The organism is Comamonas serinivorans, assembly GCF_002158865.1.
Taxonomy (GTDB): domain Bacteria; phylum Pseudomonadota; class Gammaproteobacteria; order Burkholderiales; family Burkholderiaceae_C; genus Comamonas_E; species Comamonas_E serinivorans.
In genome coordinates, this window is record NZ_CP021455.1 from 1533721 (window position 1) to 1590703 (window position 56983).

Sequence of the window (56983 nt, forward strand, 5' to 3'; positions counted from 1 at the left end):
TGGGTGGCCCAGGGGCCGGCCAGGATGCGGGACAGGTCGAGGATCTTCAAATGTTCAAGCGCTTTGGCCATGGGGAAAACTCCGAGTGTGGGGCGGGGGCGGTGCGAGGCCCTGGCGGGCGGGTCTGAACCGGTGCCGCAGTGGGTGCACGGGTCTGCTGCCGCTTGCTGGAAGCGGCAAGCATATGCGCCGTGCGACCCGGCGGGGACGGGTGGCCGTCTCGCGGTGGACACCCGAGGGAGACCGCCGCGATGGCGCGCCGTGAGTCACGCGTGACGCTACGCGCGCGGGCGCTGCCGCCTGCGCAAGGGCGCTGCGCCGCCACGGCGCTCAGGGCCCTGGCAGTCACCTGAGTGTGGTGTGTGCACGGCCGGACGTGGGCCAAGCTGCGGCGCCAGCGCGTGTCGCGACAGGGCTGAGTCGGCTGCCTCATCGGCCGGGGCGGACAGCAGCGGGCATCTCATGCGCCCCGCCGCGACCACCCTGTCACGCGGTCCGCTTCAGCCGCACTTGACCTTCAGCGTCTGCAGCACCTGGCCAAGCTTGGTGGCGCCCGCGGCGTCGTACGAGGTGCCCACCATCGCCACCGCGTGTTCACCCTTGCGGCAGGCGTAGTAGTGCTGGGTCATGAGGATGCCGGCCTGTTTGGCGGTAACCTCCAGCACGCCGAAGGTGTTGCCCTGGATGCGCTCGGTCTTGCAGGTGTCGGACACCGAGAACTGCGGCGCAGCGGACTTCAGCATCTGGCCCACGTGCGAGAGGTAGTCGCAGCCCGACTTGATGCCCGGCAAGGCCGAGATGTTCTCGGCCACGCCCACCAGGCTGGCGATCTGCTTGCCCGGCGTGCCCGGAGGCGCTTCGAAAAAGCTGAACAGCGGCAGCGAGGACTTCAACGAGGCGTCGAGCATGGCCTTGAGCATCTTGTCGTCCCCGGCGACCATGTCGGTGCCGCGCTGCGACATCTTCATCGTTTCTTCTGCGGGCTGGGCGTACCAGCCTTCAGGCTTGGCGATGGACAGGCCCATGTAGTCGTTCTCATACGTCACGCCGTCGGCGCTGCGGGTCAGGGGCGATGCGTTCGCGGCCGGTGTGGCCGGGGTCTGCTGCGGTTGTGCGGTGGCCTGTGGCGCGGGCTGTACGGCCTCAGGGGTTTTGGCTTCGGCGGGCTTGTCTTCGGACTTGGAGCAGGCGACGCACAGCACGCAGGTGGCGGCGATCAGGATGGCTTTCACGGAGTGACTCCCTCGTTGGATGAGCGCTGCCCTGGCCCGGTTCTGTGATGGTGGTGATGAATCAGGCTCGGCAGGGACGCAGGCTGAGTGCCGGCGTCGCGCGGAGCTTACCTTGCATGGTCGCCGGACACTGCGCGGGCGGCGACCTGGACCGACGCAGTGACTGGCCGTCGGACGGATGGCCGGCTCGGCGCGTGTTGCCGAGCGCTGTCTTCAGCGGCCGGCATCGCCTGGCGGCGATCCCCCGTCAGCGCGGCACCACGAAGGCCTGGCGTGCCTGGGCGACGGCGGCGCGGGTGACGCAGTCGCGGGCGTGGTCGTTGACCAGGCCCATGGCCTGCATGAAGGCGAAGACGGTGGTGGGGCCGACGAACTTCCAGCCCAGTCGCTTCAGGTCCTTGGACAGCTTGACCGAGGCCTCGATCTGCGAGGCGGTCAACGGCTGCGGCAACTGCGTGGCGAGTTGCTCAGGTGTGGGCTCGTGCCGCCAGAAGTAGGCGGCCAGCGAACCGTGGGCCTGCTGCATCTCGACGGCGCGCGCGGCGTTGTGGATCACGGCTTCGATCTTGCCGCGATGGCGCACGATGCCCGCGTCGGCCAGCAGGCGCGTGACCTCGGCCTCGCCGTAGCGGGCCACCTTGTGGAAGTCGAAGTGGTCAAACGCCTGGCGGAAGGCTTCGCGCTTGTTGAGGATGGTGCGCCACGACAGGCCGGACTGGAAGGCTTCGAGGCTGAGCTTCTCGAACAGGCGCACGTCGTCGGCCACGGGAAAGCCCCATTCCCGATCGTGGTAGGGCAGGAACTCCGGCACGTTGGCGCACCAAGCGCAACGCGTGTGGTCATCCGGGGCGGAGGTGGGCAGCGAGGTGGTCATGGCGGGGGCCGTGGAACCGGCGCAGTGGGTGGAGGAGTATTGAACCAGGAGTATGGGCCAGTTTTCGTTAATTGGAAAACGAGAGGAGGCGCATACTTGGTGAATGTCATGGGTTGGTCAGAGTGCGCGCCAGCGTGGGGTGGGCCCGTTCGGTGGCGGCCGCCACGGGCCGCGCCGTGCGGATGGCGCTGACGGTGGCGATGCAGTGGCGCGCATCGGCCAGACCATAGCCGTGGCCGGCGACGATTTCGCGCAGGCTGACGGTGTGCAGGTCGGTGAAGCCTTCCGAGAACTCCAGCATCTCGTTGCCGATGCGGATGTTGCGGAAGGTGGTTTTCTTGCCCTGCACCTCGGCGGGCAGGTCGGCCGCGTCGATGGAGAGGAACCAGCGCACGCGCGCCCGTTCGTACTCCAGGTAGCCGATGGCCTTGTCGTCGGCACTCAGGTAGACCTCGCTGGCCTGCAGCTGGCCGAAGACCACGTGCAGCATGTCGAAGAAATGCACGCCGATGTTGGTGGCCACGCCGTAGGACTGGCGCGGGTCGCCTTTCCAGCTCTGGTGGTACCACTTGCCGCGCGAGGTGATGTAGGTCAGCTCCACGTCGAACTTCTGGCCGGCCGGGGTGGCGGCCACCTTGGCCTGCAGCGCGCGGATGGCCTCGTGGTGGCGCAACTGCAGGATGTTGTAGACGCGCCGGCCCGTTTCGCGCTCGACCAGCGCAAGGTCGTCCAGCAGGTCCAGCGTGGGCACCAGCGGCTTTTCGCAGATCACGTCGCAGCCCAGGCGCAAGCCGGCGGTGGTGTGGGCGTGGTGCAGGTGGTTGGGGCTGGCGACGATGACGTAGTCGAGCGCGGTGGCGGGGTCGCGCTTGAGCCGCCAGCAGAAGTCGTAAAAGCGCTCGAAGTCGGTGAAGAACTCGGCCTGGGGGTGCAGGCTGTCGATGATGCCGACCGAGTCGTTCACGTCGTAGGCCACGGCGAGCTGGTGGCCCAGGTCCTGGATGGCGCGCATGTGGCGTGGCGCGATGTAGCCGGCGGCGCCGATGAGGGCAAAGCGTTTGGGGTGCGAGGTGGTGGACATGGCTGTGCGTGCAGCGGCGCGGTGGGCCGCCTTGGGCACGGATTGTCGCGCGGCTGGCGCCTGGGGCTGTTGCGGGCGCATCGGGAGGCGCGGCGCCTGCCAGCGTCTCGTGGCGCCGGGGCGGCCTGCTCACGGTCACCCAGGCGATGGTTCATGCTGCCGCCAGCCTGTCGGCCGTGGAGCCGGCAGCGGCAAGGCCGGGCCGGCACGTTGATCGGGCTTCAGCGCGGAACGTGGCTGCGGGCCAGCAGGCAGAGGGCTTCGTACATCAGGGTGGCACCGACCAGGGCGGTGTTGCCGCTGGGGTCGAACGGCGGTGCGACCTCGACCACATCGGCGCCGACGACGTTCAGGCCGTCCAGGCCGCGCAGCAGCGCCAGTGCCTCGCGCGTGGTGAGGCCGCCGATCTCGGGGGTGCCGGTGCCGGGCGTGAACACCGGGTCCAGACCGTCGACGTCGAAGGACAGGTAGACGGGGGCGTCGCCCACCACACGGCGCGCTTCGGCGATCACGCCGGCCACACCCAGGGTTTCGAACTCGTCCATGAACACCACGCGCATGCCGTGGTCCAGGGAGTAGCGCCAGCCTTCGTCCGAATTCTGGGCGCCGCGGATGCCGATCTGGATGGTGCGCGTGGGGTCGAGCAGGCCGGCTTCGACCGCGCGGCGGAAGGGCGAGCCATGCGTGAACTTGCTGCCGGCGAATTCGTCCCAGGTGTCGGTGTGGGCGTCGATGTGCACCATGGCCAGCGGCTGTGGGCGCGCCATGGCCTGGAAGATGGGGTAGGTGATGGAGTGGTCGCCGCCAGCCACCAGCACCTTGGCGCCGGCGGCGCAATACGGCGCCAGGAAGTCGCGGATTTCGGCATGCGCGGCTTCGACGTCGTAGACGCGCGTGAAGGGCACGTCGCCGATGTCGGCCACGCGGCAGACCTCGAAGGGGTTGAAGCCCAGCGTGGGGTGAATGCCGCGCGCCATGCTCGATTGGTTGCGCATCTCGCGCGGGCCATGGCGGGCGCCGGGCCGGGCGCTGACGCCGCCGTCATACGGCACGCCGGCCAGGGCGATGTCCACGCCCTGCGGCGATGACGCGAACGGCACGCGCATGAAGGTGGGGATGCCGGCATAGCGTGGCAGCTGCTGTTGGCGTGTGTCGGTGGCGGGCATGAGATGGAATCAGGGGTATGCGGTCATGGCCGATCAACATGAATCGGCTGAATTGGCATACTGTGTTCAAAGTCAGAAGGTGGCAGGCGTGTTCACCCACAGCACGCGTGTGGTGGCACGGCCGGGGTTGAGGTAGCTGTGCGGGGTGTCGCTGGGAAAGTGGAAGGTGTCGCCCGGCCCCAGCTGGTGTACCTCGTCGCCCAGGCGCAGCTCCAGCTCGCCTGCGATCACGTAGCCGATCTCTTCGCCGGCGTGGGTGATGGCGTCCAGGCTGGCAGCGCCTGCATCCAGCACGTGGATGTCGGCCTGCAGCAGCTGGCCGCGCACCGGCATCACCACGCGTTCGAGCCGGATGCCCGGCTGGTTGGGGCGCCCGCCAAAGGCCAACTCGTGGCGCTGGCCGGCGCGGGTGATGGGGGAGGCGACAGGGGCTTCGTCCAGCGCCAGCTCGGCCACGTTGGTGTCCAGCGCAGCGGCCAGCCGGTGCAGGGTGGCCAGCGAGGGCATGGTCTGGCTGCGTTCCACGCGCGAGAGCAGGCTCTCCGAGCACTGTGCCGCCTCGGCCAGCACCTTCAGCGTCATGCCGTGCAGCATGCGTGCATGCTTGATGCGCGAGCCCAGCCTGGACAGGGACTCAGGCGCTTTGGGCGCCAAGGGCTTTGCCAAGGCGTCTGCCGGGGCATGGGCCACCCGTGTGGGCCGGGGACTGGCCACCTGCGCCGGCGCGGCGGGCGGATGGTCAGGGGGCGTCGAGCGGCGTGCGACAGGGGCGGGCTTGCGGGGCACGGGCATGCGGGGTTTCTCCGTGAGCAGGGGGCAGGTCCGGGGCTGGATGACATGACGCGAGGGGCGGACGTTGCCGGGTCAAGCGCTGGCCAGCACCTCGAAGTGCACCTCGACGGGCTGCTTGTTGTTGATGGGCACGATGTCCTGCGGGCAGGCCGACATGACCACCACGCAGTCCATCTCGGCGCGCAGCACCACGTGGTCACCGGCCTTGGACACGGGCGGCAGCCACTGGATGCCGTTGTCGGCCCCCACGGGGATGTTCATCCACAGGTTGAAGGGCTGGGGCACCTCGCGCGCGCGCAGGCCAATGGCCTTGAGGGCGAGCCGCATGTTGTCGGCGCAGTTGTCGTGGTACTCGTGCACGCCCAGATTCTGGTACCGGTAGGCGTCGCAGGCGGCGATCAGCGTGTCGTGCACGCCGGGCGACGTGTCTGCCAGCAGCGTCATGATGGGACGGCGGCGGTTGCTCACCAGCGGGTCTCCGGGCTGCGGAATGATGCGGTCGATGAAAGCGCGCGCGTGTTCCATGGACATGAACTCGCTCAGGTCGTCGGCCTTGAAGGCCCAGGTGTCGCACACCTGAAGGCCATGGGTGTTGATGATCTTGATGGCCTGGCCCTGCTTGAGGCGAACCGCGCGGCCGTGGCGAGCCGGCACCTCGTAGCGCTGGCCCAGCACGGGCCAGCCGTCGGGTGCAATGGGTTCGCGGTCCGAGCGGTTGTGACCCACGGGGTCGCCGTTGTCGGTCACGGAGGTGGGCAGAGGGGAAACGGTGGTGTCCAGCATGTCGAGGTCCTTGATGGAGCAGGTGGTGGGAAAGCGACGATCAGCGCATGGGCTCGGCCAGGGCCAGCAGGCCGTCGGCCAGCACCTGGGTGCAAGCCACCAGGTCTGCGCTGTGCGTGTGTTCTTCGGGGTGGTGGCTGACGCCGCGCAGGCTGGGCGCGAACAGCATGGCGGTGGGTGCGTGGCCGGCCAGCGGCATGGCGTCGTGAAACGCGCCCGACACCATGCGCCGTGCGGCCAGGCCACGGCGCTCGGCGGCCTCGCCCAACAGCGTCACCAGCGCGGGGTCGAAGGCGGTGGTGGTTTTGTCCTGCAGCAGCGTGATCTGGGAGCCGTCTGGGGCCAGGCGCCGCAACAGGCGGTCGAACGCGTCCCGCACGTGGGCGTCGGGGTGGCGCAGGTCCACCGTGAAACTCACGCGGTCGGCAATGGTGTTGATGGCGTCGGGCTGGCAGGCCCAGCGGCCGATGGTCACGCGCAGTGCATCGTCGCCGGCCTGGGCGGCCTCGGCCGCGTGGCTCAGCAGCGCATGGGCCAGGGCGATGGCCTTGGCCTGGGCATCGTCGCGGTCGACCAGGGGCGTGGTGCCGGCGTGCGCGCAGCGGCCGGGCACCACGACCTGGTACCAGCGCACCCCTTGAATGGCTTCGACGATGCCCAGCGCCAGGCCCTCGCGTTCGAGGACCGGCCCTTGCTCGATGTGGGCTTCAACGTAGGCATGCACTGGCTGTGCGGGCTCGGGGGCAAAGCAGGACCAGCCACCCGCGTCGGCCGCTTGGTCGAAGGCGTGCAGGGCGGTGTCGCGGGCTTGGCCGAACGATTCACCGCGGGCATCGCACACGGGCAGATAGCCCGCCAGCGCCTGAGGCTGCACATAGGCTTGCGAGCCCATCAGCCCCGGCGAAAAGCGGGAGCCTTCCTCGTTGGTCCAGGCCACCACCTGCAGGCTGCGGCGCGTGCGCAGGCCGGCGTCGTCCAGCGCGTCGAACACCTCCAGCCCGGCCATGACACCGAAGGCGCCATCGAGCCAGCCACCGAGAGGCTGGGTATCGATGTGACTGCCTGTCATGACAAACGGCAGCTCGTCGTACTGGCCCAGGCGACGAATGTGCAGGTTGGCGGCGGCATCCACGCCCACGAGGTAGCCGGGGCGCGTGGCGTAGTGCGCGGCCAGCCAGTGGCGCGCAGCCAGCTCGGTGGGGGTGAGGCTTTCGCGGGCCACGCCGCTCTTGACCGAGCCGCCAAAGCTGGCGAGCGCGCTCAGGCGCTCGATGAGGCGGGCGCCGTCGATGGGGAGTTGGGGCGGGGTGGTGGGGGATGCCGTGGAGGTCATGCTGCGGCCTCGGTCGAGGTGTGATGGGGCTGGCTGCCCTGGCCCAGGCTGCGCCGGATCCAGGGTTGCAGGAAAGCCTGGATGCGCGGGTGTTGGGGGCGCCGCACGATCTCGTCCGGCGAACCCACCGCGACGATCCGGCCTTGTTCCATGAACACGATGCGCGAGGAGACCCCGGCGGCGAAGCTCATTTCGTGGGTGACCATGACCATGGTCATGCCCTCGCGCGAAAGGGACTGGATGACCTCCAGCACTTCGTCGACCAGTTCGGGATCCAGCGCCGAGGTCGGCTCGTCCAGCAGCATGACCTGGGGCTGCACCGCCAGCGCGCGGGCGATGCCCACGCGCTGCTGCTGGCCCCCGCTGAGCTGGCCCGGCATGGCATCGGCCTTGGCGGCCATGCCGACGCGGTCCAGCGCCTGCAGGGCCCGCTCGCGGGCCTGGGCGTCGGTCAGGCCCTGAGCCAGGGTCAACGGCGCCATCACGTTGCCCAGCACGCTCATGTGCGGCCACAGGTTGAACTGCTGGAACACCATGGCCAGCGGGGCCCGCACTTCGGCGATGCCGCGCTCGGTGTCGCGCACCCGGTTGGCGCCCGCGTCGCGCCAGCCCAGCAGGGCACCACGGATGCGCACCTCACCCTCGTCGTAGGCCTCGAGGAAATTCATGCAGCGCAGCAAGGTGGTCTTGCCCGAGCCCGAGGGGCCGATCAGGGTGACGACTTCACCGGCCTGCACGTCCAGGCTGATGTCACCCAGCACGCGGTGGGGGCCAAAGTGCTTGCCGACCTGGCGCAGGGAAATCATGGGAAGGGGGGCGCTCATCGGGTCGCTCCTTTCAGGCGAAAGCGTTGCGTCAGCCAGCGGCCCAGCAGGTCGAGGGCGATGGCGAGCAGCCAGTAACAGGCGGCCAGCAGCAGGTAGGGTTCCAGGTAGATGAACTGCTCGGACACCACCTTGCTGGCCGTCATGGTCAGTTCGGGATAGGTGATGACCGAGGCCAGTGCGCAGTCCTTGAGCAGCAGCACCGCCTGATTGGCCAGCAGCGGCAGCGAGGCGCGCAGGGCCTGGGGCGCCTGCACGTGCCAGAACACCTGCATGGAGCCCATGCCGAGGACACGGGCAGCCTCGATCTGGCCGGCCGGGATGGCCTGCCAGCAGGCGCGAAAGATCTCGGCGAAGTAGGCGCCGCTGTACAGCGACAGCGCCGCGGCGGCGGCGGCGAAGGGGCTGAGCTCCAGCCCCGCGGACGGCAGGCCGAAGTAGGTGATGAACAGCAGGATGAGGAAGGGCAGGCCGCGCATCAGGCCCACGTAGGCCCAGTACACCGGCTGCAGCGCCGGCAGCGACTGACGCAGTAGGTTCATGCCAAAGCCCATCAGCAGACCGCCAAGCAAGGCCGTGGCCAGCAGCGCGAGGGTGCGCAGCGTGGCACCCGCGAACAGCGGCAACAGGTCAGGGATCAGGGCAAGCTCAAACATGGCGGACTCCCAGCGAGTCAGCCGGCGTCGACAGGCCCGATGAGCGAGGCGGGCGTGGCGTGCGCGGCTGACGCATGCGCTGGCCCAGCCAGGTGCCCAGCGCGAAGACCGTGCCGGTGAGCAGCAGGTAGACCACGCCGGCGCTGAGGAACACCTCCAGCGGGCGGAAGTTGGCGGCAAAGATCTGTCGCGTGACGCGGGCCAGGTCGGCCACGGCGATCACCGAGACGATGGCCGAGTTCTTGACCACGTCCATGGACTCGGAGACGACCGCGGGCCACACGGCGCGCGCCAGCTGCGGCAGCTGCACGTGCCAGAACACCTGACGCTGACCCAGGCCAAAGCTGTACGCCGCTTCGAGTTGGCCCGCCGGGATGCCGGCCAGGCCGGCGCGCAGGATCTCGCACTGGAACGCGGCCGAGTTCAGGCCCATCACGGCGATGGCGACCAGCAAGGGCGGCAGGTCCACGCCCACGGCGCTGGGCAGGTAGAACGCCATCAACAGCTGCACCAGCAGGGGCGTGCCGCGCATGAAGCTCACCAGCAGCGCCACCGCCCAGGCCAGCGGGCTGCGGCCCTGCCTGAACTGGGCCAGCCCCAGCAGCACGGCGCCGCCCAGCAGGCCCAGCCCGATGGCCAATGCCGACACCAGCAGCGTGATGCCGGCCCCTTGCAGCATCACAGGCAGGTAAGCGGCCAGCCTGTCCAACACACCATCGGCATTCATGGCATACCTCTATCCGATTCAGCTTGCAGCCAAGGTCAGAGGCTGGGCGCGGGGAGTTTGTCGGTGGGGGTGTCCATGGTGAAGCCGAACCATTTGCGCTGCAGCTCGGCCATCTTGCCGCTGCGCTGCGCCTCGGCAATGCCCTGGTTGAAGAAGGCCACCAGCGGCGCGCTCGCGGCGTCCTTGCGGCCGACCCAGGCGAAATAGGTTTTGGGGCCGATGGCGCCGGGCACCAGCGCGTAGGTGTCGCCACGCGTTTTGGTCAGGGTGGCGATGTTGGCCAGGGATTGCGCCACGGCATCGAGCCGGCCTGCCGCCAGGTCGGCATAGGCCTCGTCGAAGCTGACGTATTCGCGCACGTTGACGGCGGGTTTGCCTTCGGCCTTGAGCTTGGCCGCCAGCGCCTGCAGGGCCTTGAGCTGGGCCGAGCCGGCCTGCGAGCCCACGGTCTTGCCGGCGATGGCGGCGGGCGTGGCCAGGGCGGTATCGGCGGTGCGACGCACCAGGGCAGTGGTGGCGTCGGCGATCGGCAGGGTGAAGGCGAACTTGGCGGCGCGGTCCTGGGTTACCGTGACCGAGGTGATGATGAAGTCGAAGCGCTTGGTGGCCAGCCCAGGCAGGATGCCCTGGAAGGGCACATCCAGCTGCTTGACCTTGACGCCGGGCAACCCCGCCAGCACGTGGTTCATCAGGTCGGGGCCGTAACCGACGATCTTGCCGTCCTGCAGGAACTCGAACGGTGCGAACTGGGCTTCGGTGCCGACGACGATTTCCTTCTTGGCCTGGATGGCTTCGAGCACGTTCTGCGCGTGGGCGCCTGTGGCCGCCAGCAGGCTGGCGGCGGCGAAGGTCAGCTGAATCAGGGCGGTGCGGCGGTGGGTCATCACGGTCTTTCTCGATCAAGGCAAGTTGCGCCCGGGGGGCGGCATGGTGATCGCTTCATGCAAGTCACTTGCATGGATCGAAAGCATGTTGCATGCCAACTTGAAGGGCAGGACCCTGTCGTGCGGATGTCCCCGGCCGCGCCCTGTGGGCATGCGGGTTTCGCGGCGTGCCGCGCTCAGGCGCGCAGCGGCGTCAGCTCGGCCGGCGTGGCGTGAGGCGGGGCGGTGCCGGTGCATGTGCACCGGCATGCATCGGAGGAAGGTCGACTTTGGTGCACCGGCTGGGTGTGGCGCTCACCGCATGTCCGGCGGAAAAGCAGAGCGCTTCACTGCGGCTGGATGCCGGCGGCGGCCGCGATGTCCTTCATGGCCTTGAGCTCGCGCTCGATGTGGGCCTGGGTTTTGACGCCGTCGTCGTGGTGGGGCACGAGGTTGAGGTCGACGATCTTCTGCACCACGTCGGGCCGCTTGGCGAGTTCGGTGAAGGCGTCTTCAAGGGATTTGCGCACCTCGGCCGGCAGCTTGGGCGGGGCCAGGAAGAGCAGCCAGGTGTCGAGGCCGGCCTTGGGGTAGCCCGCTTCGCCGATGGTGGGCACGTTGGGGAAGTTCGGCAGGCGCTTGTCCGAGAACGTGGCCAGGGGCTTGAGCTTGCCAGCCTTGAGGTGCGGGGCCGAGGCCAGCACCGAGTCGATGGACACGGGGATCTGCCCGCCGAGCAGCGCGGTGAGGTTGGGCGCACTGCCGCTGAAGGGCACGTGCACCATCTGGATGCCGGCGGCGCGGTTGAGCATCTCGCCCGCGAAATGCGGGGCATTGCCCAGGCCGTACGAGCCGAACGACCACTTGCCGGGTTCGGCCTTGGCCCGGGTCACCAGCTCGGCCACGGTGGCGGGGCCGGTGGGCGTGGTCAGCAGCACCAGCGGCATGATGGCCACGGTGGCCAGGGGCGTGAAGCCCTGGCGCGGGTCGTAGGGCAGCGACTTGAAGGTGTAGGGGTTGACCGTGAGCATGGAGTTGCCGGTGAACAGCAGCGTGTAGCCATCGGCCGCGGCACCCGTCACGGCCTGGGCGGCCAGCACCGAACCCGCGCCGGGCTTGTTCTCGACGACGACGGGCTGGCCCAGCTTCTCAGACAGCGGCTGAGCGAACAGGCGGGCCACGGTGTCGCCGGCGCCGCCGGGTGGGTAGCCCACCACCAGCTTGATGGGCTTGTCGGGGTAGGCCGCCAGGGCGGGCGCCGCGGCCCAGCTGGCGAGCAGCAGGCCCGCGCACAGCGCTTTGGCCCAGGCGGGTGCAGGACGAGACGAGGGCAGGGGCCGGGTGGCGGAATCGGCAGGGGTGGCAGGCATTCGAGTCTCCGGGTTGAGGGGCGGGCACGGTGGCGCTCGGTTCAAACCTCCGCATGAGATGCCAAGCCAGACCCCGGGACCACGGTATTTACACGGTGGTGCTGTCGCCCACGTGGCGCTGGCTGGCTACCATGCGGCATTCAGAGGTTTGAATTGGAGATTCCCCCATGAGCGCACAGACTTTCCACGTGCAGGGCATGTCGTGCAGCCACTGCGAGCGCGCGGTGACGCAGGCCGTGCAGGCGCTGGACCCGCAGGCGCAGGTCACGATCGACCTGGCCTCGGGCCGGGTCGAGGTGGCGAGCAGCCAGCCCGCTGCCGCCCTGGCGCAGGCGATTGCGCAGGCGGGCTATGCGGTCCAAGGCTGATGGCGCGGCGTGCTGCCTTGGGCTTGCAGGCTTGGATGCCTCATCGTCGACATCGCTGATTTTGCACAGTATGGGGCAGTTGCCGTTTAATTTGAAACGGGGATGTGACCATACCCTGTGATGACGTGCTCATCGGTGTCATGCGTACGGCATGAGGCCTCAGCCCCTCCCCCACGGCTTGGGCCGGTCGTTGGCGCTGTGGTCACCCACGGGCCTGCAGGAGGCCGACGACGGCATCCCGACGTGCATCCCCCATCGCCTCGCCAATGGCCGGGCGGGCGCCGGCCCAACGCGCTGAACGCAGCGCCATGCCGATGCGCGGTCCAAACCCATGACGCTCGTCCGGCATGTGGCCAACACGGATGGCCGAGCTGTCGCCTTGGGGTAACCTTGAGGGTTTCCCCTTGCTGACTGTTGGATTGTTTTGACCTAGGTGCATCTTGCTCCTGGGTTTCGCCGTGCGCGACCCCATCCAGCGGCAAGGGTTTGTGACCCCTTTTTGAGGATGTGCCGAATGCAACGACGTCATTTCGCTTTGATGCTGGCAGCCAGTGCTGCCCTGGCCAGTGGTGTGGCCATGGCGAAGGACTACCCCGACAGCCCCGTGACCATCATCGTGCCCTACGCCGCCGGCGGCGTGAGCGACATCATGGGCCGCGCCCTGGGCCAGGCCTTGTCCAAGCAGCTGGGCCAGAGCGTCATCATCGAGAACAAGCCCGGCGCCGCCGGCGCCATGGGCGTGCTGGACATCAAGCGCGCCCGCCCCGATGGCTACCGCCTGACGCTGACGCCGGCCGGCATCTTCCGCCAGCCGCATGTGCAGAAGGTGCAGTACGACCCGGTCAAGGACGTGCGCTACATCGCCACCTTCATGACCTACGACTTCGTCATCACCGTGCCGCCGGATTCGCCGTTCAAAACCGTCAAGGAACTGGTGGACTACGCCAAGGCCCACCCCGGTGAGATCACCTACGGCACGCCCGGCAACTACACCGGCAACCACATCGCCATGGCCGCGCTGGAGAAGGCCACGGGCGCCCAGTTCACGCACGTGCCGTTCAAGGGCGATTCGGAAACCATCAACGCCGTGCTGGGCAAGCAGATCAAGGTCGGCGTGTTCGCCAACAGCGCGCACACCTACATCCAGAGCGGCAAGCTGCGCGCGCTGGCCACGACGGCCGACAAGCGCCCGCCGGCCTTCGGCACCATCCCCACGCTGCGTGAATCGGGCTACCCGATCGACATCCCGTCGCCGAACGGCCTGGCAGGTCCCAAGGGCCTGCCCGACGCCATCGTCACCAAGCTGCAGAACGCCGTGAAGGCCGCCATGGACGATCCCGACTTCCAGAAGCAGCTCACCATGAATGCCGTGCGCCCCTACTACCTGGACAGCGCCGCCTACACCAAGTTCGCGGCCGAGATGTTCAAGCGCGAAGGCGAGATCGTGAAGGGCCTGACGCTGAACTGAGCGCAGTGCCCAGGCCAACCTGACGAGGTTGGCCAAAAAAACGCAGTATGGCCGGATTGCCGTTCGATCATGAACGGGTATCCGGCCATACTGCTTTGTGCTTTGTGCTTTGTGCTTTGTGCTTTGTGCTTTGTGCTTTGTGCTTTGTGCTGAATCTGCGCCGGGGCAGAGTCGGCGCGCAAGCCGGCGAACGCGCAGACCTGCGGGCGTCGCACGCGGGGTGCACGTGCAGCCGTGGTCTGCGGTGCATGCGTAACCTGCACCTGTCTGTCATGGCGCGACGACACGCACAGTCGGCCACCGATCACGCCCCGGCCGGTGTGTGGCGGCTGGACAACGAAATCGCCGCGTTGCGGCCTTTGCTTGCGGCCAGTGGCGCCGATGCCTTGCCAGCGCGCGCGGCGCGGCTTCACAATCGACCCTCTTTCAAAGACCCCCACACTCGCCGGCAGGCGGTGGTGCAGGGCCTGGCGCTGAAACCCCTGTGTGGGGCGGCCCGGCCTCACCGACCACGCTGACCCGCCCCCATCTCGCGCAGGAGATGCCCATGACCATGTTCTTGATTCGCACCCCTCAACCCTGACGTGCCTCCATCCGCCCCGGCTGGCCGTGCACGCCTTTTGTCGCACCGCCGCCGTGGCCCGAAAAGCCTTGGCCGCCGTGCGTTGCCGGGGCTTTTTGCTTTGGAGTGCACATGAGTGCAAAGACCTTCTCGCGCGACGACGCGCTGGGACACATCAAGAAATTGCGCCGCATGCGCCAACCCCTGGTGCTGCAGGTGCCACTGCCCCCGCCGCGCAACCCCGTGGCACGCGGCCTCGCGCTGCGGGCCATGGTCGCCGGTGCCGGCAAGCACATCCGCAGCCAGGGCGCACAGCGCCGCGCCGACAAGGTGGCGCTGCGCCAACTCACGCGCGGCGGCGCCAAGGACATGGATTGACGAACATGAACCCCCTGCACACCCCTGCGGCGGCCGATGGGCTGGCTCACGCACGCGCCGAACCTGCCGTGACCACCGCGGCCCCCTCCGCCGTGGATGCGCGGCTCACCTCGCCGCGGGCTGAGCGCGCCGCGTCCACACCTTCGATGGCGCCCGCCGGGCCGAAGGTCGCGGCGCCGTTGCCCGGCGCACACCCAGCCGAGGTGGACCCAACCCTGGTGAACCCCGCGCCGACGGACGCCGCCACGGCGGGACCGATTGAGGACGCCGCTGCGCACCGCGCGGCACCCGCCGCGGGCAGCCCCGCCCTGGATGGTCCCGCGCTGCGCCAGCGCATGGCCCGGCGTCAACAGGTGCTGGCGGCCACGGCCGCCACGCTGAAGGCCGAGCTGTTCGGCTTGGACGCGCTGATCGACCGCGTGGTGGATGCCGTGCGCGCCTGGTACCTGCTGCCGGAGCTCATCGACCGGCCCGTCATCGTCTGCCTCTGGGGGCTGACGGGCACGGGCAAGACCCAGCTGGCGCGCCGGCTGGTGCAGCTGCTGGGCTTTTACGACCGCTTCGTCGAGGTGCAGATGGACGGCTTCAGCCACGGCGGACAGGGCCGCGACGCCATCGCCGGCATGCTGGCGCAATCGGCCATCGACGAGGGCGAGCCCGGCGTGCTGCTGCTCGACGAGTTCCAGCGCTTTCGCACCATCGACCGCAAGGGCGAGGACCTGGCCGTCAAGCGCTACCAGGACGTGTGGGCGCTGCTGTCGGACGGGCGCCTGTCGCCCGCCCTGGGGGTGCTGGACCGCATCGAGATGGAGCTGGCCTACCACCAGCACCAGCAGGCGCAGGCCAGTGCGGAGGCCGCCAACGCGCTGCTGGAGCTGGAGACCGAGGAAGAGCGCCGCAAAGACCAGGCCCGGCGCGCGCAGCGGCAGCAGTCGCCCTACCACCTCTCGGCCTGGGACGCGCGTGACATCCAGCAGGCGCTCAAGCTGCGCGAGTCGGTGACCGAGATCATGCGCTGGACGCCGGCCGAGGTCTGCGAGCGGCTGACGGCCTTCCGCGCCGATCCGCGGGCCTGGGGCACGGACCACAGCAAGCTGCTGATCCTGGTCACCGGCAACCTGGACGAGATGTACCAGGGCGTGGCCAAGCGCGTGCAGGACTGCGATACCGAGGCCGATGTGTTCCACCGCTTCACCCAGCGCCTGTCCAGCATCGACGTGAAGGCCGCGCTGGCCAAGCGCTTCAAGCCGGAACAGGTCGCGCGCCTGGGCAACCAGCACCTGGTGTTCCCGTCGCTCACGCGCCAGGCGTACGAGCGGCTGATCGCCCATGCCTGCGAGGCGCAGCTGGCGGGCGTGCGCGAACGCCTGGGCCTGCGGGTGCAGCTCACGCCGGCGCTGCGGGCCGCGCTCTACCAGAACGCGGTGTTCCCCGTGCAGGGCACGCGGCCCGTGTTCTCGACCGTGCATGCCGTGCTGGGGCCCAGCCTGGTGCAGGGGGCGATCTGGGCCCTGGAACAGGCGCAAGCCCAGTCGGTGCCCGTGGCACCCACGGCAGACGGCCACGGTGCGGCCAGCCTCGAGCTCGACGTGAGCGCCGACAGCAAGCGGCTGGTGCTGCGCCTGCGCGCCAGCGGGGCCGCGCCAGACGCCGTGCTGGCCGAGCACCAGCTGCCGCTGCACCTCGAGCTGGACCAGCTGCGCAAGCGCGCCCAGCCCGACTTCCGCACGCTGCTGGCCGTGCACGAGGCCGGCCATGGCCTGGCCTACGCGCTGCTCAACCGCTGCCCGCCCACCGAGGTGCGCATCAACGTGGCGTCGTTCCAGGGCGGCTACGCCAGCTACACGCCGCGCGTCGCCGAATCGCGCCGCATGGCGCGCGACGAGGTCTGCGTGACGCTGGCGGGCCGGGCGGCCGAGCAATGGGTCTTCGGCGCCGACGCCGTGAGCACCGGTGCCGAGCAGGACCTGGCCACCGCCACCGAGCAGGCTGCGCGCTACCACCGCCACTGGGCCATGGGCGCGCAGCTCAGCCGCGTCGACGTGAGCCACGAGGCCGACCAGCACCTGAACACCGAGGTGGCCCCGAGCAACGCCGCCATCGAGGCCACGCTGCAAGCCGAGTTCGCCCGCGCCCAGCGCCTGCTGGCCGAGGCGCGCGAGCCGTTCCAGCGCCTGGTGCGGGCCTTGCTGGCCCACGGCTTCGTCGATGCCGCGCAGTTTGCGGCCACCACCGGGCTGGATCTGCCGGCGCCCCAGGATGCGCTGGAGCCCTGGGCGGCGGCCTGGCAGGCGTTTGAGGCGGGCGCGGTTCAGGCGTGTTGAATCTGAGTATGAGGCAGTGGCCGATGATGGTTAATCGGGATTTGCAGCATACTGTCTGAGTAATGCGGGATGGTGTGCTGGGCGAACGAGCCCGGCGCACCGCGCCAGGTCCGCCGCCGCATCGCCCGGCGGTGTTGCCACCGGGACGAGCGCCAGCGCGCTTCGTGCGAACAATGCAGCCAGGCTTTTCCTGAACTGCACGCACGAAAGACACCCATGGGACCCTTGAACGGACTCAAGATCATCGAACTCGCGGGCATCGGCCCCAGCCCGTTTGGCGCCATGCAACTGGCCGACATGGGCGCCACGGTGCTGCGCATCGACCGGCGCGAGCCGGCGGACCTGGGTGTGCCGCGCGAGCTGAAGTACGCCTTCTCGCTGCGCAACCGCAAGACCCTGGCGCTGGACCTCAAGGACCCGCAGGCCATCGCGCTGGTGCTGGAGCTCGTGGCCGAGGCCGATGTGCTGATCGAGGGCTTTCGTCCCGGCGTGACCGAGCGCCTGGGCCTGGGGCCGGACGCCTGCCTGGCGCGCAACCCCAAGCTCGTCTACGGCCGCATGACCGGCTGGGGCCAGGACGGTCCGCTGGCGCAGGCGGCGGGGCACGACATCAACTACATCGCGCTGACCGGCGCGCTGAACGCCATTGGCCGCAAGGGCGGCCCGCCAACCCCGCCGCTGGCGCTGGTCGGTGACATGGGCGGCGGCGGCATGTTCCTGGCCATGGGGGTGCTGGCCGCCGTGCTGCATGCGCGCCAGACCGGCCAGGGCCAGGTGGTCGACGCCTCCATCGTCGATGGCGCGGCCTCGCTGTGCATGGGCTTTTACGGCATGACGGCCTCGGGGCAGTGGACGCCCGAGCGTGGCACCAACGTGCTCGACTCGGGCGCGCCGTATTACGACGTCTACGAGTGCAGCGACGGGCGCTGGATCTCCATTGGCCCCATCGAGGCCCGTTTCTTTGCCGATTTCCTCCAGCGCGTGGGCCTGCCGCCCGATGCGCTGGGCGTGCAGAACGACCGCGCCCACTGGCCCCAGGCCAAGGTGAGGGTGGCGCAGGTCTTCAAGACCAAGACCTGTGCCGAATGGTGTGACCTGCTGGAGGGTACCGACGTGTGCTTTGCGCCGGTGCTGAGCTTTGCCGAAGCGCCGCAGCACCCGCACCTGAAGGCGCGTGGCAGTTTCGTGGAGGTCGATGGCCTGGTGCAGCCGGCGCCGGCGGTGCGCTTCAGCGCCACGCCCTCCGCCTTGCCCACCGGGCCGCGCGCGCCCGAAGGGGCCACGGCGGTGGACGGCTGGCTGGCGCCCGAGCGCCAGCGGCATTGGCAGGCCCAACTGGGCGATTGACGCGCATTCAATCCGGTGCGGCTGGGCCGGGTGAAGCCGCGCAAGGACCGCAGACCCGCCGCCAGCAGCCCATGTGTGCTCACGCAGCGCTCTGGTCGGTCACTTGCAATCGGGGCACCTCGCCTCGGATGGCATCCAAACCCACCTGGCGGTTTGTGGCACAGGTGCCACCCGTGGTGCCTGGGCATCCCTGTTGTGTGACGGTGCTTCTGCAAGGCCATCGAGGCCGGCCAAGACCGACGGTGACGTGCCCGGCCATGTCGTTGAGTTGCGTCGTCGACATCCAAGTCGGCTGAATAGGTGACTTTTTTTGCTGAGGTAGGTGTCACCAGCCGCTGATGTGTCAGACGAAGCGGCTGGATACCCCGTAGGGAATGTCAACCTTGCTTGGCCAGGGCCGCGTCGCGGATGGCGCTGAGCGTGCCGCGCGTGGTGATGACCTCGGGGCTCAGCACCACCTCGATCACGGTGCCCACGGGCGCAGCCAGTGCGGCCTTGAAGGCCGGCTCGAAGTCGGCGGTGGCCTCAACCCTGGCCGCCTCGAAACCATAGGCCTTGGCCAGCGCCACAAAGTCGGGGTTGTGCAGCAGCGTGCCGGCGACGTGGTCGGGATACTCGCGCTCCTGGTGCATGCGGATGGTGCCGTACATGCCGTTGTTCACGATGAGGATGATGGGTTTGCCGCCGTACTGCATGGCGGTGGCCAGCTCCTGGCCGTTCATCATGAAGTCGCCGTCGCCCGTGATGCTGAACACTGGCCGGCCGGTGAGGATGCTGGCCGCGATGCCGGCCGGCACGCCATAGCCCATGGCGCCGTTGGTGGGTGCCAGCTGCACCTTGCCGCCGCGCGCGATCCCGGGGTACTGGTAGAAGCGGTGCGCCCAGCTGGCGAAGTTGCCGCCGCCGTTGGTGATGACGGCGTCCTTGGGCATCAGCTGGTTCACGGTGCGGACGATGGCCGCCATGTCCACGGGGCCGGGCAGCTGCTGCGGCTGGAGCACCTCCAGGTAGTCGGCATGGGCTGCCCGGGTCCACTCGGCCCAGGGGAGGGCGGCAGGCGGCTCGAAGTGCGCAAAGGCCTCGGCCGCGGCGGGCAGCAGCGCGCACAGGCCGACATCGGCGTGGTAGACGCGGTTGATCTCTTCGGCGCTGGGGTGCACGTGGATCAGCGTCTGCGCGGTGCGCGGCGGCACGATGAGCTCGTAGTTGCTGGTGGTGGACTCGCCCAGGCGCGAGCCGAACACCAGCAGCAGGTCGGCCTCGCGGATGCGAGCCGCCAGCTTGGGGTTGATGGCCAGGCCCACGTCGCCGGCGTAGTTGGCGTGGTGGCAGTCGAAGGTGTCCTGAAAACGGAAGGTGTTGCACACCGGCAGTTGCCAGCGCTCGGCAAAGTGCTCCAGGGCCTTGGCGCCTTCGGGCGTCCAGCCCGGGCCACCGGCCAGCACCAGCGGGCGCCGGGCCCCGGCCAGCAGGTCGCGCGCGCGTTTGAGCGTAGGCTCGTCGGGCCGGTAGACCGGCGCCTGCACGCGGGGCAGGGCCTGCACGTTGGCGTTCACGTGCTGGGTCAGCATGTCTTCGGGCAGCACCAGCACCACGGGGCCGGGGCGGCCGCTCATGGCGGTGGCAAAGGCGCGCGCCACGTATTCCGGAATGCGCTCGACCTGGTCGATGCGCTCCACGCGCTTGGCCAGGCCCTTGGTGCTGGGGCCGAACATGGCGTTGAAGTCGATTTCCTGGAAGGCCTCGCGGTCGCGCACGCCTTCGGCCACGTCACCGATGAACACCACCAGCGGCGTGGAGTCCTGGAACGCGGTGTGGATGCCGATGGAGGCGTTGGTGGCGCCCGGCCCCCGCGTGACGAAGCAAACGCCGGGCCGGCCGGTGAGCTTGCCCTGGGCCTCGGCCATGAACGAGGCGCCGCCTTCCTGGCGGCAGACCACGAAGTGGATCTGCTCGCGGTGGGCGTGGAAGCCGTCGAGCACGGCCAGGTAGCTTTCGCCGGGCACGCCAAAGGCGTGTGTCACGCCTTGCGCGACCAGGCATTCCACCAAGAGTTGTCCACCATGTCGATTGCCCATTGCGCGCGTCCTTTCGTCTCGGGTTGTTTGAGGTTGGCTTGAAGAGTAAGGGGTATCAGGCCTTTGGCGTTCGTTTGCCAACGCCAATGGCGGTATACACCGAGAGCAGCAAGGCCAGGGCCGCGCCCGCCAGCGTGGCGCGGTACCAGCCGGCATCCATCAACGTGCCAAAGATCAGCGGCGAGACGGCGAAGCCGATGTCCAACCCCGAGTACACGGTGCCGTAGACGCGGCCGGTGGCCTCGCTGGGCGTGGCCTTCTTGATCATCATGTCGCGGCTGGGGCCGCCGATGCCGACGGCAAAGCCCGTGGCGGCCAGCAGCGCCATGGTGCCCGTCGCGCCCAGCCAGCCCGTGGCGCACAGGGCGACCAGCAAGGCCCCGGCGGTCATGCAGACCGACACCACCTTGTCGCTGGCCTTGGGGTGCTTGGCCACCACGAAGCCGCCCATGAACATGCCGACGGCGCCGGCCGTCATGTAGGCCGTGATGGTCATGGCCGCCACCGTGGGGCTGGCGCCGAACAGCTTGCTGAGGATGGGGCTGGAGTAGTTCTGGATGACCGACAGCATCACCGTGGTCAGGAAAAAGAAGGCGAAACACCACCAGACCACGGGCAGCTTCAGGTAGGCAAAGACCGACTGGCGGACCTCGGCGTCGACACTGGCCTGGGTGGCGGTGGCGCCGGGCGCCGTGCTGGCGGCAACGCTGGCCTGCTGGGCCTGCTTGGCCGCTGCCTGCTCGGCCGCGGTGCGGGTCTTGAGCTTGCGGCCATTGAGCACGAGCACGGCCAGCACCACGGCATAGCCGCAGGCCGCGGTCAGGTAGGCGTTGCGCCAGTTGGTGAAACTGGTCATGAACGCGAAAAAGGCCGGCGCCAGGGCCCAGCCCAGGTTGCCCGCCAGGCCGTGGGCCGAAAAGCCATAGCCCAGGCGCGCGGCCGAGACGCGTTGGTTCAGGATGGAAAAGTCCACCGGGTGGAAGGGCGCATTGCCCATGCCGGCCAGCAGGGCCACCAGCATCAGGCCGCCATACCCCTGGGCGACCGAGCCGGCCAGGCAGGCCCCGATGAAGCAGACGAAGGAGGCGAACAGGATGGGGCGCGCCCCCACGCGGTCGACCACAAAGCCCGAGATGAGCTGGCCCGACCCCGAGACCACGAAGAACAGCGTCATCAGCAGGCCGAGCTGCGTGAAGCTGAGGTTGAACTCGACCGCGAACACCGCGAACAGTGGCGGCAACAGCAGGTGGGCAAAGTGCGAACAGGCGTGCGCCCCGGCCACCAAGCCGATGGTGGCGGCGTCCTGTTGCAGGGGAGTGGCGGGAGGCACAGGCGTGAGCGCCGAATGGTGGGCGGCGAGGGGTGAGGCTTGCATGGCCGCCATGCTAGCCTCGAATGGAGGATCGTTAGGTCGCTGTGTGGATCTACTGGCACACGATCAAGAATCTGGCACGCACGGCGGCGGCTGGACATCGGGCCGGCGCCAGGCGTCGCAGCCCATGCCACGGGGTTCCGGGGGCAGCCGTTTGAGGTGGACTGCCACAATCGCCCGTGTTCATCAATTCACTGGAACTCGCATGACCTTCGCCCCGTCCAGAATGCAACTCGCGCTGACCCTGTGCACCGCTGCCGCCTTGGCAGCGGCTTGTGGGGGTGGCGACGGCGATGGCCAGGTACCGAAGCCATCCTCTGTTTCCACGGCCTTGGACCTCACGTTTGGTGTGCAGGGCAGCCTGACGCTGGCGCTGGGCGAGCAGGGCGGCGCCATGCCCCACTTCCAGGAGTTGCCTGATGGCAAGCTGTTGTTGGTGGTCAGTCGCAGTGGCGAGCCACTGCCGGCCGCAAGTCCCGCGCCTGGCACCGTGATGCGTGGTGGTGGTGCAGCGCCGGCGAGTGTGGAGGTGCTGCGGCTGTTGGCCAATGGCCAACCCGACCCATCTTTCGGGCAGCACGGGAGCATCCCCATCCGCCTGCTGGGGGCAGACAGTATCTCCCGAGTCTCGGCCTTACCCAGCGGCAAGGTCTGGCTGTTCATCGATTCCAGCGAGCCCTGCCTCAATGTGGACACACCCACCGGTGACCCCACCACGGAACGCCGGGTGTGCACGGTGAATGCCGGCACCGCGCAGGCCAGGCCCGCGCGCATGACCCACGCCACCGCCTACATTGACGCACAGGGGCAATTGGACGCAAGTACCGTCGATCTGAACCGGCTGACGCTGACCGAGTCGAATGGCTTCATTGGTCGGGTGCCCCGAGACACAGGCGCGGTGCAGCGGCTCATTGGCGAGCGCCTCTGGTTTGCGGGTGGGCAGGCCTACCCGCAGGGGAACATTTACAGCTGGGGGCTGAGCAGGACTCAGCCGGATTCTGTGTTGGGCAACACCCTGGAGTCCGACGACAGCTTTGCGTGGCGCTCGGCGTGCTTCACCAGCGATTCGGGACAGTTCGACGTCGATGCGTCGGGGCGGGTGTGGACGGCCAGCAGCCTGACCAGCACCTGGGGAACGACGACGCGCAGCATATGCCTTGAGCAGGCTGGCTCCGAGGGGCGCCCTGCATGGTCCCGGCCCCTGGAGGTGCCGCTGGGTGAAGGCCAGGTCGTGGTGGATGCGGTGGCCGTGCATGGCCAGGTGGGGCACATCGCGGCGCACACGAGTGCAGGTCGGGAGACGACTGTGCACACCCTGCAGGTCAGCGAAGGGGGCACCCTGGTGCCCGACTACGGTGTTCAAGGGGTCGCCCACACGGCCTTGGCCGGTACTTTGTCCCAAGTGCGCTACGACGCTGACGGCAGCGCCTGGCTGCACAGCAGCCGGGACGGCGTCAACCTCCTGCAACGACTGAATGCAAGGGGTGAGCTCGACCGCGAACTGGGCACCGATGGCGTGCTGACACTGGATGGCGCGGCGGCCAACAGCGCCTTGCGCCTGGTGGACCAGCGCGGGCGGTGGTTGATGGTGGTGCGGGATCAGGGTGGTCAAGCCATGACTTTGAAGCGCGTGCTGGGCAACGCTCAACCCTGACTGACGTGGATCGTGATGCCAGCGTCGCTGGCGAGTACAGCTCGCACGTGTTCCCACAAGCCTGTGGGTAACCGCTCCAGTGCGGGATGGTCAGGCTGATAGCCAAAAACAGAGTATGAGTACGCTGCCTCTAAATAAAGGGCTCGTTGTATTCATACTCCATGCACGACATGCGTGAATCGCACTGTGTGCGCTTGGTCTGAGCCCCCGTCAGATCCCCAGCACCTTGGCCACGTAGTCGGCGTCCTTGTCGCCGCGACCCGAAAGGTTGACCAGGATGTGCGTGTCCTGGGGCAGCTTCTTCGCCTCGCGCATGCCCGAGACGGCGCCGGTCACCGGGTCCAGCACCAGCCCGTCGGGCAGTGCACCCGCGGTGATGGACCAGGTGTAGGGCGCGATGCCCCCTGTGGCGGTCAGCGGCTGGGCGTAGGTGCTGCCCACGGTGGCCGCGGCGGGGTGGGTCTGGTGATGGCCAGTGTGGGCAGCAGCCCCAGCTCGTAGGTGATGCTGCCGACGACGCTGCGATTCCGGTTGCCGGGGTTGGCGAAGGGGCTGGCCGGGGCACCGGCACCCACGTGAATCTGCAGGTTGGCGTCGCTGTGGGCCATGCCGGTGGTGCGCAGGTAAATGCCCTGGCGGCTGCCGGCGGGAATCGCGATGGCCACGGGAATGTCCATGCTGCCCGAAGCCTGCAGGGGCATTGAGGCAACCTGCACCCAGCCGTCTGAGTTGCCGGTGTGGCTTTCAAAGGTGCTGGCACGGGTCCAGACCTAGACCGGGCCGAAGTTGCTGCCTCCCAGGTAAGACACCAGCTGCAGGCGGGTGAGCCTGAGGTCCTGCACGGCGGTCACATCGAAGTAGAAGCCGTAGTTGCCATTCAAGGGAAAAGGCCCCGATACCGACGGCGCCAGCAGGGTTGCAGCCCAGGTCAGGCCGCTGACAGCCCACAAGGCGATCGAAATCCAGGCGGTGCGAAAGAGGTGCGTGAGCGTCATGGCGGTCGTGAAGGGGTGGCCGCCGGATTGTCATTCAAATGAATACTTTAGTGCTCATTTGTGCGACACCCGATTCGCCGCCCTGTTCGATCAGCTCCTCGCTATCGCACCGAGCAGCCAAGCTGTGACCATGACGGTGTGCGACTCGCGGTGGTATTCGGACGCCCAGGGGGCTGCGGCGCTGCACCAGACTCAAAAGCGATGAATGGGCGGGGTATTGCGCCATTCGCGATGGCTAATCATCGGGAGTGGCTGAATACTGACCTGTGAAATCAACAGGTCAGCACCGGACGACCGCCGCCGCTCGGGCTGTGGCCGCTCAGGGCTTGGCCTTGAACTCGTCGAAGTCCGACTTGCGGATCTTGGAGTGGATGCCCTTGGTGCGGTCCACGACCTGCGACACCTCGAAGTCGGTGGCGGCGCTCAGGTAGGCGTAGGCCTGTTCTTCCGAGATGCCGTATTCGGCGACCAGGAAGCGGATGGCCTCGCGCGTGGCCTTCTTCATGGCCTCGTCCAGGTCCGGGTCCAGGCCCAGGGTGATCCAGTGCGCGTCGGTTTCGCCCATGGGCTGGGCCAGGTGCTTGCCGGGCACGGTGTCGCGCCCCTGCTTGAGCACGCTGATGCGGAAGGTGGCGCGGGCCGAGCCCTCCAGCGCCGTCAGCGCGACCTCGCCGTCGCCCTGCACGAAGTGGCTGTCGCCGGTGTAGAACAGCGCGCCCGGCACCTGCACCGGGTAGTAGGCCGTGGTGCCGGCGCCCAGGTCGTTCACGTCCACGTTGCCGCCATGCGAGGCCGGAGGGACCGAGTGCACGGGCTGGTCGGTGTTCGCGGCCACGCCCATGATGCCCATGAAGGGGGCCAGCGGGAAGCGGATCTTCTGGCCGCCCGGGGTGGCGATGATGCCTTCCCAACCGCGCTTGCCTGGTTCGATGGGCGTGAACACCGAGACGTTGCCGTAGCGCTCGGGGTGGGCGGCGCTGGCGCCGGCCTGCTGAGGCGTGCGCGGGAACTCGCCCACCAGCGTGCCCTTGCCATGCCGGTTCGAGATCACGCCGTAGGGCACGCGCGGCTCGACCTTGAGGATCTCGACCTTGAGCACGTCGCCCGGCATGGCGCCTTCGACGGCAATGGGGCCGGTGACGATGTGCGGGCCGTCTTTGTCGAAGTCGTGGGCCAGCTTGGACGAGGTGATGGCCTGGGCTTCGGGCAGCACCTGGTCGCGCGGCACGCCCTTGGCGCCGAAGTAGGCGGCCGCGTCACGGCCCTGGTCTTCCAGCAGGCCTTCGTGCGAGACGGTGTCGAAGACCACGGTGGCGCCCGAGGGCACGGTCAGCACCGGCTTGGCCTTGCGGTTGGGCAGGTAACCCCAGGCGATGGTGTCCAGGGTGGAGGGCACGTAGTACTGGCCCGCCATGGGGCCCGAGGCGAACTGCGTGGGCGTGGGGTGCAGCTGCTGCAGCACCTGGAACGAGGCGGCCGGTGCCTGGGCAGCAGCCTTGGGGTGGTGGGCGCCGAGGTTGCGCAGGCCGCCAAAGCAAGCGGCAGGGCCGCGAGGGCGAGGTGGGCAACACGGATGTTCAACTTCATGCAGAGGTCCTTTCAATGACGGCACCTGATTTGCAAGATGCATGCCATGCATGCCGGCTGCCCCTGCTGCCGAGGACAGTATGCCCAACCAGGGGTATGGCGGTGAGCCCATTGAAAAGCCTGAAGCACTGCCGGGTGCACCGCACCGGGGTATGCCCTTTGACGGTGCGCTTCGTGCGCCGATTTGAGGCATGCACAGGTGCGACGGGGGAGTATGGGGATGGCGGCTGTGGTGCGCATGCGCGCTGTCGGCGCGCGGGGCTGCGTGCGGAGGGCGTGCTGCACAGCGCGGGTGCGCACCACGCACAAACACATGGCATGGATGTTGCAAAGCTGGTGCGTGTGTTCAACGTTGATCGATGGTTTCATGATTCAAGCCCCTGGCTTCCGCCGCTTCTTCCTTCAATCTTCTGCCGCCACGGCGGCCGCCTCGTTGCTGGGCGCCTGCGGCGTGACCGCCCCCAGCCGTCCGGCGACGGCCGTGGACAGCACGGTGTGGCGCACACATGGCCAGCCGCTGCTGGCCGGCGCGGCCGGTGGTCCGCTCGCCGGGCTGCGCGTGGCGGTGAAAGACCTGTTCGCCGTGCAAGGCCAGGTGGTGGGTGGTGGCAACCCGGCCTGGCTGGCTCAGCAGACCCAGCTGCAGGCCGCCAGCGCCGAGGCCGTGCAGCGCCTGCTGGATGCGGGCGCCGTGGTGCAGGGCATGGCCCGCACCGATGAGTTCGCCTACAGCCTGGCCGGCACCAACGGCCACTACGGCACGCCGCCCAACCCGCGTGCGCCCACGCGCATCTCGGGCGGCTCGACCTCGGGCGCGGCCAGTGCCGTGGCGCTGGGGCAGGCCGATGTGGGCCTGGGCACCGACACCGGTGGCTCCATCCGCATTCCCTCGTCCTACCAGGGCCTGTGGGGCATTCGCCCGTCACACGGGGCGGTGCCGGTCAAGGGGCTGGTGCCGCTGGCTCCATCGTTCGACACCGTGGGCTGGATCTGCCGCGACGCCGGCACGCTGCAGCGCGTGGGCGGGGTCTTGCTGTCCGCGCGGTCGGCCCAGCCGCTGCGGCGCGTGGTGATGGCGCCCAGCCTGATGGCGGTGGCCGATGCGCCGCTGGCCGAGCTGCTGGCCCAGGCGCTGGGCACCTGGGGCGGCGACCTGCCGCGCGTGGAGTCCCTGGCGTTTGACACCGCGCCGCTGGCCGGCTGGGTCAAGGCCTTCCAGACCCGCCAGGGCTGGGAGGCCTGGCGCGACCACGGCAGCTGGATCGCCCGCCATTGGGACAGCCTCAACCCCGATGTCCGGGCACGCTTCCAGACCGCCTCACGCTACACGCAGGCCGACCTCGCTGCCGCGGATGCCGTGTTGGCGCAGGCGCGCGCCACCATCGACGCCGCGCTGGGTGATGCGGTGCTGCTGCTGCCGTCCGCGTCGTCGTTCGCGCCCCTGCGCACAGAAGCCGCCCTGGGCGGCGCCGTGATCGAGGCGGCGCGGGCCAAGACCTTCCAGCTCACCTGCCTGGCGGGCATCTCGGGGCGCTGCGCCATCAGCATGCCCGTGGCCACGGGTGGCCAGCCGCCCGCCGGCCTGTGCATGGTCGGCCCGCGCGGGCGGGACCGCGACCTGCTGGCCCTGGCGCAGGCGGTGCAGGCTCGCGGGGTGGCTCAGGCCGGCTGACGTCCGGCCGCGTGGGCCCGGCGCGGGGCGGCCCTCATGCGCGGGGCATCGCGCACCTGGGCCATCCTTGCGGGTGCACTGCACGATGGCTCAACGAAAGGGTGGGAGCAGGGCATGGCGACTGGCTTGCCCCCATCGCGGGCGGCGCCTCTGCCATCACACAGCGGTGCCGAACGCCGCCCCCACGCCAGCGGTCACGCCCATGGCCAACGTGCCCCAGAACGCCACGCGCAGCGCGCTCTTGAACGGGGGCGTGCCGCCCACGGCGGCAGCGGCAGCGCCTAGCAGGGCCAAAAAGACAATCGCGGTGCCCACCACCCAATGCAGCAGCAGCTGCGCGGGTGCCAGCAGCACCACCAACAGCGGCAGGGCCGCGCCGAGCGCGAAGCTGGCGGCCGATGCCAGGGCGGCCTGTATGGGGCGCGCGCTCAGCGTCTCTGACAGGCCCAGCTCATCGCGCGCGTGCGACCCCAGTGCGTCGTGCGCCATCAATTGCGTGGCCACTTGAGCCGCGAGCTGGTGATCCAGGCCCCGCTGCATGTAGATGGCCGTCAGCTCGCGGTGCTCGGCCTCTGGGTTGTGGTGCAATTCCAGCGCCTCTCGCGCCAGGTCTGCGTGCTCGGTGTCGGCCTGAGAATGCACCGAGACGAACTCGCCGGCCGCCATGGACATGGCGCCCGCGACCAGCCCCGCCACGGCCGTGGTCACGATGCTGGCGTGGCCGGCATTCGCTGCCGCCACACCGGCCACCAGGCTGGCGGTGGAGATGATCCCGTCGTTGGCGCCCAGCACCGCGGCCCGCAGCCAGCCAATGCGGTCGGTGCGGTGCGCTTCTGTGTGGGGGCGATGGCGAGACATGGGCCAGGGCCGATTCGGCCGTGGGTGCGCCGGATCAGATTCCCAACACCTTGGCCACGTAGTCGGCGTCCTTGTCGCCGCGGCCCGAGAGGTTGACCAGGATGTGCGTGTCCTGGGGCAGCTTCTTCGCCTCGCGCATGGCCCAGGCCACCGCGTGGGCGCTTTCCAGCGCGGGGATGATGCCCTCGACGCGCGACAGCGTCATGAAGGCATCGAGGCATTCCTGGTCGTTCACGCTGTCGTAGTCGACCCGGCCGACGTCCTTCAGGTAGCTGTGCTGCGGGCCCACGCCGGGGTAATCCAGGCCCGAGGCGATGCTGTGCACGGCATCGGGCTCGCCCGCCGCGTTGTTCAGCACGTAGCAGGCCATGCCGTGGATCTCGCCGGGCTTGCCCTGCGTCAACGTGGCCGCGTGGCGACCGGGTTTGTCCAGGCCCTCGCCAGCGGGCTCCACGCCCACCAGGCGCACACCGCGATCGTTCAAAAACGCCGTGAAGATGCCCATGGCGTTCGAGCCACCGCCCACGCAGGCCACCACCTGGTCGGGCAGCTGGCCGTGCACCTGCTGGAACTGCTCGCGCGCTTCCTTGCCGATGATGGACTGGAAGTCGCGCACCATCTTGGGAAACGGATGCGGTCCCACGACCGAGCCGATGGCGTAGAGGTAGTTCGTCGGGTCCTTCAGGTACTCCTCGAAGGCGCTGTCCACGGCTTCCTTCAGCGTGGCGGCGCCAAAGGTCACGGGCACCAGCTTGCAGCCCAGGATGCGCATCTTGGTGACGTTGGGATGTTCCTTCTCGATGTCCACCTGGCCCATGTGGATCTCGCACGGGATGCCGACCAGCGCGCAGGCCGTGGCCAGCGCCACGCCATGCTGGCCCGCGCCGGTTTCGGCGATGACCTTGGTCTTGTTCATGAACTTGGCCAGCAGCGCCTCGCCCAGGCAGTGGTTGATCTTGTGGGCGCCGGTGTGGTTGAGGTCCTCGCGCTTGAGGTGGATCTGCGCGCCACCGATCTGGTCAGACAGGCGCTTGGCGTGAAAGATGGGGCTGGGCCGGCCCACGTAGTCGGCAAACAGGGCGGCCAGCTCGTCCTGAAAGTCCTGGCGCGTCACGATCTCGTCGTAGGCCTTGGCGATGTCGTCCATGGCCTGCTTCAGGTGCGGCGGCACCAACTGGCCACCGTAGGGGCCGAAGTAGCCGTTGGCATCGGGCAGGGCAGCTTGCGAGAGATCGGTCATGTCAGGTCCTGTTGCGGGCAAGAAAAACGCAGCCGGGGCTGCGGTGAACAGCGATTGTGCCAATCTGTGACGTCGAGTCCATCGAGTTGAAGATGACGGAGATTGTGATTAAATGAAACTAAATATGTCTAACGGAAGCAGCTGTCTTGGGACATGCGGCATAGATTTACATGGAATGGAAAGACTGCGCGGCGTTTTGGTGTTATTGGGGCAAAGCTCGCCCAGCTGAACCGGGTGCCGAATTGCATCTCCTAGCCTGCCACAGCTTGGACGTGGCAGCTGTAGGGGTCGTGTACCTTCAGCACCAACCCGCGTTGCGTGCCTGGCTGATGGATCAGCTGGGCACCCAGGACGAACAAGCTCTGCGCAACTGGCTGGCCTTCTGGCTGGCCCTGCACGATCTTGGCAAGTTCTCGATCAGCTTCCAGGGTCAGCGCGCGGATCTGGTGGAGCGGTTGCAGGGCGAGGCACCGTCGTCGCTCGGGCCGGCCGGCGTGCGGCATGACAGCCTGGGCTTTGCCTTCTGGCGCCAGCATGTCCAGCCGCTGGCGCAGGCCGAGGGCTGGTTCGGCGGCGATGTGGACACCGAGGTCGGCATCGACTGCTGGGTGCGTGCAGTGACCGGGCACCATGGCCAGCCGCCGCTGGCGCAGGTGCACCACCTCGGCGAGCACTTCCGCCCGCGTGACCGCGAGGCGGCCATGGCGTTCGTGTCGGCGATGAGGACGATGTTCCTGACGCCCGGCGCCGCGGCCATTGCCGCCGGCATGGATGCCGACGCCTTCGAGCAGTGCAGCAGCAGGCTGTCCTGGTGGATCGCCGGCCTGGCTGTGCTGGCCGACTGGATCGGCTCGAACGCCGAGATCTTCCGCTACCGCGCGACGCCGAGCACGTCGCTGGCCGACTACTGGGCCGACGCACTGGAACTGGCCGAAGCGGCCTTGTCGTCCTCGGGCGTGCGGCCCGTGCCACGCCAGCGGGCGCGCAGCTTCGCCGAACTGTTCCCGCACATCGCCCAACCTTCGCCACTGCAGGCCTGGGCCGCCGATGTCGATCTGCCGGACGGCCCCCAGATCCACCTGCTGGAAGACGTGACCGGTGCCGGCAAGACCGAAGCCGCGGTCATGCTCGCGCACCGGCTCATGGCGCAGGGGCAGGCCGATGGCTTCTTCATCGGCCTGCCGACCATGGCAACGGCCAATGCCATGTACGGCCGCGTGGCCGGCGTGTACCAGGAACTGTTCGCGGGCGATGCCAGCCTGGTGCTGGCGCACGGCCGTAAGACGCTGGTCGAAGCCTTCGCCGCGTCCATCGTCGCACCGGGGCAGGACGAGGGCGACGCGCGGCAGGCCGACGAAAGCGCCACGCAGCGCTGCCTGCGCTGGCTGGCCGACCACAACAAGCGCGCGCTGTTGGCGCCGGCCGGCGTGGGCACGGTGGACCAGGCGCTGCTGGGCGCGCTGCAAAGCAAGCACCAGTCGCTGCGCCTGCTGGGCCTGGTGCGCAAGGTGCTGGTGGTGGACGAAGTCCACGCCTGCGACGCCTACATGCAACGCACGCTGGAGGCCGTGCTGGAATTCCAGGCCTATGCCGGCGGCAGTGCGGTGCTGCTGTCTGCTACGCTGCCCGGTGGCATGAAGGCCGCGCTGCTGGCCGCCTTCGCACGGGGCTGCGGGCAACGGGCACCGGCGCTCGCGCAGCAGGCCTATCCGCTGGCGACGAGCTGGTCGCCGTCATGGTCTTCCGCCGTCGAGACGGCCATCGCCACGCGTCCGGAGGTCTGCCGCACGGTGCGGGTGCGCTACGCATCGGACCGGGCTGCCGTGCTGGAGGTCATTGCCTCGACCCTGCGCGCGGGCCAGTGCGTGGCCTGGATCTGCAACACCATCGGCGATGCCCTGCAGGCTCGGGCGGACCTGGCTGCGCTGGTGCCGGCCGGGCACACCACGGTCTTCCACGCACGCTTCGCGCTCGGTGACCGGCTGGACATCGAGGAGCGCGTGCTCGGGACCTTCGGCGCCCACAGCGGCCCGGAACAGCGCGCCGGCCGCTTGCTGATCGCCACGCAGGTCGCGGAACAGTCGCTGGACATCGACGTGGACCTGCTCGTCACCGACCTGGCGCCCATCGACCGGCTGATCCAGCGCGCGGGCCGGCTGCGGCGCCATGTGCGCGATGGCGCCGGCCGTCGCCTGACGGAGCCGGGTGCGGCGGACCAGCGGGGCGAGCCCTGCATGTGGGTCTTCGGCCCGCCTTGGACCGAGGAGCCTCCGGCCAACTGGGTCCGGCAGTCTGCGCCGGGCAGTGCTGCCGTCTATCCCCACCATGGCCAACTGTGGCGCACCGCGCGTGTCCTACAGGCCGGGCATCTGCGCATGCCGGACGACGCCCGCGCGCTGATCGAGGCCGTGTTCGATCCGGAGGACGAACTGCCCGCGGGTCTGCGTGCCCATGCCAACCAGGCCGAAGGCAAGGCCTATGGCGACCGCTCGCAAGCCTTGCTCAACAGCGTCAAGCTGGTCCAGGGCTACCAGCGCAAGGGCCTGGACTGGACGGCAGAGACCGTGGCGCCTTCGCGGCTGGGCGAGGAAACCATCGATGTGCTGCTGGGGCGCTGGGAGGGCGACCGCCTGCTGCCCTGGCGCCACGACAAGCCGCAGGCGCATGCCTGGGCGTACAGCACGGTGCGGGTGGCCAAGCGCCTGATCGCCGAGGTGCCGGCGCCGGCGAGCGCGGAGCGCGCGGTGGCGCGGCAGGCCGTGCTGGACGGCCTGCCTGGCGGTGGCAAGTGGGTCGTCCTGTTGCCACTGGAACGTGATGCCGAAGGCTTTGCGGGCTCCGCAATGGCGCTGGACAAGCCGACAGGCGCGCTCGTCGCCAGCATCTGGCGCTACGACGACGAACAAGGGCTTCTGCGCGCAGCGCAGGCCGATTGATCCATCCAACTCAACGAGGAACCGACACATGCATCTTCTGGAGGAGCCGTGGATACCCGTTCTGCGCAGGGATGGCGCCAGGGCATGGGTGACGCTGGCGCAGATGAGCGATCCGGACATCGTGGCCTTCGACGCCCCGCGCGCCGACTTCAACGGCGCCCTGGCCCAGTTCATGGTCGGCCTGCTGCAGACCACCACGCCCGCAGCCTCGCAGGTGCAATGGCGCAGGCTGCTGCTGACCCCGCCCGACGCCGCCACGCTGGCCGACTGGTTTGCGCCGCATGCCGCGGCCTTCACCTTCGACGGTCCGGGCGCGCGCTTCATGCAGGACTTTGACCTGCGCGCCAGCGATGGAGACCCCGTGGGCATCGGCGCGCTGTTGATCGAGGCACCGGGCGAGAACGCGGTCAAGAACAACAGCGACCTGTTCATCAAGCGCGGCCATGTCACGCGCCTGTGCCCGCACTGCGCGGCGCTGGCCCTGTTCACTCTGCAGGTGAACGCTCCGGCCGGCGGTGCCGGGCACCGCACGGGCCTGCGTGGCGGCGGGCCGCTGACCACGCTGCTGGTGGCCGATGGTGGCCCCGAGGCGCCGCGCAGCCTGTGGCAGACGTTGTGGCTCAACGTGCGCCACCAGCAGGACTTTCTGGCTGGCGACGCGGGCGAGGGGCACGAGGCGCCGCACTACACCTTTCCCTGGCTGGCCAGCATCGCCGCCATCCAGCAGGAGGGCGGACAGACCACACCCGTGCAGGTGCATCCTGCCCATGTCTATTGGGCCATGCCGCGGCGCATCCGGCTCGACATGGACGCATGCAGCGCCGGAACCTGCGACCTGTGCGGTCGCAGTTCGGACGCACTCATCGAGCGCTACGTCACGCGCAACTACGGGCTCAACTACAAGGGCGCTTGGCTGCATCCGCTGTCGCCGTACTACGAAGCCAAGGACGGCTTGCTGCCCCTGCATCCGCAGCCCGATGGCCTGGGCTACCGGCACTGGCTGTCTTGGGTGCTGGGCATGCAGAGCGACAAGCGCAAGGTGGTCCGCGCCTCGGTCATCGAGCAGTTCCTGTCCGGGGATGTGGAGCACCGCAGCGGCATCGGCTTGCGCTTGTGGGCCTTCGGTTACGACATGGACAACATGAAGGCCCGCTGCTGGTACGAGTCCACCTTGCCGCTGTACCAACTGGCCGATTGCAGCCCCGCGGCGCAGCAGTCCCTGCGCGAGGAGGTGGGCGCCTGGCTGCAGGGCGCAGAACTGGCGGTCAGCTACCTGCGCGGGGCGGTCAAGGACGCCTGGTTCAGCCAGGATGCGCGTGGGGACTTTTCCTTCGTCGACGCCACCTTCTGGGGCCGGACCGAGGCCGCCTTCTACGAGTTGCTGCGCGCGCGCATCCAGGCACCGGCGGGCACGGACCGTGTCGCCACGGCGGAGCGCTGGCTGCGCCACCTGATCGACACCGCGCTGCACCTGTTCGACCACGATTGGGTGGGCAGCGGACCAGTGGAGCGCATGAACCCGGCACGCGTGGCGGCTGCCCACCGGCTGCTGCGTGCGAGCCTGAACGGTCCCAAGCTGCGTGCCGCCCTGGCGCTGGAAGTGCCGGCCAAGGCCGGCAAGAAGGCATCCGTCAAACCATCGAAGAAAGCTTGAACTCCACCATGGTCCTCATTGCTTCGAGCCCTGCGCCGCAGGGCCTTCCGCCCGCCGCCATCAGCGCCTTGGTGCGTTGGTGGAAGACGCTGGTCATCGAGAACCCCAGCGGCCAGGCGCGTGCCGACCGCGCCGTGCTGCGGCGCGCGCACGACCTCACGGCCGTGGCCTGCCTGCCCGCTTACCAGCGCGTGTACCGCAGCATGGCCGGCACCGAAGGGACTGGCGACTGGCCGCCATTCCAGCAGGAGCGCATCGCTGCCATCGTGGCGCTGCTGGCCCATGTCAAGGCCGACAGCGGCCTGACGCTGCCCCGGGCCATGAGCCTGCGCGCCGAGGGCAGCGACCGCAACCCGGTCAGCGAACTGCGCTTTCGCCGCCTGCTCGATGCCGGTGACGTGGAGACCCTGTTCGCCGGCCTGCGCCGCGCGCTGCCGCTGGTCGAGCACCGCGTCGATCCCGAGAGCCTGGCGAAAGACGTCTTCTTCTGGGGCGATGGCGTCAAGAAGCGCTGGGCCTACGACTACGCCTGGTCCATGACCTGACCCTCCACTGTCCGAACGCCTTCACACCCGACATCGAAAGGAACACCATGAGCCGCTTCGTCCAACTGCACCTGCTGACCAGCTACCCGCCCTCCAACCTGAACCGCGACGACACCGGCCGGCCCAAGACCGCGCTGGTGGGCGATGCTAACCGGCTGCGCGTGTCCTCGCAGAGCCAGAAGCGCGCCTGGCGCACCTCCGAGGGTTTCGAGGCCGCGCTGGCCGGCAACTTGGGAACGCGCACCAAGCGCATGGGCAAGGAGGTCTTCGACGCGCTGAAGGCTGGCGGCATCGATGAGAAGAATGCCCGTGAATGGGCCCGGCTCGTCGCGCGCCAGTTCGGCAAGCCCAAGTCGGAGAAGAACACCGAGAATGATGCCGACCTGGAGATCGAGCAACTGGCCCATTTCAGCCCCGAGGAGAAGGAGGCGATCCAGGCGCTGACGCAGGCTCTCATCGCCCGCAAGGACAAGCCGACCGACGATGAGCTGAAGCTGCTGGGCCAGCCGCGCCGCGCGGTGGACATTGCCATGTTCGGCCGCATGCTGGCCGATGCGGCTGAACACAACATGGAGGCTGCGGTGCAGGTGGCCCACGCCATCACCGTGCACAAAGCCGCGGTGGAGGACGACTACTTCAGCGCCGTGGACGACCTGAACACGAAGGGCGACACGGGTGCGGGCCACATCGGCGAACGCGGCTACGGTGCCGGCCTGTTCTATCTGTACCTGTGCATCGACCGCGAACTGCTGGCCAAGAACCTGGGCGGTGACGCTGCGCTGACGCACCGCGCCCTGGCGGCCCTGGTCGACACGGTGACCAAGGTCTCGCCCACAGGCATGCAGAACAGCTTTGCCTCGCGCGCTTACGCTGGTTATGTGCTGGCCGAGAAGGGCAACCAGCAGCCGCGCTCGCTGGTGCAGGCCTTCCTCAAGCCGGTGAAGCCCCATGGCGACGAGAGCATGTTCGACAAGGCCGTGGATGCGCTGGAGGCGCGCTGCAAGAACTTCGATGCCGTGTACGGCGCCTGTGCCGATGGGCGCTTCACGCTCAATGTCGAGAAGGCGCAGGGCTCACTGCAGGCGCTGACGGCCTTTGTCGCGGACTGAGCGCGATGGCATTCCTCGTCTTCCAGTTGCAGGCGCCGCTGGCGGCCTGGGGCGAGCCGGCGGTGGGGGAAGCGCGCGGCACGGCCGCGACCCCGTCGCATTCGGCCATCGTGGGCCTGCTCGGCGCGGCCTTGGGGGTGGACCGGACCGACGAAGCCGGACACGCTGCGTTGCGCGACGGCTACGGCGTGGCCGTGGCGCTGCTGCGCTCAGGCAGCCTGCTGCGCGACTATCACACGGCCCAGGTGCCGGGTCGCGCCGCGCTCAAGGGCCGGCCGCAGTTCACGCGGCGCCAGGAGATGGCCGTGCCCAAGCAGGACCTGAACACCATCCTCTCCACGCGCGACTACCGCCAGAATGCGGCCTGCCTGGTGGCGCTGCAGGCCATGGTGCCTACGGCGATGCCGCTCGAAGCGCTGGCCAGCGCCCTGCGCGCGCCGCGCTTCGTGCTGTACCTCGGGCGGCGTGCCTGCCCGCCCGCCGCACCGCTGTGGCCGCAGGTGGTCGAGGCGGCTTCGGCCCACGCGGCATTCAACCAGTACGCGCAGCGTTTCGAGGCTGCGCGCCAGGCGGCGGCTGACCCGAAGGGCCGGATTCCGCTGGAGCCGCTGGATGGCATCGAAAGGCTGGTGTTCGACGAGCGTGTGCAGGCCGGCGTGGCGGCCGATCTGTCGACGCGGCGCAAGGACCGGCTGATCCGGCGCGCGGGTTGGCAGTTCGGCGACCGCACCGAGCATGTCGCATTGCTGCCGCGGGAGGCGTAAGCATCATGTACTTCAGTTTGATCACCGCCGCGGACGGCCATGGCCTGGCCGCGGCCCACGAGCGGGCCGGTGGCCCCTATGCCGACCACCAATGGCTGTGGCGCTGGTTTCCGGCCGAGGCCGGTACGCGCCGCGATTTCCTGTTCCGCCGGCAGGAGGGCGAAGGACCGCCGCGCTTCTACGTGGTGTCCGAGCGCGCGCCACTGCCGGGCCTGGGGGCCTGGGAGGCGCGGACGCGCCCCTACGAGCCGCAACTGGAGCAAGGCGAGGTGCTGCAGTTCGAACTGCGTGCGAATCCCACAGTACGCCACGACCGGTCGGGCAAGTCCAGCCGCCACGATGTGGTGATGGAGGCGAAAAAGAAGCTGCTGGCCGAACGCGGCCTGCAGCGCTGGGCGGACTGGAAGGAGGACAGGCCAGTGTTGCATGGCGTGGTGCACGACGCCTGCGCCCGTTGGTTGGAACGGCGTGGCGAGACCGGGGGCTTTGCGGTGGAGCGCGACAGCCTGCTGGTCGAGGCGCATGAACAGCACCGCGAGAAGTGGGACGGTGCGCTGCGGTTCACCTCGGTGGATCTGGCCGGGCGATTGACCGTCACCGATCCAGTCGCCTTCGGCCAGGTGCTGCTGCGCGGTCTGGGGCAAGCCAAGGCCTTCGGCTGCGGTCTGGTGCTGGTGCGGCGCGGCGCAGCCTGATGTCCGGCCTGCTGCCTCCCCTCAAACCCATCCCGATCAAGGATCGGCTGTCCGTCGTCTTCATCGAGCACGGCGAGATCGACGTGCTCGATGGAGCTTTCGTCGTCGTCGATGTGAAGGGGATCCGCACGCACATCCCCGTGGGCGGCGTGGCCTGCGTGATGCTGGAGCCAGGCACGCGCGTGTCGCACCGGGCTGCGGCCCTGGCCGCCCGCGTGGGCACCTTGCTGGTTTGGGTGGGCGAAGCGGGCGTGCGGCTGTACTCGGCCGGCCAACCTGGTGGTGCGCGCTCGGACCGGCTGCTCTACCAGGCACGCCTGGCACTCGACGAGGTGCTGCGGCTCAAGGTGGTGCGCAAGATGTACGCGTTGCGCTTTGGTGAGGAGCCGCCCGCGCGCCGCAGCGTGGATCAGTTGCGCGGCATCGAGGGCGCACGTGTGCGCCGCACCTACCAGCTGCTGGCGCAACGCTTTGGCGTGAACTGGAAGGGGCGCGACTACGACACGCAGGAGTGGGACGCGTCGGACGTGGCCAACCGCTGCCTGTCCGCGGCCACGGCCTGCCTGTACGGGGTGACGGAGGCGGCGGTGCTGGCGGCGGGGTATGCGCCGGCCATCGGCTTCATCCATACCGGCAAGCCCTTGTCTTTCGTTTACGACATTGCCGACGTCTACAAATTCGAGACCGTGGTGCCGGTGGCGTTCAAGGTGGCTGCGTCGCAGCCGCAGGGGAATGTGGAACGCGCCGTGCGGCTGGGTTGCCGTGATGTGTTTCGCGAGACACGGCTGCTGGACCGCATCATTCCGGACATCGAGGAAATCCTGTCGGCGGGAGAGATCCCACGCCCGACCGCTCCGGATGGCGCTGTCGGTCCGGCAATCCCCAATCCCGAAAGCCTGGGCGATGCTGGTCATCGTGCTTGAAAACGCGCCACCGCGCTTGCGCGGGCGGCTGGCGGTGTGGCTGTTGGAAGTCCGGGCCGGTGTCTATGTCGGCCAGTATTCGCGCCGCGTGCGCGAGCACATCTGGTCGCAGGTCGTTGAGGGCATCGAGGGCGGCAATGCAGTGATCGCGTGGTCGGCGAAGAACGAAGCTGGATTCGAGTTCAAGACCCTGGGCAAGAACCGCCGCATGCCGGTGGATTTCGATGGGGTGCAATTGGTGAGCTTTCTCCCATTGCCGCCTGCAGATGCTCTTTAAAAAGACAGCTTTCAACACTTGTGAGGTTTGGTGGAATTTTTCGACAGGAGAAATTTCATGAAAATCAATGAGTTGGAATTGGTGTGTTCCCCACGGGCGTGGGGATGAACCGGCCGCCGAGCTGGGCCTGGCCGTCAAGGGCAAGTGTTCCCCACGGGCGTGGGGATGAACCGTCGCCCCGCTTCTGCTGCTTGATGACTGCCGCCGTGTTCCCCACGGGCGTGGGGATGAACCGTATCTCAGACCGACCGCCCCACCCAATCAGCTGTGTTCCCCACGGGCGTGGGGATGAACCGGCACCCTATCCGCCAAAGCCATGCGCGCGCTGGTGTTCCCCACGGGCGTGGGGATGAACCGGCTACATGGGGCCACACATGGGACGCCAAACGGTGTTCCCCACGGGCGTGGGGATGAACCGTAGTGCTGCTGAAAGGCCGGCCCTCAAACTCGCGTGTTCCCCACGGGCGTGGGGATGAACCGACCGAAACCGAGCGCGCCGCGGCCGTCACTGCCGTGTTCCCCACGGGCGTGGGGATGAACCGATCGCTACGGAGTTGATCGGCATGCTGCAGAACGTGTTCCCCACGGGCGTGGGGATGAACCGGCATGCGACGAAGTACTGGGCCTCCTTGCTGCGTGTTCCCCACGGGCGTGGGGATGAACCGACGACGCTTTGATGGCCAGATACCTGGCCCGCGTGTTCCCCACGGGCGTGGGGATGAACCGATTCTCGGTCGCAGGGGAGCGGCTGGCATAACGTGTTCCCCACGGGCGTGGGGATGAACCGGTTGGGATGTCGCCACCCCTGATGGGCATGATGTGTTCCCCACGGGCGTGGGGATGAACCGCCTTGGCCCGATCCACCACTGCCCCCCGGCCCGTGTTCCCCACGGGCGTGGGGATGAACCGCGCCGGGACGTGAAAAGGCCACCCTCGGGTGGCGTGTTCCCCACGGGCGTGGGGATGAACCGTTCAGGCCCACGGTGAGCGTCTTGCCCGCAACGTGTTCCCCACGGGCGTGGGGATGAACCGGCTACCCCGAATGCACAAAGGAGCAGGCCGAGGTGTTCCCCACGGGCGTGGGGATGAACCGGCCGCGAGGGCTTGCAGCGTGGGCATGTGGGAGTGTTCCCCACGGGCGTGGGGATGAACCGCAGCCTTGGCGGGCAGAGCAATCAGGCGGGGGGTGTTCCCCACGGGCGTGGGGATGAACCGCCGCCGTGATGCGGTCCACGATCCGGGCAGGCGTGTTCCCCACGGGCGTGGGGATGAACCGGCACCACAGCCGCGCCCGCCAACGCCGCGCTGGTGTTCCCCACGGGCGTGGGGATGAACCGGCGACGAAATCAACGGCCACAGCGACTGGCGCGTGTTCCCCACGGGCGTGGGGATGAACCGCTGCCGGCTTCAATTTGCTGCCCGCTGGGTGAAGTGTTCCCCACGGGCGTGGGGATGAACCGGTGTTGGACCTGTGCGAGCGCGGCCGGCAGATGTGTTCCCCACGGGCGTGGGGATGAACCGCGTGCGCGGCCTGGCCGCCCTGCTGCGCCGCGCCCGCCGCCTGTGTTCCCCACGGGCGTGGGGATGAACCGGACAGCGACGCCATGGATTCCGTCAGCATCGCGTGTTCCCCACGGGCGTGGGGATGAACCGCCGATGCGACGTCACACGTCGCATGCGAAGCCGTGTTCCCCACGGGCGTGGGGATGAACCGCACTACCGGCCCGAGCTGGAGGGCACCACAGCCGTGTTCCCCACGGGCGTGGGGATGAACCGGGTGGCGAGGGTGTCGTCACCCAGGTAGAGGGGTGTTCCCCACGGGCGTGGGGATGAACCGCACTACCGGCCCGAGCTGGAGGGCACCACAGCCGTGTTCCCCACGGGCGTGGGGATGAACCGGGTGGCGAGGGTGTCGTCACCCAGGTAGAGGGGTGTTCCCCACGGGCGTGGGGATGAACCGACCGTGATCGTCCGCAAGTATCTGCCGATCATGTGTTCCCCACGGGCGTGGGGATGAACCGATTTCGCGGTCGAGGGTAACCTGCGGAGACTCGTGTTCCCCACGGGCGTGGGGATGAACCGTCCTCGCAGCTGTGATGGATTGCGACTTTCATGTGTTCCCCACGGGCGTGGGGATGAACCGCCCGCATCCACGATTGGCGTTGACGAAATGCAGTGTTCCCCACGGGCGTGGGGATGAACCGCATGCGCTCCACGCTGGCCAGCTCGTTGTCCAGTGTTCCCCACGGGCGTGGGGATGAACCGATGGGTGCGATGTTCTGCAGGTAGAGCAGCAGGGTGTTCCCCACGGGCGTGGGGATGAACCGCACTGGGACAAGGTCGGCCCCATGCTCACCGCGTGTTCCCCACGGGCGTGGGGATGAACCGTCCGCTGGTACAACCCGGCGGAAGCGGAAACGGTGTTCCCCACGGGCGTGGGGATGAACCGCAGTCCACCGCCCCGGCGGCACCGGGAGTCCTGTGTTCCCCACGGGCGTGGGGATGAACCGGCCGCGCCCATCCCGTAGATGGCGGCCATGACGTGTTCCCCACGGGCGTGGGGATGAACCGCCCGTCGAGGAATTCCGCTTCACCACTGGGCCGTGTTCCCCACGGGCGTGGGGATGAACCGTGTCACCGGCGCCAACATCATTCAGGTGGCCGGTGTTCCCCACGGGCGTGGGGATGAACCGTAACCGATCACGCGAGGGGCCGCACCAGCCAACGTGTTCCCCACGGGCGTGGGGATGAACCGGTTTGACCTTGGCCGTCAGCCAGGCCTCAATCGTGTTCCCCACGGGCGTGGGGATGAACCGCGCACGGCCACCCAGACCACCGTCTGCGTGCGCGTGTTCCCCACGGGCGTGGGGATGAACCGCACCCGAAGGCGTTGTCTTTGGTGCTGAGGACGTGTTCCCCACGGGCGTGGGGATGAACCGATCTGCCGGGTGTCATAGCCGGCGTGCAAATCGTGTTCCCCACGGGCGTGGGGATGAACCGTCGGGCGACTCCGCGGCAGCAATTCGCGCCGGCGTGTTCCCCACGGGCGTGGGGATGAACCGCAGATTGGGCTTGATCGGCTGACATCCCGACCGTGTTCCCCACGGGCGTGGGGATGAACCGCCCCCCGGGTGACGCTGCCGCCACCGCCGACGGTGTTCCCCACGGGCGTGGGGATGAACCGTGCACACCGCGGCGGGCTTCGCTTTCGCGGCGGTGTTCCCCACGGGCGTGGGGATGAACCGCCTGTGATCAGCTTTGTCGTGAACCCCATCGGGTGTTCCCCACGGGCGTGGGGATGAACCGGAGGACATGGCGCTGGACTCGCGCATGGAAATGTGTTCCCCACGGGCGTGGGGATGAACCGGCGGAGTGGTGGTACGACGCGAGCGAAGTCGGGTGTTCCCCACGGGCGTGGGGATGAACCGCCGTAGACCACATCGGTGGCTTCCTTGAGGTGGTGTTCCCCACGGGCGTGGGGATGAACCGGCCATCTCGATGGCACGGGCCGACTGCTCGACGTGTTCCCCACGGGCGTGGGGATGAACCGAAGAGGGCATAGCGGTCTTGGGGCATGTCTTTGTGTTCCCCACGGGCGTGGGGATGAACCGCCGTAGACCACATCGGTGGCTTCCTTGAGGTGGTGTTCCCCACGGGCGTGGGGATGAACCGCGTTCGATGCCAACGGCGACCCGCTGGTGCTGGTGTTCCCCACGGGCGTGGGGATGAACCGTCGAGAATCCCAGGGCTTGGGTTGCGTGGGTTGTGTTCCCCACGGGCGTGGGGATGAACCGCATCGCGCAGTGGCCATTGAGCGCGAGACGTTGTGTTCCCCACGGGCGTGGGGATGAACCGTCGGCGTTGATGTTGCCGCTGGCGATTTGGCCGTGTTCCCCACGGGCGTGGGGATGAACCGTTCTTCAACCTGCCCACGTACCCCGCTGCGAAGGTGTTCCCCACGGGCGTGGGGATGAACCGATGCCGATGACGACGATGGCGGCAATCATTACCGTGTTCCCCACGGGCGTGGGGATGAACCGCACATCGGGTTGTCGCGGATGTCCTCGCCTGTGTGTTCCCCACGGGCGTGGGGATGAACCGGGTTTACCCTTGGACGGCTGCGCTGCTGGCTCGTGTTCCCCACGGGCGTGGGGATGAACCGGCCTCCACCATCCATTTCGAGCTGCCGGCCGGCGTGTTCCCCACGGGCGTGGGGATGAACCGGCCGTGGTCTTGTCGCGCGGCTTCCGCTGGACGTGTTCCCCACGGGCGTGGGGATGAACCGCCAGCAGGCGCTGAGCGCGGGCGAACTCGGCTGTGTTCCCCACGGGCGTGGGGATGAACCGTCCATCTGGCGTTGGTGATCGAATTTCCGCTCGTGTTCCCCACGGGCGTGGGGATGAACCGGTGACATCGACGCCAGTATCCACCGTCATGCCGTGTTCCCCACGGGCGTGGGGATGAACTGAACATCCGCCCCGGCATCAGCGGATTCTCGGTGGTGTTCCCCACGGGCGTGGGGATGAACCGCACGAATCGCTGGTGGATGTGCCCAATGGCGGCGTGTTCCCCACGGGCGTGGGGATGAACCGGACTGCGCCGCCTGTAATCCAGCCAGTGGGGGTGGGCTCAGGCGGTAGTGCAACAATGCGCAGCTGTCACGCAAACCTCGTGCCATTCCCTGTCTGGCGTCTGCCGGAGCCCTGATTTCCCATCCCTGCATGTCATTGCCCTACGAATTGCTTTTGGGCTGGCGCTACACGCGCGCCAGCCGTTCGGCCAGCCGCAATGGCTTCATCTCCTTCATCTCGGGCGCGTCCATGCTGGGCATTGCGCTGGGGGTGGCTGCGCTCATCATCGTGCTGTCGGTCATGAACGGCTTTCAGAAGGACGTGACCGGCCGCATGCTGAGCATCCTGTCGCACGTCGAGGTGTTCGCCCCCGATGACCAGGCCATCCCCGATCTGGCGCGCACCTTGCGCGAGACCAAGGCCAACCCCGAGGTGGTGGGTGCCGCGCCGTTCGTGGGCGCACAGGCGCTGGTGGCGCGCGGCGAGGTGATGAAGGGCGCGCTGGTGCGCGGCATCGACCCGGCCAGCGAACCCGAGGTGACCGACGTGGCCAAGAGCCTGGCCGACCAACGCGTGCTGCAGCGGCTGGTGCCGGGGCAGTTCGGCGTGCTGCTGGGCGTTGACTTGGCGCGCAGCTTGCACGTCATCGAGGGCGACCAGGTCACGCTGATGGTGCCCAGCGGGCAGATCACGCCGGCTGGCGTGGTGCCACGCCTCAAGCAGATGACGGTGGTGGGCCTGTTCGAGTCGGGACACTACGAGTACGACTCGGCCCTGGTGATGCTGCACATCGAGGATGCTGAGCGCCTGTTCCGGCTGGAGGGCCCCACGGGGGTGCGCCTCAAGCTCCAGGACATGAACCAGGCGCGTGCCGTGGCCGATCAACTGGCGGGCAGCCTGTCGGGCGACCTGCTGATCCGCGACTGGACGCGCCAGAACGCCACCTGGTTCTCGGCCGTGCAGCTTGAGAAACGCATGATGTTCATCATCCTCACGCTGATCGTGGCGGTGGCGGCGTTCAACCTGGTGAGCACGCTGGTGATGACGGTGCAGGACAAGCGCGCCGACATCGCCATCTTGCGCACGCTGGGCTCGTCGCCGGCATCCATCATGAAGGTGTTCATGGTGCAGGGCGCCATGGTGGGCGTGATCGGCACGCTGGGCGGGCTGGCGCTGGGCCTGCTGATCGCCTGCAACATCGACGTCATCGTGCCGTTCCTGGAGCGCGTGTTCCACACCAGTTTCCTGCCCCAGGACATCTACCTCATCAGCCAGATGCCGAGTGATCCGCGCGCGAGCGACATCGTGCCGATTGGCGTGATTTCGCTGCTGCTGTCGTTCCTGGCGACGATCTACCCGAGCTGGCGCGCCAGCCGCGTGAACCCAGCGGAGGCCCTGCGCTATGAATGACACCGCTTACACCCCCGCTGCGCCTGGCGTGGCGTCCGCCGCCGCAGTCGCTGCCCCCGTGGTGCTGCGGGCGCGCCAACTGAGCAAGCAGTTCGACGAAGGCCGGCTGCGCGTCGACGTGCTGCAGGGCGTGGACCTGCAGGTTCGCGCCGGCGAAACCGTCGCCATCGTCGGCGCGTCGGGCTCGGGCAAGTCGACGCTGCTGCATTTGCTGGGGGGGCTGGACACGCCCAGCAGCGGCAGCGTGGAGCTCAAGGGGCAGGCCTTCTCGGCGCTGTCGCCGGCCCAGCAGGGCGCGCTGCGCAACCAGCATCTGGGCTTCGTCTACCAGTTCCACCACCTGCTGCCCGAGTTCACCGCGGCCGAGAACGTGGCCATGCCGCTGTGGATCCGCCGCCAGGACAAGGCCCAGGCCTTGGCCCGGGCTCAAGCCCTGCTCGAGCAGGTCGGCCTGGGTGAGCGCACAGCCCACCGGCCGGCCGAGTTGTCGGGCGGCGAACGGCAGCGCGTGGCGATTGCCCGGGCACTGGTGACCGAACCCGCCTGCGTGCTGGCCGACGAGCCCACCGGCAACCTGGACCGCAGCACCGCCGACGCGGTGTTCGCCCGCATGCTGGACCTGGCACAGCACCGCGGCACGGCCTTCGTGCTCGTCACGCACGACGAGAGCCTGGCCGCGCGCTGCCAGCGCGTGCTGCGCCTGCAGCTGGGGCGCATGCAGCCGGTGGTCGAGCCGGCCGCGGCCGAACTGGCGGTGCCGCTCGGCTTCGGGGCCTGAGGTCGAGGCCTGAGGCCAAGGCCTGAGGCCAATGCCAAGCCACCGCACCCGACCTTCCGGTGATTCGGACACAGCCCGCCCGAGGGCATGAGGTCGAAGTCTGAGGCGAGGGGCTTGACGCGCACGCGGCTGACGCCAGTGGCCAGCTCAAGGTCGGGACTGCGCGGGGCGCAGGGCGGCCCGTGGCTGCGGCAGCCCGCCTGTTGGGGGCGACCAAGACCTTATTGAGAAGGCCAGTATTCATGGATTGTCGATGTCACATCAACGAGGATGGGGTGATACTGCCTGCTTGATGTGAAGGGCAGGGCGCGACCGCGGTTCATCTCGGTCAATCGGCCAAGGCCTGCACGGCCACCGGGCCGGCGGCACAATGCCGGGCAATCCCTTTCGGCTTTTTGAACGGCATTGCCACGGAGACGCCATGACGACGGCATTCGATTTCGACACCCGGGCCATTGACGGCCAGACGTTCTCGCTCTCGGCGCTGCGCGGCCACGTGCTGCTCATCGTCAACACCGCCAGCGCCTGTGGCTTCACGCCGCAGCTGCAGGGCCTGCAGCAGCTGTGGGGCCGGTACGGCAGCCAGGGCCTCATGGTGCTGGGCTTTCCCTGCAACCAGTTTGGCGGGCAGGACCCCAAGCCGGACGGCGAGATCGCGCAGTTCTGCGAGCTGAACTACGGGGTGGACTTCCCCATGATGGCCAAGACCGAGGTCAATGGCGACCAGGCCGAGCCGCTGTTCAAGTGGCTCAAGGCGCAGGCGCCCGGCGTGCTGGGCACCGAATCCATCAAGTGGAACTTCACCAAGTTCCTGGTTGGGCGCGACGGCCAGGTGCTGCGCCGTTATGCGCCGCAGGACAAGCCCGAATCGCTGGCGGCCGACATCGAAGTGGCGCTGGCCAAAGGCTGACGGCCATGCATGCAGCCGCGTTCGGCACCCACGGGTCAACGGCCAGCGGGGCGGGGTGCCATGGGCACTGAGCCGGGTCAGACCGGTGGGTCGCCTGGCGAGCCGTTGGGCGCGCCGTCAGGTGAGCCATTCGGCAAGCCATTCGGAAAGCAGGGCGGCGAGCCTGCTGGCGCGCCCTCAGGGATGCCGACCGCGCCCGTGCGACCGGCCCCCATCCCGCTGCTGGCGCCGGCCCATGGCGGCCCGGTGCTGCTGGTGTTCAACCGCAAGTCGGGCAAGCGCGATGGCCAGGGCGACGCCACCGCCTTTCGCGCCGCCGTGACCCAGGCCTGTGCCGAGGCCGGCCGGCCGCTGGTGGCGCTGGAGGCCCGGCGCGCGCAGGACCTGCCGCGCCTGGCGCACCAGGCGGTGATGCAGGCGCAGCGCGAGGGCGGCGTGGTGGTGGCGGCCGGTGGCGACGGCACCATCAACCTGGTGGCCCAGCACGTGCTGCAGGCCCGGGTGGCCATGGGCGTGCTGCCGCAGGGCACGTTCAACTACTTTTCGCGCACCCACGGCATTCCGGCCGACACGCGAGCCGGCATGGCCGTGATCCTGCAGGGGCGGCTGCAGGCCGTGCAGGCGGGCCTGGTCAACGACCAGGTGTTCCTGGTCAACGCCAGCCTGGGCCTGTATGCGGGCCTGATCGCCGACCGCGAGCGGGCCAAGGCGCGCCTGGGGCGCAGCCGCTGGGTGGCCTTGCTGGCCGCGGTCGACACGCTGTGGCGCGGTGCGCGCACCTGGGAGCTGAAGCTGCAGACCGAGCAGGGCGAAGCGCAGATCCGCACCACCACGGTGTTCGTGGGCAACAGCGCCTTGCAGCTCGACCAGGTCGGCGTGCCCGAGGCCGCCGACGTGGCGCACGGCGCGCTGGCCGGGGTGGCCTTGCTGCCCATGAGCCGCCTGGCCATGGTGGGCCTGGCGGCGCGCGCGGCGTTGGCGCGGCTGGCCCAGGCCGAGGCCGTGCAGACCTTTTCGTTTTCCGACATGGTGCTCAGCCCCGTGCCCCTGCGGCGGGGCCGCGTGGCGCGCGTGGCCGTCGATGGCGAAATCCGCAAGCTGCAGTTTCCGCTGCGCTTTGTCGTCAGCCCGCAGCCCCTGTGGTTGATGACGCCGACCGAGGCGGCTGACGCATGAGCGAGGCCGTGCGCCCAGGCTGGCGAGTTCACCCCGATGCGCAGCGCCTGCTGCACCTGTCCGACCTGCACCTGGGCACCGAGCGGCCGCAGGTGGTGCAAGCCCTGCTGGCCTGGGTGGCGCAGCATCGGCCGCAGGGCGTGGTCCTCACGGGCGACATCACCCAGCGCGCCACGGTGGCGCAATTTGCGGCGGCGCGGCGGCTGACCGACGCGCTGGCCGGGCTGGGTGCACCGCTGCTCGCCTGCGTGCCCGGCAACCACGACATCCCGTTGTTCGCGCTGTGGGCGCGGGCGTTCCAGCCCTACAGACGTTACGCCCAGGCGTTCGGGCACGAGGCCGTGCAGTCCGACGGCGTGTGCGTGCGGGCGGACGGCACGCGGCTGCTGGTCAGCGTGAACACCACGCGGCGCTGGCGCCACGAGCGGGGCGAGCTGAGCCCGGCGCAGATCCAGCGGGTGGCCGATCACCTGCGCGCGGCGGCGCCGACGCAGCTGCGCGTGGTGCTCGTGCACCAGCCGCTGGCCGTGCGCGATGGCGCAGGTCGCCGGCGCTCGCCCGATGCCGCGCAGGTGCTGCGCCGCGCCCGCGAGGCCATCGCCGCCTGGTCGGCAGCGGGCTGCGACCTGGTGCTGGGCGGTCACATCCACCTGCCTTACGCCATGCGGGTGGTGCCCGGCGCCAGCCGGGGGCTGGCCCCCGCTGCGTCCAGCGGCCCCGGCCTGTGGGTGGTGCAGGCGGGCACGGCCATCTCGTCGCGCACGCGGCCCGGGGCCCCCAATTCGTTTGGCGAGCTGGTCTGGACGTCGACGCCGGAGCGGGTCCTTGCGCCGGACCTGCCCGGCGTGGGCCAGGCCGCCGAGGCCGCGGGCCGCAGCTGTCTGTGGCGGCAGTGGAACTTCGATGCCCAGCGCGCCGAGTTTGTGCTGGCGCGCCGTGGGGTGCTGGACCTGGGGATTGAGGATGTCTGACGAGTATTGGGAAGTTCTCGTTGAATGGTGAACGGGATGCGGTTGATACTGCATTGACCGGGCTTCATGCGCGTCCCCAGCACGCCTGACACACGCGGGTCTGCCGATGTGTGGCGCGCTGTTGTGGCCCTGGGCAGAGCACACCCGACAGGACTCACCCGCATCAAGCTGGCCACCCGCCAGTCGCAGGGCACCGCTCGGTTGCGCTGCCATGCTCTGCGGCCTTGCCGTTCGGATCGTGTTCCCCGTGGCCGAGCCACGCATTCCACGCCAACGGACAACCCTCAGGGCTGGGCTCAATCCCTTGAGCGAGGCATGTCGGCGCGTGAAGCGGTCACCGCTGTTGCGGGTTGGGTGCTTGATCCAACCCCGGTGTGTGTCGCCTGCGCCGGACCGAGGCTCATCCCCGGCTGTGGTGCCCCAGCTGGCGAGGGCAACGCTCAGAGCACGCGGCGGTGCGTCAGCAGCGACCAGAGCGCGGACACCAGCGTGAGCAGGGCAGCCAGCCCCGCGAAGGCGGCGCTGAGTTCGATCTGCTGCAGCTCGACGCCGAGCTTGCTCGACAGCGAGCGGTAGATCTGTCGCAGGTCCTGGGCCGTGCCGGCGTAGAAGTACTGGGCGTCGGTGGCGTGGGCCACGGCCTTGAGCAGCTCTTCGTCGAGCCGCACCCGCATGGACCAGCCATCGAAACCGATGACCTCGCCGTCCACCGTGCCCACGCCCACGGTGTAGACGCGCACGCCGCGGTCGGCGGCCATGCGGGCGGCCTGGATGGCATCGACCCCCACGGTGCGCTGGCCGTCGCTCAGCATGATGATGGCGGCCGTCTGGTAGCTGCCGGGGGCTTGTGGGGTGAAGGGTTTTTGCGTCGGGGCGGGCTGGTCGCGCACCACGCCCTCCAGCCGCAGGGCGCCGAGGCCGAGCTGGTCCAGCTCGATGCCGGCATCGGGAAACAGGGTGCCCAGCGAGACGACGATGGCGTTGCCCGTGGCCGTGGCGCGCTGCAGCTGAAAGCCGTCGATGGCCTTGTGCAGCGCCTGGCGGTCGGTGGTGGGCAACTGGGCGACGTGGGCGGTGCCGGCAAAGGTGACGATGCCGACCTTCACGTCGGGCGGCAGGTCGTCGACAAAGGCGTGGGCGGCCGCCTGGGCCGCCTGCAGCCGCGTGGGCTCGACGTCGGTGGCGCGCATGCTGATGGACACGTCCATGGCCAGCACCAGGGTCTGCTGGTTGGTGGGCAGGGCCAGCTTGCCCGTGGGCCGCGCCACGGCGATCAGCATGCAGCCCAGCGCCAGCCACAGCAGCAGGGCCGGCAGGTGCCGCGTCCAGCGGCGCTGGCCCTGCATGGCGCGCTGCACCAGGGCTAGTTGCGGGTAGGCCAGGGCCTGCCGGCTCTGGCGACGCATCAGCCACAGGTAGAGCAGCAGCAGCAGGGGCAGCAGCACCAACAGCCACAGCAGCTGGGGCCAGAGGAAATCGGGGCTCAAACGCTGCAGGTTCAACTGCACGGTGCGCCAGGCCGTGGTCAGCTCAGGCATGGGGCACCTCGGCGCGCAGGCCTGCGGGTGTGGCGGAGGGGCCGTGGCCAGCGGGCTGATCCAGGGCGACGACGTTGGCGGCGGCGTGGGCCGCTGGGGTCAGGCTGGCTGTGGGCTGAAAGGCGCGCTTGCGCATGAACACCTGGCGCACCACGGCCTGGGGCACGTCTTCGCTGGTGGACAGCTCCAGCACGTCGACGCCGGCCCGGGCAAAGCCCTGGTCGAGCTCGGCCTGGCGCTGCTCGGCCAGCTGGGCAAAGCGCGCGCGCAGCCCGGCATCGCCCGTGTCCACCCAGGCCTGGGCGCCGGTTTCGGGGTCGCGCATGGCGATGGGGCCCAGGTCGGGCAGCTGCCACTCCATGGGGTCGACGAGGTGCACGGCCACCACGTCGTGCCGGCGGGCGAGCTGGCCCAGGGCGTCGTCCCAGCCGGGCTGGCTGACGAAGTCGGACACGACGAACACGGCAGCGCGAGAGCGGATGAGCTGGCCGGCCTCGCGCAGCATGGCGCCCAGGTCGGTCACGTGGCCGGCTGCGGCGGTCGCGCGCGTCTTGCCGGGCTTGGCTGGGCCCGGCTGGGCGTGAGCCGGGCGGGCTTCTTTCGGCTGGCCGCCGGACTGAGCATGGCTGAGTCGGGCCTCACCGGGCTGGGCTGTGGCCGGTGCGCCGGTCAACAGCTGCGTGAGCTGCCAGAGCTGGTGGGTGCCCGCGCGCGCGGGCAACACGGCCATGCGGCGCGGCCCGCTGGGGGCGGCCGGCGCATCGGTTGACGCCCCGGTCGACGCGGCGGCTGGCGCGGTCTGGCCGGTGTGCACGATGGCGCCGATGCGGTTGCCCTGGCGGTGCAGCATGCGGGCGACGATGCCCACATAGGCCAGGGCGGTGTCGTGCTTGCTGCGGCCGGTGGAGCCGAAGGCGTTCGAGGCGCTGGCGTCGACGATGAACCAGGCGGCGAGGTCGCGGTCTTCGTGGAACACGCGCACGTGGGTGTGTTGCAGGCGGGCGCTGGCGTTCCAGTCGATGTGGCGCACGTCGTCGGTGGGCTGGTACAGGCGCAGGTCGGCCAGGTCCAGCCCCTGGCCGCGCAGCAGGCTGGTGTGCTGCCCCTGGCGCAGGCCCTGCAGGCGCTGCTGGGTGACCCAGCTCAGCCGGTCCAGCCAGCGGTGCACCTGGGCTGGATCCGGTGTAATGACGTCAGGAGTATGATCATTCCTGCGTCGGTTGAAAAACGAGAACAGGGTCATACTGCTGCTCGATGGGGTCAGGCGGCGTCCGCGTCCGCAGGGGCTGCGCGGCTGGGCACGGCCTGCAGCAGGCGCATCAGCACCGCATCGGCCGTCAGCCCCTGGGCCAGGGCATCGTAGGACAGCACCACGCGGTGCCGCAGCACGTCCAGCGCCAGGTCATTCAGGTCGTCGGCCACCACGTAGCCGCGGCCGCGCAGCAGGGCCAGGGCGCGGGCGGCCTGCACCAGGGCGATGCTGGCCCGTGGGCTGGCGCCGAAACTCAGCAGACCGGTCAGCCTGGCCTGGGCCAGCAGGCTGGCATCGCGCGTGGCCGTCACCAGCCTGACCACGTGGTGGATCAGCCCCGGATCGACGTACACCTGCTGCACCTGGGCCTGCATGGTGGCGAGCTGGTCGGGCGACAGCACGGCCTGGACCTCGGGTGGTGCGGCCAGGGCGCGCTCGATGACCACGAACTCTTCGCCTTCGCTGGGGTAGTCGATCAGCACCTTCATCATGAAGCGGTCGACCTGGGCCTCGGGCAGGGCGTAGGTGCCTTCGGTTTCGATGGGGTTCTGCGTCGCCATGACGACGAAGGGCGCGGGCACGGTGTGGGTGTGGCCGGCGATGGTGACCTGCCGCTCCTGCATCACCTCGAGCAGCGCGCTCTGCACCTTGGCCGGGGCGCGGTTGATCTCGTCGGCCAGCAGCAGGTTGGTGAAGACCGGGCCCAGGGCGGTGCTGAACTCGCCCGAGTGCGGGTGGTAGATGCGCGTGCCGACGAGGTCGGCCGGCATCAGGTCGGGGGTGAACTGCACGCGACCGAAGCGGCAGTCGAGCGCGCGGGCCAGTGTTTTCACGGTCAGCGTCTTGGCCAGGCCGGGCACGCCTTCGACCAGCAGGTGACCCTGGGCCAGCAGGGCGATGAGCACGCGTTCGAGGAAGCGGTCCTGGCCCACGACCACGCGCTTGACCTCGAACAAGACCTTTTCCAGCAGGGCGGCACTGCGGCCCAGGCTGGCCTCGTCCAGGGTGGGGTGGGGAGCGGTGGCGGTGGCGGTCATGCGAGGGGTGGGGTTCAGAACGGGGCCTGGCCGGCGGCGCTGGCGGCCTCGTCGATGGGGGTGGCAAAGCCGATGCCCAGGAAGGTGCCGTTCTGGGTGGGGTTGAGGATGGCCGTGACGATGCCGACGACCTCGCCGGCGGCGTTTACCAGCGGGCCGCCCGAATTGCCGGGGTTGGCTGCGGCGTCGAACTGGATCAGGCGTTCAAGCTGTTGCCGGGCGGCGCGCGAATGGTAGACGCGGTCCTTGCCCGACACCACGCCGGCCGACACGGACGGGCCGATGCCGAAGGGGAAGCCCACGACCACCACCTGGTCACCGAGCTGCAGCTGATCGGGCGAGCCCAGCGTGGCGGCGACCAGGTCGTCGGGCACACGCAGGGCCTGCAGCACGGCGATGTCTTTCTCGGGCGATTTGCGCCGCACCGTGGCCAGGCTTTCCGTGCCGTCGGCAAACGTCAGGCGGATGGAGTCCGCATCCTGAACCACGTGCCAGTTGGTCAGCACCACGCCCGAGTCCTGCAGCACCACGCCCGTGCCTTCGGCCAGCTCTTCCGGCACGCGGCCGCGGCCAGCCCGGCCGTAGCTGCCCACGTGCACCACCGATGGCGCGACCAGGGCCGCGGCCCGCGCCGCCTGTGACGGCAGCACCTGCGTTTGCAGGCTGCGGGTGATGAGCCGCTCCACGGCTTTCTCGGTCAGCGGTGCGGGCTGGGGCCGCAAGCGGTCGGCCAGCAGGCCGATGACGGTCAGGCCCAGCAGCAGCACCGCAAGCGAGAGCCAGCGTAGGGCGGCGGCGTGGGGCGCGTCGGCGTGCCACAAGCCCCACGATTTCAGTGCGCGGTCCACCGTGGCTTGGCGGGCGGGGTGCGCCTCGGGGGCGGGTGATGATCCGTTGGACGGCAATCCGTTGGGCACCCCGTTGGACGGCAATCCGTTGGCCGCCCCGCTCTCTTGCGCGGGGGCAGGCGGGTCTGCCTCGGGCGCGGCGGCCTGTCCCCCGGTGGCGAGGCGGGACGCAGAACGGCTGTGGATCGGAGGCCTGCGCATGGGATGTCGTCGGGGGTGGCTGGGCTTGCGTCCGGCCCGTGTGGATCGATGGTGTGACCCTAGCATGGATTGCGGCCGGGAACAGAAGTTCTGCACGCGCGCGATGGCGCTGACCAGCGTGCCGCGCCATGCGGGCCGGGCGGGCGCGGACGAGGGCGGCGAATGCCTCACCGCGACCGCCGAGGACAGACCGGCAGAAGGGCGGAAGGGCGGAAGGGTGAACAGGCGGACGGATGAACAGGCGGGGGCGCGGATGGGCAGTCGGATGGCAAGACGCTGTCCCGTCGTCGGGCTCGCGTTTCGGCCGCCGATGCCAGCTGAGGGCTGTCTGCGACGTTGTGTCGACCGGTGGATGGGCGGCGGATAAAGGCGAAGGCGGCGGCGGACCGTCGCAGGGCATGGAAACCTGCGTCCCGGCCGGGCGGGGCAGATGCGGCATGATCGACCCATGTGGATCGACACGCATTGCCACCTCGATGCCCCCGAGCTGCGACCGGATCTGCAGGCCATGCGCGCGCGGGCGCGCGCGGCGGGCGTGCCGCTGTGCGTGATTCCGGCCGTGCAGGCCGGCGATTTCGCGCACGCGGCCCAGCTGGCCCACACGCTGGGCGATGCCTACGCGCTGGGTATCCACCCGCTGTACGTGCCGCGCGCCAGCGATGCCGACCTGCTGGCCCTGGACCGGGCGCTGGCCGCCCATGCGGGCGATCCGCGGCTGGTCGCCGTGGGCGAAATCGGCCTTGACTTCTTTGTGCCCGAACTGGTCGAGCCCGCCATGCGGGCCAAGCAGCTGCGCTTTTACACGGCGCAGCTGCAGCTGGCCAAGGCCCATGGCCTGCCCGTGATCCTGCATTCGCGCAAGGCCGTGGACGCGGTGCTGAAGGGGCTGCGCCAGACGCGCGTGTCCGGCGGCATCGCCCACGCGTTCAACGGCAGCGCCCAGCAGGCCGAGCAGTTGCAGGCGCTGGGCCTGGCCCTGGGCTTTGGCGGGGCCAGCACCTTTGAGCGCGCCCGGCACCTGCGCACGCTGGCGGCCGAGCTGCCGGCCACGGCCATCGTCATGGAGACCGACGCCCCCGACATCCCGCCGCAATGGCTGTACATGACGGCCGAAGCCCGCGCGCAGGGCCAGCGGCCGCAGCCCAACACGCCGGCTGAGCTGCCGCGCATCGGCGCCGAACTGGCCGCGTTGCGCGGGGTAACGACCGATGCCTGGGCGGCGCAAACCACGGCCAATGCCCTGCGCGTGCTGCCCCGGCTGGCCGGTTGGCTTGTCCAAAGAGCAGATGGGCAATCTTCATGAGTGGGAGTATGGGTTGTTCACCGTTTTTGTATAAACGAGGGTGTGGTGATACTGCGGGTTTGGTAGCGACGGTGCAGCGGCTGGGCTGGCTGTGCGTCGCCCCTGTGGCGCGCGCCGCGTGCACCAGGGCGTTGATCCGCTCGGGCCGCGCCGCCGCCAGGCCTGTTGATGGGGGCCGGGCTGTCTGCGCCGGGGTCGGCTGCGCATGACCGACCCTTCCCCTGCGTCTTCCGCTGCCGAGCGCCTGCATGGCCTGCCGCCGGTGGTGGACGCCCGCACGCGGCTGTTGATCCTGGGCAGCTTTCCCGGTGCGCGTTCGCTGGCCGAGCGGCGGTACTACGCCCACCCGCAAAACCAGTTCTGGCGCATCCTGCAAGCCTACCTGGGCTCGCCGAGCCGCGTTGGCGGTGAAGCCCAGCCCGATCTCGTGACGCTGCCCTACGAGCAGCGGCTGGCGCAGATGCTGAGCTGGGGCGTTGGCCTGTGGGACGTCTATGCCAGCTGCGTGCGCCAGGGCAGCCTGGACACCGCCATCCGCGATGCCGAGCGCAACGACTTCCTGGCCCTGGCACGCCGGCTGCCGGATTTGCGCGGCATCGCCTTCAACGGCGGCGAGAGCTGGAAGCACCACCGCCAACTGGCCCAGCTGGCCGATTGGCACCTGCCACTGTGGCGCCTGCCGTCGAGCAGCCCGGCCAACGCCAGCTGGTCGCTGGCGCGCAAGGTGGCGGCCTGGCGCGAGGTGTTCGTGCAGGCCGGGCTGGTCGCCGGGGCCGGGGCATGAAGCGTCGGCGCCTGTGGGTGAGGCATGGCCAGGTCGCGTCCGCACAGGGCTGATGCGCGGCGGCGGGGCGTTGGTCCCATGACCCGGGGGTCTTTGCTCGCCCCGTTTGGGTCGCGCTTGGCCAGCCTGGCCTTGAAGGCCGATGCCGGCCGCCTGCAGTGGGCCGCCGCTCGGGGTGACGCGCATCCGCGCACGGTACGGATCCCGAGCACGGCAGCCGCTGACCCGGGCATGTAAAGACCATGCACCCTTCCCCCAGGACGAGCGGGGGTGCCGTTGATAATGGGGGCATTGTGAGTCAGTCATCCCCCCGCATCGATCGCGCAGCCGAGCGAGCTGCGCAACCCGCTCGTCCCCGCGCCCGGCGCCCGGTGGCGCTGCCGGAAGTCAGTTTTTCCGAAGATGGCGAACGCCGCTACCTGCACCTGGGCACGCCGTGGGTGCAGGGCTCGATGAAGCTCAGCGAGCCCTTCGACATCGACCTGGAGTATGTGCAGCGCATGATGGCCTGGCTGCTGTTCACGCCGGTGACCAGCGTGAGCAAGGGCCATGCGATGCAGCTGGGCCTGGGGGCCGGCGCCATCACCAAGTTCTGCCACAAGCGGCTGCGCATGTGCTGCACGGCCGTCGAGTTGAACCCCGCCGTGCTGCAGGCCTGCCGGGGCTGGTTCAAGCTGCCGCCCGACGGTCCCAAGCTGCGTGTGCTGATCGAGGACGCGGCGCGCGCCGTGCGCGACCCGCAGTGGCAGGGCGTGGTCGAGGCGCTGGCGGTGGACCTGTACGACCACGAGGCCGCGGCGCCGGTGCTGGACAGCGAAGACTTCTACCGCGACTGCCGCGGCGTGCTGAGCGAGCACGGTTGCATGACGGTGAACCTGTTCGGCCGTTCGGCATCGTTCGAGCGCAGCCTGGGCAAGATTGCCGCGGCGTTCGGCGAGGACGCGGTCTGGGTCTTCAAGCCCACGCGCGAAGGCAACACGGTGGTGCTGGCGCAGCGCACGCCCACGCGGCCCAAGCGCGAGCAGCTGCAGGCCCAGGCCGAGGCCATCGAGGCGCGCTGGGAGCTGCCGGCGCGCAAATGGTTGCGCGTGTTCAAGCCGGCCACTCGCGCCCTGGCCAGCACGGTGGTGTGAAGTTTGTTGTGGATGTTTGGAGTATGGGCGGGTTACCGTTTATTAACTAACGGAAGCTGGGTCATACTGGTATAAATGAATGCGGCGCAAGCCGATGTGAGTCCAGCGCACATGAAGACCCAAGCCCTGCATCGTCCGCCCCATGCCCCGGCCACCGCGTTGGCCGACAGCCCGCAGCGTCAGCCGCCTGCCGGCCCCGTGCATTGGCGGCAGTTCGTGCAGTGGCTGCTCATGCAGGAGGTGATCACGCGCGACGAAGCCGACCGCGTGACGCTGCGCTGTTCGCAGGCCGAAAGCAGCCAGCACCCGCTCATCCGCCTGTCGGCGCTGAGCGTGCAGGCGGCCAGCGACGGCCATGTCATGGACATCGAGGAGCTGACCCAGCAGCTGGCGCGCTGGGCAGAGCTGCCCTACCAGCGCGTCGATCCGCTGAAGGTGGATGCGGCCAAGGTCAGCGACGTGATGGGCGCGGCCTATGCCGAGCGGCACCGCATCCTGCCGATTGCGGTGTCGCCGCGCGAGGTGGTGGTGGGGGTGCAGGAGCCGTTCATCACCGACTGGGTG

At 69.1% G+C, this 56983-nt stretch carries 49 protein-coding genes and 1 CRISPR repeat array (2 of these 50 running past the window's edge); of the genes, 24 read left to right on the forward strand and 25 right to left on the reverse strand.

Annotation, left to right across the window (positions count from 1 at the left end):
* From CCO03_RS06540 to CCO03_RS06600, 13 genes are all read right to left on the reverse strand, one after another.
* A protein-coding gene (locus tag CCO03_RS06540; RefSeq protein ID WP_087278830.1) for a CaiB/BaiF CoA transferase family protein crosses the window boundary here: on the reverse strand, window positions 1–71 show its 5' end (the start). 1156 nt of this gene lie to the left of the window's left edge; the window shows 71 of its 1227 coding nt (coding positions 1–71); its start codon is at window positions 69–71; its stop codon lies beyond the left edge, outside the window.
* A gap of 429 nt (window positions 72–500) precedes the next feature.
* A complete protein-coding gene (locus tag CCO03_RS06545) occupies window positions 501–1232 on the reverse strand; it encodes a hypothetical protein (RefSeq protein WP_087278833.1) in 732 nt (243 codons plus the stop codon).
* 247 nt (window positions 1233–1479) lie between these two features.
* On the reverse strand, window positions 1480–2106 hold the full coding sequence (locus CCO03_RS06550; RefSeq protein WP_087278836.1) for a DNA-3-methyladenine glycosylase I: 627 nt from the start codon (window positions 2104–2106) through the stop codon (window positions 1480–1482).
* A gap of 106 nt (window positions 2107–2212) precedes the next feature.
* Window positions 2213–3187, reverse strand: coding sequence for a Gfo/Idh/MocA family protein (locus CCO03_RS06555; RefSeq protein WP_087284313.1), 975 nt, complete (start codon window positions 3185–3187; stop codon window positions 2213–2215).
* Window positions 3188–3408: 221 nt separating this feature from the next.
* Complete coding sequence (gene speB, locus CCO03_RS06560; RefSeq protein ID WP_087278839.1) at window positions 3409–4353, reverse strand: agmatinase; 945 nt, start codon at window positions 4351–4353, stop codon at window positions 3409–3411.
* Window positions 4354–4425: 72 nt separating this feature from the next.
* Window positions 4426–5145: a helix-turn-helix domain-containing protein gene (locus tag CCO03_RS06565; RefSeq protein WP_087278842.1), complete on the reverse strand. Its 720-nt coding sequence runs from the start codon at window positions 5143–5145 to the stop codon at window positions 4426–4428.
* A 72-nt stretch (window positions 5146–5217) separates the two neighbouring features.
* Entirely contained in the window at window positions 5218–5928 is a 711-nt protein-coding gene (locus tag CCO03_RS06570) for a DUF1989 domain-containing protein (protein ID WP_087278845.1), read from the reverse strand.
* A gap of 40 nt (window positions 5929–5968) precedes the next feature.
* The gene (locus CCO03_RS06575; RefSeq protein ID WP_087278848.1) at window positions 5969–7261 is read right to left on the reverse strand and encodes a M20 family metallo-hydrolase; all 1293 of its coding nucleotides are present in this window, start codon (window positions 7259–7261) and stop codon (window positions 5969–5971) included.
* Window positions 7258–8085, reverse strand: coding sequence for an amino acid ABC transporter ATP-binding protein (locus tag CCO03_RS06580; protein ID WP_087278851.1), 828 nt, complete (start codon window positions 8083–8085; stop codon window positions 7258–7260). Before CCO03_RS06580 ends, CCO03_RS06575 begins: the two co-directional genes overlap by 4 nt.
* A complete protein-coding gene (locus CCO03_RS06585; RefSeq protein ID WP_087278854.1) occupies window positions 8082–8741 on the reverse strand; it encodes an amino acid ABC transporter permease in 660 nt (219 codons plus the stop codon). Before CCO03_RS06585 ends, CCO03_RS06580 begins: the two co-directional genes overlap by 4 nt.
* A complete protein-coding gene (locus tag CCO03_RS06590; RefSeq protein ID WP_087278857.1) occupies window positions 8734–9468 on the reverse strand; it encodes an amino acid ABC transporter permease in 735 nt (244 codons plus the stop codon). Before CCO03_RS06590 ends, CCO03_RS06585 begins: the two co-directional genes overlap by 8 nt.
* 35 nt (window positions 9469–9503) lie before the next feature.
* The gene (locus CCO03_RS06595) at window positions 9504–10352 is read right to left on the reverse strand and encodes a transporter substrate-binding domain-containing protein (protein ID WP_087278860.1); all 849 of its coding nucleotides are present in this window, start codon (window positions 10350–10352) and stop codon (window positions 9504–9506) included.
* Window positions 10353–10678: 326 nt separating this feature from the next.
* Window positions 10679–11701: a Bug family tripartite tricarboxylate transporter substrate binding protein gene (locus CCO03_RS06600; protein WP_087278863.1), complete on the reverse strand. Its 1023-nt coding sequence runs from the start codon at window positions 11699–11701 to the stop codon at window positions 10679–10681.
* Between the two features lie 167 nt (window positions 11702–11868).
* Between CCO03_RS06600 and CCO03_RS06605 the strand changes: the two genes are divergently transcribed.
* The 5 genes from CCO03_RS06605 (at window position 11869) to CCO03_RS06625 (ending at window position 18148) form a co-directional block, all read left to right on the forward strand.
* Window positions 11869–12069 carry a heavy-metal-associated domain-containing protein gene (locus CCO03_RS06605; RefSeq protein ID WP_087278866.1) on the forward strand — a complete coding sequence of 67 codons (201 nt, stop codon included), beginning with the start codon at window positions 11869–11871 and terminating at the stop codon, window positions 12067–12069.
* 514 nt (window positions 12070–12583) lie between these two features.
* Window positions 12584–13537 carry a tripartite tricarboxylate transporter substrate binding protein gene (locus tag CCO03_RS06610; protein ID WP_087278868.1) on the forward strand — a complete coding sequence of 318 codons (954 nt, stop codon included), beginning with the start codon at window positions 12584–12586 and terminating at the stop codon, window positions 13535–13537.
* Window positions 13538–14231: 694 nt separating this feature from the next.
* Window positions 14232–14477, forward strand: coding sequence for a hypothetical protein (locus CCO03_RS06615; protein WP_087278871.1), 246 nt, complete (start codon window positions 14232–14234; stop codon window positions 14475–14477).
* Between the two features lie 5 nt (window positions 14478–14482).
* A complete protein-coding gene (locus tag CCO03_RS06620) occupies window positions 14483–16801 on the forward strand; it encodes an AAA family ATPase (RefSeq protein WP_087278874.1) in 2319 nt (772 codons plus the stop codon).
* Window positions 16802–17017: 216 nt separating this feature from the next.
* Window positions 17018–18148 carry a CaiB/BaiF CoA transferase family protein gene (locus tag CCO03_RS06625; protein ID WP_087278877.1) on the forward strand — a complete coding sequence of 377 codons (1131 nt, stop codon included), beginning with the start codon at window positions 17018–17020 and terminating at the stop codon, window positions 18146–18148.
* A gap of 377 nt (window positions 18149–18525) precedes the next feature.
* Here the strand turns inward: CCO03_RS06625 and CCO03_RS06630 are convergent, their stop codons facing one another.
* Window positions 18526–20226 carry a thiamine pyrophosphate-binding protein gene (locus CCO03_RS06630; protein ID WP_087278880.1) on the reverse strand — a complete coding sequence of 567 codons (1701 nt, stop codon included), beginning with the start codon at window positions 20224–20226 and terminating at the stop codon, window positions 18526–18528.
* Between the two features lie 55 nt (window positions 20227–20281).
* On the reverse strand, window positions 20282–21601 hold the full coding sequence (locus CCO03_RS06635; RefSeq protein ID WP_087284315.1) for an MFS transporter: 1320 nt from the start codon (window positions 21599–21601) through the stop codon (window positions 20282–20284).
* Here CCO03_RS06635 and CCO03_RS06640 point away from each other — a divergent pair.
* Entirely contained in the window at window positions 21600–23252 is a 1653-nt protein-coding gene (locus CCO03_RS06640; protein WP_205690366.1) for a hypothetical protein, read from the forward strand. The genes CCO03_RS06635 and CCO03_RS06640 overlap by 2 nt on opposite strands.
* Window positions 23253–23462: 210 nt before the next feature.
* On the opposite strand, the gene CCO03_RS06645 is transcribed toward CCO03_RS06640, so the two are convergent.
* From CCO03_RS06645 to CCO03_RS06660, 4 genes are all read right to left on the reverse strand, one after another.
* The gene (locus CCO03_RS06645; RefSeq protein WP_087278886.1) at window positions 23463–23693 is read right to left on the reverse strand and encodes an Ig domain-containing protein; all 231 of its coding nucleotides are present in this window, start codon (window positions 23691–23693) and stop codon (window positions 23463–23465) included.
* A complete protein-coding gene (locus CCO03_RS06650; protein WP_157667539.1) occupies window positions 23666–23929 on the reverse strand; it encodes a hypothetical protein in 264 nt (87 codons plus the stop codon). Before CCO03_RS06650 ends, CCO03_RS06645 begins: the two co-directional genes overlap by 28 nt.
* A 93-nt stretch (window positions 23930–24022) precedes the next feature.
* The gene (locus tag CCO03_RS06655; protein WP_087278892.1) at window positions 24023–24247 is read right to left on the reverse strand and encodes a hypothetical protein; all 225 of its coding nucleotides are present in this window, start codon (window positions 24245–24247) and stop codon (window positions 24023–24025) included.
* A gap of 319 nt (window positions 24248–24566) precedes the next feature.
* On the reverse strand, window positions 24567–25709 hold the full coding sequence (locus CCO03_RS06660) for an acetamidase/formamidase family protein (protein ID WP_236904054.1): 1143 nt from the start codon (window positions 25707–25709) through the stop codon (window positions 24567–24569).
* Between the two features lie 492 nt (window positions 25710–26201).
* Here CCO03_RS06660 and CCO03_RS06665 point away from each other — a divergent pair, with 492 nt between their 5' ends.
* The gene (locus CCO03_RS06665; RefSeq protein WP_087284321.1) at window positions 26202–27506 is read left to right on the forward strand and encodes an amidase; all 1305 of its coding nucleotides are present in this window, start codon (window positions 26202–26204) and stop codon (window positions 27504–27506) included.
* A 156-nt stretch (window positions 27507–27662) separates the two neighbouring features.
* Here CCO03_RS06665 and CCO03_RS06670 read toward each other — a convergent pair whose 3' ends face one another.
* Complete coding sequence (locus CCO03_RS06670; RefSeq protein ID WP_087278894.1) at window positions 27663–28364, reverse strand: VIT1/CCC1 transporter family protein; 702 nt, start codon at window positions 28362–28364, stop codon at window positions 27663–27665.
* Between the two features lie 34 nt (window positions 28365–28398).
* Window positions 28399–29604 carry a tryptophan synthase subunit beta gene (gene trpB / locus CCO03_RS06675; RefSeq protein WP_087278897.1) on the reverse strand — a complete coding sequence of 402 codons (1206 nt, stop codon included), beginning with the start codon at window positions 29602–29604 and terminating at the stop codon, window positions 28399–28401.
* A gap of 170 nt (window positions 29605–29774) precedes the next feature.
* Between trpB and CCO03_RS06680 the strand changes: the two genes are divergently transcribed.
* The 13 genes from CCO03_RS06680 to CCO03_RS06740 all read left to right on the forward strand — a co-directional run bounded on the left by CCO03_RS06680 (window position 29775) and on the right by CCO03_RS06740 (window position 48323).
* A complete protein-coding gene (locus tag CCO03_RS06680; protein WP_087278900.1) occupies window positions 29775–32540 on the forward strand; it encodes a CRISPR-associated helicase/endonuclease Cas3 in 2766 nt (921 codons plus the stop codon).
* Between the two features lie 28 nt (window positions 32541–32568).
* Complete coding sequence (casA, locus tag CCO03_RS06685; RefSeq protein WP_157667540.1) at window positions 32569–34194, forward strand: type I-E CRISPR-associated protein Cse1/CasA; 1626 nt, start codon at window positions 32569–32571, stop codon at window positions 34192–34194.
* An 8-nt stretch (window positions 34195–34202) separates the two neighbouring features.
* Complete coding sequence (casB, locus tag CCO03_RS06690; protein WP_087278906.1) at window positions 34203–34739, forward strand: type I-E CRISPR-associated protein Cse2/CasB; 537 nt, start codon at window positions 34203–34205, stop codon at window positions 34737–34739.
* 47 nt (window positions 34740–34786) lie between these two features.
* Window positions 34787–35848: a type I-E CRISPR-associated protein Cas7/Cse4/CasC gene (gene cas7e / locus CCO03_RS06695; protein WP_087278909.1), complete on the forward strand. Its 1062-nt coding sequence runs from the start codon at window positions 34787–34789 to the stop codon at window positions 35846–35848.
* 5 nt (window positions 35849–35853) lie between these two features.
* Entirely contained in the window at window positions 35854–36612 is a 759-nt protein-coding gene (gene cas5e, locus CCO03_RS06700; protein WP_087278912.1) for a type I-E CRISPR-associated protein Cas5/CasD, read from the forward strand.
* Between the two features lie 5 nt (window positions 36613–36617).
* Window positions 36618–37307, forward strand: coding sequence for a type I-E CRISPR-associated protein Cas6/Cse3/CasE (cas6e, locus tag CCO03_RS06705; RefSeq protein ID WP_087278914.1), 690 nt, complete (start codon window positions 36618–36620; stop codon window positions 37305–37307).
* On the forward strand, window positions 37307–38230 hold the full coding sequence (gene cas1e, locus CCO03_RS06710) for a type I-E CRISPR-associated endonuclease Cas1e (RefSeq protein ID WP_205690367.1): 924 nt from the start codon (window positions 37307–37309) through the stop codon (window positions 38228–38230). Before cas6e ends, cas1e begins: the two co-directional genes overlap by 1 nt.
* A complete protein-coding gene (cas2e, locus tag CCO03_RS06715; protein WP_087278917.1) occupies window positions 38211–38507 on the forward strand; it encodes a type I-E CRISPR-associated endoribonuclease Cas2e in 297 nt (98 codons plus the stop codon). Before cas1e ends, cas2e begins: the two co-directional genes overlap by 20 nt.
* Window positions 38508–38590: 83 nt before the next feature.
* Window positions 38591–43099: a CRISPR direct-repeat array (repeat unit 29 nt; unit sequence GTGTTCCCCACGGGCGTGGGGATGAACCG).
* 129 nt (window positions 43100–43228) lie between these two features.
* Entirely contained in the window at window positions 43229–44488 is a 1260-nt protein-coding gene (locus tag CCO03_RS06720; protein ID WP_087278920.1) for a lipoprotein-releasing ABC transporter permease subunit, read from the forward strand.
* A complete protein-coding gene (lolD, locus tag CCO03_RS06725) occupies window positions 44481–45266 on the forward strand; it encodes a lipoprotein-releasing ABC transporter ATP-binding protein LolD (protein WP_087278923.1) in 786 nt (261 codons plus the stop codon). Before CCO03_RS06720 ends, lolD begins: the two co-directional genes overlap by 8 nt.
* A gap of 421 nt (window positions 45267–45687) precedes the next feature.
* On the forward strand, window positions 45688–46176 hold the full coding sequence (locus CCO03_RS06730; RefSeq protein WP_087278926.1) for a glutathione peroxidase: 489 nt from the start codon (window positions 45688–45690) through the stop codon (window positions 46174–46176).
* A 198-nt stretch (window positions 46177–46374) separates the two neighbouring features.
* Window positions 46375–47352, forward strand: a complete 978-nt coding sequence (locus tag CCO03_RS06735) for a diacylglycerol/lipid kinase family protein (protein ID WP_169717456.1) — start codon at window positions 46375–46377, stop codon at window positions 47350–47352.
* Complete coding sequence (locus CCO03_RS06740) at window positions 47349–48323, forward strand: metallophosphoesterase family protein (RefSeq protein ID WP_087278932.1); 975 nt, start codon at window positions 47349–47351, stop codon at window positions 48321–48323. The genes CCO03_RS06735 and CCO03_RS06740 overlap by 4 nt, the downstream gene beginning before the upstream one ends.
* 440 nt (window positions 48324–48763) lie before the next feature.
* Here the strand turns inward: CCO03_RS06740 and CCO03_RS06745 are convergent, their stop codons facing one another.
* The 4 genes from CCO03_RS06745 to CCO03_RS06760 are packed head-to-tail and all read right to left on the reverse strand — an operon-like array spanning window position 48764 to window position 53199.
* Complete coding sequence (locus tag CCO03_RS06745) at window positions 48764–49861, reverse strand: VWA domain-containing protein (protein WP_087278935.1); 1098 nt, start codon at window positions 49859–49861, stop codon at window positions 48764–48766.
* Complete coding sequence (locus CCO03_RS20320; RefSeq protein WP_236904056.1) at window positions 49854–51104, reverse strand: DUF58 domain-containing protein; 1251 nt, start codon at window positions 51102–51104, stop codon at window positions 49854–49856. The genes CCO03_RS06745 and CCO03_RS20320 overlap by 8 nt, the downstream gene beginning before the upstream one ends.
* A gap of 17 nt (window positions 51105–51121) precedes the next feature.
* The gene (locus CCO03_RS06755) at window positions 51122–52150 is read right to left on the reverse strand and encodes an AAA family ATPase (RefSeq protein ID WP_087278938.1); all 1029 of its coding nucleotides are present in this window, start codon (window positions 52148–52150) and stop codon (window positions 51122–51124) included.
* Window positions 52151–52164: 14 nt separating this feature from the next.
* Complete coding sequence (locus CCO03_RS06760) at window positions 52165–53199, reverse strand: S1C family serine protease (protein ID WP_087278941.1); 1035 nt, start codon at window positions 53197–53199, stop codon at window positions 52165–52167.
* Window positions 53200–53647: 448 nt separating this feature from the next.
* On the opposite strand from CCO03_RS06760, the gene CCO03_RS06765 reads away from it, so the two are divergent.
* The 4 genes from CCO03_RS06765 to tfpB all read left to right on the forward strand — a co-directional run.
* Entirely contained in the window at window positions 53648–54502 is an 855-nt protein-coding gene (locus CCO03_RS06765) for a TatD family hydrolase (RefSeq protein ID WP_087278944.1), read from the forward strand.
* Window positions 54503–54707: 205 nt separating this feature from the next.
* Window positions 54708–55286 carry a DNA-deoxyinosine glycosylase gene (locus CCO03_RS06770; RefSeq protein ID WP_087278946.1) on the forward strand — a complete coding sequence of 193 codons (579 nt, stop codon included), beginning with the start codon at window positions 54708–54710 and terminating at the stop codon, window positions 55284–55286.
* Window positions 55287–55657: 371 nt separating this feature from the next.
* The gene (locus CCO03_RS06775; RefSeq protein ID WP_087278949.1) at window positions 55658–56419 is read left to right on the forward strand and encodes a class I SAM-dependent methyltransferase; all 762 of its coding nucleotides are present in this window, start codon (window positions 55658–55660) and stop codon (window positions 56417–56419) included.
* A 111-nt stretch (window positions 56420–56530) separates the two neighbouring features.
* Window positions 56531–56983: the 5' portion of a type IV pilus assembly ATPase TfpB gene (gene tfpB, locus CCO03_RS06780; protein ID WP_087278952.1), read on the forward strand. It continues 1374 nt past the right edge of the window; 453 of the gene's 1827 nt are visible here — the first part of the coding sequence; its start codon is at window positions 56531–56533; the stop codon falls past the right edge of the window.

Coding starts and splice junctions, on each gene's coding strand:
- casA (WP_157667540.1), top strand. CDS start 32,569: ATGCATCTTCTGGAGGAGCCGTGGATACCCGTTCTGCGCAGGGATGGC.
- CCO03_RS06555 (WP_087284313.1), bottom strand. CDS start 3,187: ATGTCCACCACCTCGCACCCCAAACGCTTTGCCCTCATCGGCGCCGCC.
- CCO03_RS06590 (WP_087278857.1), bottom strand. CDS start 9,468: ATGAATGCCGATGGTGTGTTGGACAGGCTGGCCGCTTACCTGCCTGTG.
- CCO03_RS06565 (WP_087278842.1), bottom strand. CDS start 5,145: ATGCCCGTGCCCCGCAAGCCCGCCCCTGTCGCACGCCGCTCGACGCCC.
- CCO03_RS06575 (WP_087278848.1), bottom strand. CDS start 7,261: ATGACCTCCACGGCATCCCCCACCACCCCGCCCCAACTCCCCATCGAC.
- CCO03_RS06640 (WP_205690366.1), top strand. CDS start 21,600: ATGGCCGCCATGCTAGCCTCGAATGGAGGATCGTTAGGTCGCTGTGTG.
- speB (WP_087278839.1), bottom strand. CDS start 4,353: ATGCCCGCCACCGACACACGCCAACAGCAGCTGCCACGCTATGCCGGC.
- CCO03_RS06550 (WP_087278836.1), bottom strand. CDS start 2,106: ATGACCACCTCGCTGCCCACCTCCGCCCCGGATGACCACACGCGTTGC.
- CCO03_RS06615 (WP_087278871.1), top strand. CDS start 14,232: ATGAGTGCAAAGACCTTCTCGCGCGACGACGCGCTGGGACACATCAAG.
- casB (WP_087278906.1), top strand. CDS start 34,203: ATGGTCCTCATTGCTTCGAGCCCTGCGCCGCAGGGCCTTCCGCCCGCC.
- cas7e (WP_087278909.1), top strand. CDS start 34,787: ATGAGCCGCTTCGTCCAACTGCACCTGCTGACCAGCTACCCGCCCTCC.
- trpB (WP_087278897.1), bottom strand. CDS start 29,604: ATGACCGATCTCTCGCAAGCTGCCCTGCCCGATGCCAACGGCTACTTC.
- CCO03_RS06755 (WP_087278938.1), bottom strand. CDS start 52,150: ATGACCGCCACCGCCACCGCTCCCCACCCCACCCTGGACGAGGCCAGC.
- CCO03_RS06570 (WP_087278845.1), bottom strand. CDS start 5,928: ATGCTGGACACCACCGTTTCCCCTCTGCCCACCTCCGTGACCGACAAC.
- CCO03_RS06580 (WP_087278851.1), bottom strand. CDS start 8,085: ATGAGCGCCCCCCTTCCCATGATTTCCCTGCGCCAGGTCGGCAAGCAC.
- cas1e (WP_205690367.1), top strand. CDS start 37,307: ATGTCCGGCCTGCTGCCTCCCCTCAAACCCATCCCGATCAAGGATCGG.
- CCO03_RS06730 (WP_087278926.1), top strand. CDS start 45,688: ATGACGACGGCATTCGATTTCGACACCCGGGCCATTGACGGCCAGACG.
- CCO03_RS06770 (WP_087278946.1), top strand. CDS start 54,708: ATGACCGACCCTTCCCCTGCGTCTTCCGCTGCCGAGCGCCTGCATGGC.
- CCO03_RS06605 (WP_087278866.1), top strand. CDS start 11,869: ATGAGCGCACAGACTTTCCACGTGCAGGGCATGTCGTGCAGCCACTGC.
- CCO03_RS06745 (WP_087278935.1), bottom strand. CDS start 49,861: ATGCCTGAGCTGACCACGGCCTGGCGCACCGTGCAGTTGAACCTGCAG.
- CCO03_RS20320 (WP_236904056.1), bottom strand. CDS start 51,104: ATGACCCTGTTCTCGTTTTTCAACCGACGCAGGAATGATCATACTCCT.
- cas6e (WP_087278914.1), top strand. CDS start 36,618: ATGTACTTCAGTTTGATCACCGCCGCGGACGGCCATGGCCTGGCCGCG.
- CCO03_RS06720 (WP_087278920.1), top strand. CDS start 43,229: ATGTCATTGCCCTACGAATTGCTTTTGGGCTGGCGCTACACGCGCGCC.
- CCO03_RS06595 (WP_087278860.1), bottom strand. CDS start 10,352: ATGACCCACCGCCGCACCGCCCTGATTCAGCTGACCTTCGCCGCCGCC.
- lolD (WP_087278923.1), top strand. CDS start 44,481: ATGAATGACACCGCTTACACCCCCGCTGCGCCTGGCGTGGCGTCCGCC.
- CCO03_RS06765 (WP_087278944.1), top strand. CDS start 53,648: ATGTGGATCGACACGCATTGCCACCTCGATGCCCCCGAGCTGCGACCG.
- CCO03_RS06585 (WP_087278854.1), bottom strand. CDS start 8,741: ATGTTTGAGCTTGCCCTGATCCCTGACCTGTTGCCGCTGTTCGCGGGT.
- CCO03_RS06600 (WP_087278863.1), bottom strand. CDS start 11,701: ATGCCTGCCACCCCTGCCGATTCCGCCACCCGGCCCCTGCCCTCGTCT.
- CCO03_RS06625 (WP_087278877.1), top strand. CDS start 17,018: ATGGGACCCTTGAACGGACTCAAGATCATCGAACTCGCGGGCATCGGC.
- CCO03_RS06650 (WP_157667539.1), bottom strand. CDS start 23,929: ATGGACATTCCCGTGGCCATCGCGATTCCCGCCGGCAGCCGCCAGGGC.
- CCO03_RS06610 (WP_087278868.1), top strand. CDS start 12,584: ATGCAACGACGTCATTTCGCTTTGATGCTGGCAGCCAGTGCTGCCCTG.
- CCO03_RS06630 (WP_087278880.1), bottom strand. CDS start 20,226: ATGGGCAATCGACATGGTGGACAACTCTTGGTGGAATGCCTGGTCGCG.
- CCO03_RS06680 (WP_087278900.1), top strand. CDS start 29,775: ATGGAATGGAAAGACTGCGCGGCGTTTTGGTGTTATTGGGGCAAAGCT.
- CCO03_RS06670 (WP_087278894.1), bottom strand. CDS start 28,364: ATGTCTCGCCATCGCCCCCACACAGAAGCGCACCGCACCGACCGCATT.
- CCO03_RS06655 (WP_087278892.1), bottom strand. CDS start 24,247: ATGACGCTCACGCACCTCTTTCGCACCGCCTGGATTTCGATCGCCTTG.
- CCO03_RS06740 (WP_087278932.1), top strand. CDS start 47,349: ATGAGCGAGGCCGTGCGCCCAGGCTGGCGAGTTCACCCCGATGCGCAG.
- cas2e (WP_087278917.1), top strand. CDS start 38,211: ATGCTGGTCATCGTGCTTGAAAACGCGCCACCGCGCTTGCGCGGGCGG.
- CCO03_RS06665 (WP_087284321.1), top strand. CDS start 26,202: ATGATTCAAGCCCCTGGCTTCCGCCGCTTCTTCCTTCAATCTTCTGCC.
- CCO03_RS06635 (WP_087284315.1), bottom strand. CDS start 21,601: ATGCAAGCCTCACCCCTCGCCGCCCACCATTCGGCGCTCACGCCTGTG.
- CCO03_RS06620 (WP_087278874.1), top strand. CDS start 14,483: ATGAACCCCCTGCACACCCCTGCGGCGGCCGATGGGCTGGCTCACGCA.
- cas5e (WP_087278912.1), top strand. CDS start 35,854: ATGGCATTCCTCGTCTTCCAGTTGCAGGCGCCGCTGGCGGCCTGGGGC.
- CCO03_RS06760 (WP_087278941.1), bottom strand. CDS start 53,199: ATGCGCAGGCCTCCGATCCACAGCCGTTCTGCGTCCCGCCTCGCCACC.